Here is a 57,671-nt window from a genome sequence, read left to right as displayed (position 1 = left end):
AATGGTTCACCAAATCCTAACGCATAAAAATCATAAATGTCACTGCGCATTTCCGGATTGTCCACTTTATTTACTGCAAGTACAACTGGTTTATTTGAACGATATAATATTTTCGCAACTTCTTCATCAGCTGCTGTTACACCGTCACGACCATTTGTCATAAAAATGATAACATCTGCTTCATCTATCGCTACTTCAGCTTGTTGACGAATTTGTGTCAAAAACGGCTCGTCTCCAATATCAATTCCACCTGTATCAATAATGTTAAATTCATGATTTAACCATTCTCCAGCGCTATAAATACGATCACGCGTTACACCTGGAATATCTTCTACGATTGAAACTCTTTCTCCAACAATTCTATTGAAAATAGTAGATTTCCCTACGTTCGGGCGGCCTACTATCGCTATTACTGGTTTCGGCATATACATTCATCCTTTCAACTTGCTTCTGTTTATTATGTAAAAAACCCTTCTTTGTGCAAGAAGGGATTTGCATTCCAGAATATTTCTCAACGTATCAAAACACCTCACATTATAACACACGTTGCTAATGTTTCACAATAATATATACATTCTCTTGTAAGCGATGCGCAATTCCATCTAAAATTGCCTCTAAATTATTTGCAACAAATTCTAGTTCCTCTGTCGAGTCACAAGTAAATAAAGGCGCACCACCTGCAAACTTCTCTGGCACTGTTGTAATAACCGCAAGAATAACACTCTCTAACATCATCTCTTATCTCCCCTTCCTTTCGGGGCTTCTGATGACATATGGACAGCACTTTCTAACGTCGGTACATTCCCTATGACCCCTATCGCTTTCTCTGCATCTTGATCTTGTGGTAAGACAAAGATTCCCACCCTACCATCCTCTAAATCACGCTTTGCTAACGGTACAAGCGCAGGTGTACCTGAATCTCTATAAATCCCTAACGCCACCGAAACATCGTGTAAAATAGCTTGCCGTTGCCCTAAATTTGCGATGGTTACCATCGCATCAATTGATTTTGGTTTTAAAATAAATCCCATGCCATATTTCATAATCTCTTCTTGCCTTGCCGGCAATCCAATATTCATAATATAAATATTATCAATATAAAGTCCTGCTCCTTCAAAATGAAGCGGAACATGTTCAATATCTACAAGGTCATGAAGTCTTCTACCAGACATTAATTTTTTCGCAATAAAAAATGCGAGTATAGCCATAATTACTCCAGCAATCCACGAATGGAATCCTATATACGCAAACGTCGTTGCAAACGACGTTAACATCGCCAAATAGTTACGACTTTCAAAAACTAATGCAATCCCTTCAATATATGTATTTCCACGTGGTACGAGCTCATATCCATCTAATTGTTGAAGTGTATTTCTTTCCATATTACGTACATCACGAAATTGCGTTGCTGCTAACGTAAGAAATGTAATGGCAGAAAAATCTTTTTTCAAAATGGACGGGATAGCAATCGCCCCTAAAGCAGCTGCAATTAATCCCATTGCAATATGAATAATTTTCCCGTGAAGCCTCGTCGGATATTGCCTCGTATCCGTCCGAAGCATTAACACCCTCGTTACTGTCCCTGCTATTACGCCGCATAAAATGGCCGGTGTATATTCAGTCATGTATTACCCTCGCCTTTCTTTTACGTGCTTTTCTCTTATACTGTTCCATGTATACTGATGCTTTTGCAATCCAAAACAAAATTGCCATAAAAAATGTGGAAACGGCGACGATATCAAAAAACGCTAAACTACCGTAATCATAAGGAAAATGTAGTTTCCGAAAAATAAGCGTCACTAACAATTCTCCTTGTAGCATTCCAATATAAAGGGAACATAATCTTAATACGCGATCTCCATGTAATAAAACCGATGCATACACAAGAGCACTACTTAACAAAAATAATCTGTCCACCACAATCCAAATTGGATCATATACTTCTAACAAATGAAAACTCGTATATAACATTGCAATAATAAGTGCCGAAAGTAAGCCATATAATTTTTTCCAAACAGAATATAGCGCGATTCCTATAAAAGAAATAATACAAAGCAACAGAGCATTTACTGATACTGTGAATGAAGCAATCGTCACATGTAACGGAGAGCAAATTATAAAAATCAATATACAAGCGCTTAACTTCCACCGAATAGCGTCCTTTTTCATAAAGAAAGTTACGATAATCCACCCTATCCAAGCTACAAAATAAAAAGTATTCCCATCCATCATTTCACCTCCTATGTTTTCCATTATGGGAACTTTTTATGAAAGTTAATCCCTCTTTCTTTACGCATAGTTTTTTCATATAACAGCAACACTTTTAATAAGGAGGTGCTATTCACAATGGGTAAAGATCGCCAAGAACGAAAACTAAGAGAATCACGCCGCGTTGAATCTGATCGCGACCAATCACTTCAATATCCAGGGGCAACTGGACTTGATACACCAGAGCAAGCTCGAAAGCAGAATCAGCACTAATCATACAAAAAGACGGTTTCGATATTGTACGAAACCGTCTTTCACATAACAATTTTTATTCACAATATAATTCTTTTATTTTCGTGTTACAAATTCAATTACTTCATGTAACATCAATCGTAATTATTCCTGGTAGTTCTTTAGAATACTAATTCCATTCCCTACTTTATAGTACAAAAAAGAAAAAAACCAACCGACCGGTTGATTTTTCATCTCCTACTATAACGCGTAGTATCAATTCCACGCTGCATTAACCAATGATACGTTTCACCCTTTACAACAAGAGGTACAGATTGTAATTCTTCTATCGTATTTGCCCCAAGAGCTGTCATAATAAATTTCAAATCTGTATGTAAAAGAGTAATTTCATCCATTAACTTCTCGACACCATCTTGCATTAAAATGCGTAAAAAATATCCAGCAAACGCAGTTGTATTTGCCCCTAACGCGATCGCCTTTGCTACGTCTAGCGCTGTTTGTATGCCCCCAGATGCAATAAAAGAGAGGTTATTATTTGTAGAGGTTGCTTCAATAATCGAGGTAGCTGTTTGTATGCCCCAGTTATTAAAATAAGAGAGCATGCGCTGTCTTCTTTCATTTTCAACTGCAGCAAAATTGGTACCACCTTGTCCACCAATATCAATCGCTGTTACACCTATACTCACTAACTGTTGCATTGTTTCCTTGCTCATCCCAAATCCAACTTCTTTTACAATGACAGGAACTTCACTCTTTAAAACAATTTTCTCAATTCGCTGAAGTACACCCGTAAAATCACGGTCCCCTTCTGGCATCGTTAACTCCTGTATAACATTTAAATGAATTTGCAGTGCATTCGCTTCAATCATATCAACGGCACGATCTGCCTGTTCCGTAGTTGCCTCACTACCTAAATTGGCAAAGAAAATACCGTTTGGATTTACCTTTCTAATGATCTTATACGAAGCTACTTCGTTCTCATCCTTTAATGCTGCCATTTGCGAACCAACAGCCATAGCGAGATTATGATGTTTCGCTACATATGCTAATTGTTCATTAATATGTAACGTTTGCTCTCCGCCACCACCAGTCATCGCATTGATAAAAATCGGCGAACTTAGTGAAAGTTCGCCGATTTTTGTTTCACATGTTATCGTATCATAACTTGAATTTGGCAAGCTTTGATGCACAAAATCAATATCATGAAAGCCATGCGTACGAGACTGACCAGTAGAAAGAGCGTATTCAATATGATCTAATTTACGCTTTGCCCTTACCACTTGTACCCCTCTTTATTTCTTTAATTTTTTCAGTTGTTCACCAATAATATCACTTAATTGGAAAGTAGCAGAATCAGCATTTGGTTCATACTGACTGTAATCTTCAATTACATTATTTTCTTCAAGTGCTTCTTTTATACTTAAAGAAATTCGTTTCTCTGCTACATGGACTTCAAGTACTTTCACCTTTACTTCTTGTCCCATTTCCAATACTTCATTTGGATTTTTCACGTGGCGATTTGCAATTTGAGATACGTGCACAAGTCCTTCTACACCAGGTAAAATTTCAACGAATGCACCGAATGTAACAAGACGTTTTACTACTCCCTCACGAATATCTCCAGCTTTTATTTCACCAGCAACATTTTCCCAAGGTCCCGGCTGAGCTGCTTTAATTGATAAAGAAATACGTTGTGTATCAGCATCAACAGATAGCACCTTCACCTTTACCTTTTGACCTTGCTCTAATACTTCAGAAGGTTGTTCTACACGCTCGTGGGAAATTTGTGAAATATGAACTAAACCGTCCACACCACCAACATTAACGAATGCACCAAAATCCGTTAATCGTTGTACTGTTCCTTCAACAACGTCCCCTTCTTTTAATGAAGAAATTGCTTCTTTTTTCTTAGAATCTAGTTCTAATTCTACTACCGCTTTATGCGAAAGGATTACACGATTTTTTTCACGGTCTAATTCAACAATTTTCACCGCTAATGTTTTACCTTTATAGTCAGTAAAGTCTTCTACGTAATGTACTTCTACAAGTGAAGCTGGGATAAAACCACGAACGCCAAGGTCCACAACTAATCCACCATTCACGATATCTTTTACAGTAACATCAAATACATGGCCAGAAGTAAATTTCTCTTGCAATTCTACCCATGCTTTTTCTGCATCAACAGCACGTTTAGATAAGACAAGATCATCTTCTTCTAATTTGATAATTTTCAATTCTAGTGTTTGATCTAATTCAACAACATCGCTTGCTTTTTCAATATGAACGTTAGCTAATTCACTAATCGGAATTACGCCATCTGTTTTGTATCCAACATTTACAAGCACTTGCTTCTCTTCAACTTTCGTTACAGAACCTGTAACAACGTCACCAACTTGTAATTCTTTTGAATCCATAACTTCTTCATTCATTTTCTCTACCATGGAAATACCTCCCTACAGAATTGACAAAGCATTTTTATGTATATACGAAATGAAAACAAAAGTTTTCATTTGCATGTTTAAGAATTTATCATCACATACTCTGTTTCAATACCATTCACAAGAAAATATATTAATCCTATATAAATAGTATACAGCAAAATCATCTTGAAGAAAGTATGTTTTGAAATATAATAGCGAATATATTCTGAAAGTTTCACTCCTCTTTTACTAACTTCTTACAAATCCGATCATTTGTCAAGGAAAGAGACTCACAATTCACGTATCCTTTACATTTCTATACAAACAAAAAAAGAAAGAGGTTATCCCCTTTCTTTACTTTGCAAACACCCCTGAAACAATACTCATAATTTTTTGGACAACTTCTTCAATTGATAAAGAAGTTGTATCTAATTCCAATGCATCATCAGCTTTTTTTAGAGGAGAAACTTCTCGTTCTGAATCCAATTTATCACGCTGAGCAATTTCTTCTTTTAACTGCTCTAAATTAGAATCGAAACCTTTATTCATATTTTCTAAATGTCTTCTTTCTGCTCTTTCTTCTACAGAAGCAAGCATAAAGATCTTCACTTCAGCATCTGGTAACACATGTGTACCAATATCACGGCCATCCATGACAACGCCGCCTTTTTCCGCTAATTCTTGTTGACGACGGACCATTTCTTCACGAACAAGGCGATGTTTCGCCACAATGGATACTCGATTCGTCACCTCAGGTGTACGAATGACTTCAGAAACATCTTGTCCATTTAAAAATACAAGTTGTGTATTTTCACCTTGCTGAAATTCAATATTTACATTCTTTACAACTTCCATTAACTTCTCTTCATTTTCAATGTCCACTTTTTGTTCAAGGGCTGCATACGTAAGTGTACGGTACATTGCGCCTGTATCGATGTAAACGTAAGAAAGTTTTTTTGCAACAACTTTTGCAACTGTACTTTTCCCAGCAGCTGCTGGACCATCTATAGCAATTGAAATTCGTTTATCCATTGTAACACCTCATTTTTTCACTTATAAAACAAAACGAAAAGCAGGTATTCATCCCTGCTTCTTCTCATTTGCTTCACGTCATTAAATCCTCAATTATTGTAGCATAATCCTCTATAGAAGAAAATGAAAACTACCTATTCACCGGCAAGATTTCCACTTTATTTTTCGTAACGACACCTTCATAATAAACAATTTTAGATAAATATTTCACCGAAGACTTATGTATAAATAACAATTGTACAACACAAAGACAAATGAATTGTATTACTAAAATACGAATAAAAATTTTCTCTACTTTTTTCAAAGTACCGCTCCTTTCCACCTTCTATTCACACTTTTCATTCTTGATTTTATAAAACATGCAAAGAATCCCTATATTTATTGTCATTTTCCAAGCATACTTTTATACATTTCCATTGTCGAATTTACTCAAAACATGTTATGTTCTAAATGTATTTTTTTACTTGAAAGGGGTATAAGCATTGAAAAGAATCCTAGTTTTACACACAGGTGGAACAATTGCAATGGAGGAAGATAAAGAAACTGGGGTCGTACAACCAGGTGAAAAAAATCCTCTTTTAAAATTCATTCCTGATTTAGAAGGCGATGTTGATTTGATCGTTGAAGATGTGTTCCATCTACCATCTCCCCATATGACACCTAGCGAAATGTTACAATTACAAGTCATCATTGATGAAAGAGTAAAACATGACAACATTCATGGCGTAGTCATTACGCATGGCACAGATACATTAGAAGAAACAGCCTATTTCTTAGATTTAACAGTCCAAGCAACTATTCCGATCGTTGTGACAGGTGCAATGCGCTCTAGCAACGAATTAGGTGCTGATGGTCTATATAACTTCTTATCAGCTGTAAAAGTCGCTAGCAGTAGTGAAGCCGCAGAAAAAGGCGTTCTAGTCGTATTAAACGACGAAATTCATTGCGCTACAAATGTAACGAAAACACATACAAGTAATGTAGCAACATTCCAAAGCCCGCAATATGGACCAATTGGTATGGTAACAAAACGTGGTGTTGTATTCCACCATGCTTTAGTACATCACGAAACATATTCAGTAAATAAGGTTTCTAAAAACGTAGTCGTTCTAAAAGCATACGCTGGTATGGACGATACATTATTAGCAGCGATTGAAAATCTTCCAGTAGACGGAATTGTTATTGAAGCACTTGGACAAGGTAATTTACCGCCAAGAACACTCCCTAGTCTAGAACGATTAATAAACAAAGGAATTCCTGTCGTATTAGTTTCTCGCTGTTTCAACGGCATCGTTCAAGATGTATATTCATATGAAGGTGGCGGCAAACAATTAAAAGATATGGGGATTGTATTCACATACGGTTTAAATGCTCAAAAAGCCCGTATTAAATTATTAGTTGCATTAGAGAATACAAATTCTCATGAAACAATCCAAAATATGTTTATGCACGATTAAAAAAGAAGCTGTCGAAGTTTATTCCGACAGCTTCTTTTTACATTTCTCTTGTTGCAATGGTTTGCGCGATCGCATCTCCATGAAATCGACCGTTCTCAATAAATATTTCATTTGCATTATTTCCGGCAGCAATTACACCTGCAATGAATATATTTTCAGCGTTCGTTTCCATTGTATCCTCTGTATAAATCGGACGTCCTGTTTCTTCATCAATCCGAACACCCATCTTCGTTAAGAAGCTATGATCTGGATGGTAACCAGTCATCGCAAATACAAAATCATTTTGGATTGTATTTGCATCGCCATCAACTGTATACGTTAATGTATGTTCAGTAATTTCTTTCACATGAGCCCCGAAATGCATTTGAATTGTATCGTTTCGTACTAGCGCCTCAAACTCCGGCAAAATCCACGGCTTTATGCTTGATGAATACTCCCTTCCGCGATATAGTACCGTTACACGTGCACCCGCTTTAACAAGTTCTAACGCGGCATCTACACTCGAGTTTTTCCCACCTATAACTACTACATCTCGGTCAAAATAAGGGTGTCCTTCTTTAAAATAGTGAGCTACTTTCTTCAGTTCCTCACCTGGAACATTCATATAATTTGGATTGTCATAATATCCAGTTGCAACAACGATATATTTCGCTATATATATTTCTTTACTTCCGTCACGCTTTGTCGTCTCAACCTGAAAAACTCCTCCATCTTTTTGAACTTTCTCTACTCGTTCAAAAGCATTTACACGTACAGATTTACGTTTTACTACTTCACGATAATACGCAAGCGCTTGATTTCGAACTGGCTTACGATTTTCTGTAATAAAAGCCACTTCACCAATTTCTAATTTTTCACTAGAAGAGAAAAATGTTTGATGTGTTGGATAATTATAAATGGCATTTACAATGTTTCCTTTTTCAATTACTAACGGATTTATCCCTACCTTTTGCAATGAAATTGCCGCTGCTAAACCGCACGGACCGCCTCCAATTATGATAGCTGTTTCTTTCTGCATACTCCGCTCACTCCTAGTCTTCTACCAATACACTATTTATAAAAACAAGAAAAAACCTACTTACAGCAGTAGGCACCTATCTTTATTGTATTCATTTTTCATATATTTGTCATCTAAACGAAACATACATCCGATAGACATCTGCTAAAAACTGCTGAAATTTAATACCTTGTTTCCCTAATACATTTTCAGGATCAATCTTTCTAGCTGGGTCAAGTGTTTTATGTGATACGATATCTTTTTTCGGATTCAAGCCGAAATTTTGACATAAATACGCATGATACCACGTAAAACGGGTATACGCTTCCCAAAAGTTAACATTACCACCATAACAAAGTTCTACTCCAATGGCAGCCTTATTGGCATCATAACCGTATAAGTCATTATCTGTTGGCACACCATATCGAACATGATAGGCAACTTCATTTATAGGAATAATTTCTAATATTGTTTTATCATCTATAAATGTATGTGCCGAGGCTTTCGGTTGTATTTCATTAAAATAATCCCGATTCCCTATCGCATTGCTACCAGGATTCCCCGTATCATGACTTACAATAAACCTTACTTTAGAAAGAGGAATTCCCGGTCGTGAACTTCCATATCCAATATAGTTACGCTCTATAGGAAACATCGCCATTACTACCAACTCCCGCTTCAGAAGATTACCTTACTTCCTTATATATGTATTCGGTAGCAATGTCCTTATCGCATATTTCTTACACGAAGAGAAAATCGAAAATATTTGATGTGAACACCATAAATAATAAAATACTTACAGCAACTCCATAAAAACCGTAAAACCAAACACAATCTTCTTTCGTATCTAAGCCGAAAAATTTATTTACTGATTGTAATAATGTGCCGCGCTTACTTTGTTTGTTTCGTAATACTTCCACTCGTTCTACAACATCTGCTGGCATCATAAATCTTTGGTCTACTGTCATTTTCATCATTTATCTCTCCTTAAAATCATTTCCGTTTTGTTTATCTAAGGAAAGTATAGCACATTTGTTCGTGTAGAACAAGCGTTCTTTTTATTTTTGTTTTATTTTTCAGCAAACCAAGTAAGAATTGAGATTATAAAGGCTATAATCGGCCCTACTACAACCGCACCAAATATTAAAAACAGTAATCCTTCCCCGAACACCCGAACGATACTTGTTTTTGGGGCTCTCATCGTTCTTGCGAGTTCTCCCTCTAACCTCTTAACCTTTTCTTCTAATTGTTCTACTCGTTCCATCATTTCATTTTCCATACGCAACACCTCACTCTAATACTTCAACAAAAAAACGTGATTCCCTCGAAAGGAATCACGTTTTCTCACGTTATAATATTATACCCAACCTCTGAAGCGACTTGCTTCAGCCATTTTACGAACACCAACCATATACGCCGCTAAGCGCATGTTCACTTTACGAACTTGTGCTGTTTCATAAATGGAATCAAATGATCTTACCATTACTTTTTCTAAACGTTGCTCTACTTCTTCTTCCGTCCAGTAGTAACCTTGGTTATTTTGCACCCACTCAAAGTAAGATACCGTTACACCACCAGCACTTGCTAATACGTCTGGAACAAGTAAAATTCCGCGATCTGTTAAAATTTTAGTTGCTTCTAATGTTGTTGGACCATTTGCAGCTTCAACAACGATTTTCGCTTTAATATTATTAGCATTTTCTTCTGTAATTTGGTTCTCAATTGCAGCTGGAACTAAAATGTCGCAATCAAGTTCTAACAATTCTTTGTTTGAAATTGTATTATTAAATAGTTTTGTTACTGTACCGAAGCTATCACGACGGTCTAATAAATAATCAATATCTAATCCATTTGGATCATGTAATGCACCGTAAGCATCTGAAATTGCAATAACTTTCGCACCTGCATCATGCATAAATTTAGCTAAGAAGCTACCAGCATTACCGAATCCTTGAACAACAACGCGCGCACCTTTAATATCAATGTCGCGTTTTTTTGCAGCTTCGCGAATACAAATTGTTACACCTTTCGCCGTTGCTGTTTCACGTCCATGTGATCCACCTAATACAAGTGGTTTACCAGTAATAAATCCTGGTGAATTAAATTCATCAATACGGCTATACTCATCCATCATCCATGCCATAATTTGAGAGTTTGTGAATACATCTGGAGCTGGAATATCTTTCGTCGGACCTACGATTTGGCTAATTGCTCGTACATAACCGCGGCTTAATCTTTCTAACTCACGGAATGACATTTCACGTGGGTCACAGATAATTCCACCTTTACCTCCGCCATATGGTAAATCAACAATACCACATTTTAAACTCATCCAGATTGAAAGTGCTTTCACTTCATTTTCTGTCACATTCGGATGGAAGCGAATTCCACCTTTCGTTGGACCAACAGCATCATTATGTTGCGCACGATATCCTGTAAATATTTTAACAGTCCCGTCATCCATACGAACTGGTATTTTCACTGTCATCATACGAATTGGTTCTTTTAATAATTCATATACTTCGTTTGGATAACCCAATTTTTCTAACGCTTCACTAATAACAATTTGTGTCGAATTCAATAGTTCAAAATGTTGTTCCCTTTGTTGTTGAGTTTTTGTTTGAGTTCCCTTTTCGGCTACCATAGTAAGTAAACCCCCTGTAATTTCACTTGTTTAGTAAACCTTCATTGCCTAGTATACACCCTTAAATTTGGAATGCAATAGAAAACGCTAACAAATATATACAAACTATTTTCCGTTGCAAGCGTTTTCACTATTATTATAGTCCTTTTATTACTTTTAGAAAAGTAAAATACTCAAATATTTAAATATTTTTTATTTTTATCAAATACAGTACAAAAAAACGAATATATTTGCCAAATAAAAAGAAAACCTCAAGCTATTCGACATTAGCTGAGGTTTTCTTTCTTCACAAAATAGTTGTGTATTTGTTCAATTGCTTGAGAAGCCATTAATTCCTTACCATACTCCATTATACGATAAATAGTCGCTGTAGACGGATTACCATATTCCGCTAAAATAGCTATAAAATCCGCTTTCAGTAATTGAATTTGCTCCTCTTCTTCCATCCAAAGATAAAAACGCCCATCCCACGTATACAACTTTCCGCCAGTTACACCAAGGTTATATAAGCGATTCGACAGGTTAATTACGTCGTCTAGTGTAGCAAATTCATATAGTATATGTTCGCTTTCATCTAGAGTCACTTGCATTTCAATAAACTCGTCACGGAACTCATCATCTGTATCCATTTCTTGATTTTCTTTCGTTACAATTACAACCATCCCTTGTGCTTGTAGAGAAAATACTTCCACTGCAATCGGACCATCTGCTTCAAATCCTAATTCCTTATTCGCTTCTTGCATCATATCACGAAATAATTGCTGTACTTTCGGTGCATTTCTCCACAAATCTTCTTTCGTTAATCCTCGTTCAGATAAATCGTCAAATGTTAAGAAAATTTTTATCTTATTGTAATTTAATCGTTCCAGCCTCATCTCATACCCTCCCTACGTAACCAATGAATCTAATTTTTATTATATGAAATAGAAAATAGATGGTTCTTTTCGAACAACTATTCTGACATTTTTAACCATCCATCCCATTCTTCCTTCGTATCACCAATTAGGATCGTTTGAATGTTCAACTGATCTCGAGCACTTATTTTCCCTATAAGTCCAACAGAAAGGTTCCTACTTTTTTCTTGTAACGAATTAACAAAGTTCATCGCCTGTTTACATTCTCGTCCATCTTCAAAAGATACAAATACATACTTAGGCTGTATTTGTTCAACAACTGACAACAGACTATCTTCCTCTAAACTTGTCCTAATATATATCGCCTCATATCCTTTTAAGCGCAAATACGTTGAAAAGATAAATCCTTTCAGCATATTATTTTCTAACACAATAACTTTGTGTAAAGAAGAAAGCGATGACGCATTATGATATACCATCCCTAAACGAGTTTGCAAAAAAGATACAACATATTGAAATTGCACCATTGTAATCTCATTATTGTTTTTTAGCGTTAGCAATTTATTTGTCACTTGAAGAATAGTACTTGCAACAACTTTTTCTGTTGAATATATACTAAAAGCCTCGTTTAATAATGCAGAAGTTGTAATTTCATCAAATTTTAACAAAGCTTGTAGCAAATCGTCCACTAAAACAACTTCTTTATCCGAATGTACTTCTTTTTGAACGTTACTCTGCAAACGATTCCCTTCTAATAATTGAACCGCTTGTCCAATCATCATACCGGAAGAAACCTTTTCCATTAACCATTGTAGAGTTTGAATATGCTCCTCTGTATATAAACGATGCCCTGCATGATTTCGCTTTGGGGCAATAATATGATAACGTCTTTCCCATGCACGAAGTGTACTCGGCTGAATTCCAAGTATATTCGAAACAGCTTTTATATTATATTTTCCATTTAGAGCTGGCATCATTTCCCTCCGCATAAAGTAATAATATGAGTTTGAGCAGGTGCTCGAAAACGAAGCGGGATTAATGTTGTTCCATACCCATTACTAACAAAAAGAGTCATATTTGAATGATTATATACGCCACCCTTTAAATATTTTTCAGATGGGAATAATCGAATCTGCCCTCCATGTGTATGTCCACTTAACACAAGTGAAATTTGTTCTGTTCCAGACATTTTATTTATTATATCAGGGTTATGACTAATTAATATGCGAAAACCCTCTTCTTTACAATCAGCCAACGCTAAATCTAAACGATCACGTTTTAACCCAACATCATCTACACCGAGCAAGCAAATTTTCTCCCCTAATTCAGACTCAAATACAACTCGTGTATTATCTAAAACTTTCACATTATTTTCTAATAACAAAGCATCTAATTCATGATATTCAATCTCATAATCATTATTTCCCCATACAAAATATACAGGAGCTACCTCTCTTAATTTTTGAATATTTGCAGAGATTTTCGATAAGGGTACGCCTTTTTCTGCCAAATCGCCACCAATAATAACGAGATCTACTTTTCCTTTTACTTGTTCAATTATCGAACTTGAAATAACTCTTCTATGAATATCAGAAATAAAAAATACATTTACTTTTTGAAAACTTTTCGGAAATTCTTTAAACACTAAAGTATGTTTCAACACAGTATTACGCATCGCTTCTTTATACATCACAAGAAGAAATAGAATACCAATACATATGAGAGTACTTAATAATATAATCCATATCATATATTTTCCTCCCCTCCTCATAAAGGTAATCCTCGGTTTTTATAACAAACTATGAATCACTTATTTTATTAGCTTTCTTGCTCTGCGGACTTATCTTTTATCGGAATTTTTAATTCTTGCCCCACACTTACTTCATCTTCTTGTAAATTATTATATTTTTTAATCACTTCAATCCCACTGTCATCTGAAAAATATTGCTTCGCTATACTCTCTAAAGTTTCTCCCTCTTTCACCGTATGCGTTGCCACTTTCTCAGACTGTTTTGGTGATTCGGATTTAGCTGAATCAAAGAAAATTACTTCAAATGCACTTTTCGCAGCATTATTACTATCACTTTTCACCTGAATATACTTATCTGTATACCACAATATACTAATTGGTAGCAATATGAACAGCAATGTTAAAACCCGGACGAAAATATGATTCATTTTAAATTTTTGTTTTTTCTCTTTATTCCTATGAATTTCACTACGCGGCGGTAAACTTTCATTTTCTTCCACTCGCTCAACTTCTATTTCCTCTTCAAAATCAGGAATTCGTTTCCTCATGTTGTTCACCACCACCTTCCATTTATTTTCTTAATTGGAGCCCCATTATAAAATCAACAAGAAAGTGTGCAAAGATTGTTATAAACAAATTTCCTGTCCATTCAAATACATAACCAAAGACAAAACTAATGAAACAGACGAAACAAAACAAAAACGGTTTTTTTATATAACGAATATGTAACACTGCAAATACGAAACTCGCTATTACAATTCCAAAATGAGTCTGCACTACACCTCTAAATAAAAATTCTTCCGCGAAGCCGATCACAAACGTAATAACGAGTAATTGCATAACTGACATTCCTTGAAACATTTTATCGTTAATACCCCCATCATCAAACCATGACTCTGGAAATACTCGCATTGCAACATAATCTAATAACACAATACCAATCGCTAACAAACCACCTATTATGAGTATAGAAACCGGTTCCCATTTCCAAAGACTATACACTGCCTCTATATCTTGAAACAATATATATGCGAGTAAACAGCCAATACCAATGATAATTAACTGTGTTATATACAAATTCAGCCTTATTTCCTTTGGACTCATATCTTCAATATTATGCCTTTGAATGTTCATCATTCCCCCATCTTTTCTAGGCCGAAAAGCTTTTGTAACTCTGTTTCCCAATTATAGTCGAAATCCGATTGTTGCGCTTGTCTTTTTTTATAATCTGTTTTTGTAATACTACAGTAGTCGCAGCAATTTTTTAACTCGTTCTCTTTTCTATAACCGAACTGTTGCAACAAATATTCACGTCTACACCCTTTAACTTGTATCCATGACTTCATGTTTTCTAACTCACTATATTTATTACGTAGCCTTAATTCTACTTCAGCTATTATTCTATTCATAATTTCATCTGACAAGCTCTCCAATATTAATTTTCGCTGTTGTATGATTCCAAGCTGTTCGAGATGATAGCGGATAAAACGCCAATATTGTTCATTAAATCTTGCTGCATTATAACAAATTTCCTCTACATCTTCTATTGGTAATTCTTTCGTTTGAAACATCCTTTCTTGTAGTAACGAAAATAAAAATTGTATTTGTGACTTACTTGGCAATTCATCCTCTATTATTGAAATTGGCAAATCGTGATCTAACGGACTACATAATAAAATGGCGATACTCGGTTCACCATCTCTTCCTGCCCTTCCGATTTCTTGTAAATAAGACGCTATATTAGTCGGATAATGGAAATGAATAATATATCTCGTATTCGACTTATTTACCCCCATACCAAAAGCACTTGTACATATTACAAGTTGCAACTGATTATTCATAAACTGTTGTTGAATTAACATACGCTCTTCATGTTCCATACCACCATGATAAAAAGCTACACCAGTAACGCCTTTCCCTCTTAAATATTCCGTTAAACGTTCTGTCCACGCTCTACTTGAACAATATACAATCCCAGGACCTTGTAAATACATCACCTGATCAAAAAGCGCCTCTTTCTTCTCTTCTATCGTCTCTACAAATTGTACTTCCATTGCAATATTCGGTCGATCAATAGAGTACACATGCTGCGTGACATTCTTTAAATTTAAACTCTCTTCTATATCTCGCAGTACACCTTTTGTCGCTGTGGCCGTTAATGCTAGTACGGCAGGGGATCCAATGCTATCAATTACTTGATCTAACTTTTTATAATCCGGACGAAAATCATAGCCCCATTGTGAAATACAATGAGCCTCATCAACAACAAATAATGAAATATGAACTTTCTTCAATTCTCTTATTAACAATTCCGACTGCAACATCTCTGGTGAAACAAAAATAAATTTATAAGAAGCTAATTTTTTCATTGCTTCTCTTTTTTCATTTAATGTCCGAAAACTATTAAATGCGATTACTCTATTTTTCACAATATACTTTAATTGTGTAACCTGGTCTTCCATCAAAGATAATAACGGCGATACAACAAGGACTGTGCCTTCTTGCATTAAACCTGGAAGTTGATAGCACATAGACTTCCCCCTTCCGGTCGGAAGCATTGCTATTACATCTTTTCCTTCCAGTAGGTCTGTAATAACCCCTTTTTGTCCTGGACGAAATTCAGAATATCCAAACCACTTATATAAATATTCCTCAAGTTTCATTTATACCCTCCATACGTGCCAATACAAGGCGGACTTCAAAATAAGAGATATTTTCCCCAACCGCTTGTTTCAATTCACGCAACTTGCGTGTTTGTAATGTCTCAATTACTTTTGTTACTTTGTCTATTTTTTCTTTTTCCATAAACATCTCAATGGAAAACTCTTTTTCCCGCAAAGCAATTTCCACAAAATGATCTTCTATCGTTGCTACCTTTAAATTTCTAATTGTCGCTATCTCCTCTAAAGAACGCCCTTGTCTCCAAAAATTATATGTTTTTTTCGTTGATAAACTAAATAATTCAGCTCTTTCATTTGGATAAGATATAATTTCAGCTAATAGCGGAAATTCTTTTTCTTGATCGCGCACTGCTTGTATAAAGAAGTGAATTGTGCCCCAAAATAAAAAATACACCCTGAATATATCTTGTTTCGTAATCTCTGCTAATTGTTGCAATGTACAACCGATGCGTTCATAACCTGTTAGTCGATATGTTACAATCGTCGCTTCTACCACATTACTTCTCCCTAAAAGATTATGTATTTCTTTCCATAACCTTTTCGCCAATTCACTTCTCCTATACGGCATTCCGGTAAGAAAGCGTTTCACCCATACCATTATTTCAGCATCTTGTTGAATCGGGATGAATTTCGTATTATTCTGTTGTAAATTTGATACAGTTTGAATAATTAATGATAACCTTTTCCAAAACGTGTCACCTAATTCACCATAGTGCAAACCGTGTAAATACGTTGGAAAAGCATAATCTTCCTCCCATTTATGTAACTGCGCTTTACCTATAGGCGTTAACACATATGTATTTTCATGTATTTCCTGCATACAATCTGCTTGCAACAACTTTGCAACTTCATGATCATAGTCAGTTCTATTTAACGATTTATATATTCCGAACAAAAAAGAAATTCGGAACATGTTTCCATCTTGTAACGTTTGCGAAGAACGTTTTCCTTTTAATAAATAATAAATAGAAGAAACGGTTCTTTCACCATTCAATTGTCTCAAACAATACAATAATGTATATTGTAGTTGCATTACCGCTTCCACCTTCCAATCTAACTTTATTCTTTTTGAGTATGATTGCATCGGCTATGTTACTTATTAAACTTATCATATAGGCAATATATACTCGTATATATTCTATTGTACCAAACGAAATAACATTTACATATTTTGAAAATCTTATGACATAATTCAAAAATAAGTTGACACCCTAATTGATAAGCATTATCATTATAATTTTATGTTGAAAAGTTTTAAAAACCGTTTTACAATAAAGTTATAATTTTTATGACGAGCTTTTCACATACATATTATCAGGAGGGAAAAAAGATGGCAAAATATACAATCGTTGATAAAGATACTTGTATTGCATGTGGTGCTTGTGGCGCTGCTGCACCAGACATTTATGACTATGATGATGAAGGTATTGCATTTGTAACATTAGACGATAACCAAGGTATCGTTGAAATTCCAGATGTATTACTTGAAGATATGATGGATGCTTTCGAAGGTTGTCCAACTGACTCAATTAAAGTTGCTGACGAATCATTTGAAGGCGACGCTTTAAAATTCGAGTAGTCTTTTATTAACTTCAAAAAATGCCCCTCATATTAATGAGGGGCATTTTTTGTTTTCATGATACTTAATAAAAAACCATTAGTAGTTCCATACTACTAATGGTTTTATTTTATCTTTTATGCATTTTTCATTTTTGCAAACACCCATACTTTTAGGCGTGAAAATAACGCTACAAATACAATTGTCACAACAATTCCTTTAATCAAATTAAACGGTAAGATTGCCGTTACAACTGTTGTTCTTATCGCCTCACTAGACATAGCTGGTGAATTTAAAAACCAAGTGTAAGCTGGGAATATGATGATGTAATTTAATACACTCATAATAAGCGCCATTGTAATTGTCCCTAGCATTAATCCTGACGTTAAACTCTTTACAGTACGATACTTTCTAAATAAGAAAGCTGCTGGTCCAATAAATAAACATCCTGCAATAAAGTTTGCAATTTCTCCAACTGGCACTCCCGTTAAACTTCCTTGAATCCCGTAATGTAAAATATTCTTTATCGCCTCTACAATTACCCCCGCAATTGGTCCGAAGATAATCGCTGCAATTAAAGCTGGTACATCACTAAAATCAATTTTTAAAAATGGCGGAAGCCCTGGGAACGGGAAATCCAACATCATCAGTAAATATGCAATACTACTTAGCATCGCTACACTCACCATCTGCACTACACTGTTTTTTTGTTTCATCTTTCTCTCTCCTTTTCCATCGATCATCTCATGGAAAGTGGAAAGGTTCTGCTATGCCTATTTTTTCATAGAACGAAAAAACCCTTTGTGTTTTACACAAAGGGAGAATTTAAGGCACATCAAACAGACGTTCAAATACCTATCTTTTTTGAACGCTTGAACCTCCATCTTCTCCCATCCAGACTATACTGTCGGCTTTGGAATCACACCAAATCCTGCCTTAACGGCTCGCGGGCTTAGAACAAAATCATACATAGTTCATCACCGCCGGTCGGGATTTTCACCCTGCCCCGAAGATAGACCGATATTCTATTTTCCCCTTCATTATACAACAACCTTATAACATTGTGAACTAAAAAATTGTAACTTATTAAAAATTAGTTATTTATTTTTAATAACCACATGGAAATGACGAAATATTTTACAATACAACCCATATTTTTTATTATTCGTCATTTCTCTTATGAATTCCCTAGTCATATATAATTAAAAGTGATAAGATGTTGAATTGTTAAGATAAGAACATTTTCTGAATTATGGAGGAAATGTCATGAAGAAAGATAAGAGACACTCTATTCGAGAAGCAATGAAAAAAAGTTTAAGAAAAGAATACTTTTACTTAAAAAAAGAATTACTTTTCTGCTGTCCAATTGATTTAGGCACATTCTCAAGCGAGACATACTATGCTGCTTTCGATGAAGATGGCATCAGTATTTATCAGTATGATAAAAAATCAGAAAGTAAATTAAAATTGTGCGAGCGTCATCCATGGAAGAATTGGAATAAAGTGAAGGTTGATCACTATTTGACAACATCTCAATTTATTTTTCAAGGTGAGCGAAACTGGATTTTATCCCTTTTCCAAAAAGGAAAAGAAGCTCAAAAAATTATCGAAGAGCATACACCTTTACAAACAGAAGTTGTTTCCCGCTCTTTCTTAAAAAAACTTCCTGGTTTTCGTTCTAATACACCGTTGAATAAATACATCGGCAGCATTTGCTACACTGCACTTATTGCATTTTTATTAAAATGGATGATTCCATTTCAAGCACCACAAATCGCCCTGTACTCTATTTCAATTGGTTGTATGCTTCTTGGTCTACTCTGTCTGACAATTGGTTTAATTGAACCGACTATTGTACTGTTTCGGACAAATGAGAAAACAAGAACAAAAGTCTTTTACTTATATAGCTACTTAGCTATTTCTGGATTTATATGTGTCTTTATTTTTTGGTAAAAGAAACCGTCCCAAAATATATTTGGGACGGTTTTCTTTTAGAAATAGGTTGCTCTTTTTATAATTATATTTTCAGGACGTTTCACTTACTTAACGTATAATTGTTGATTTGGATAAATCCGCTCTTGCTGCAATCCATTTTTTTCTTTAATCTCATTAACTGTCATACTAAATTTCCGTGCAATTCCGACTAAAGTATCTCCTTTTTGCACGACATATAATGATGAGGATACGACTTCATTTTTTTGTTCATTTAAAACAAACAATGGATTCACCGCATTCTTTTTCGCCATCGTCCATCTCCCTTGATGAACTTCTAAATGTAAGTGCGCACCCCGCGATTCTCCTGTATTCCCCACTTCTCCAACTATTTCTCCTTTTGAAATATGATCCCCTTGAACTACATATCTCTTATTTAAATGTGCATACACAGCCTCATATTCTCCATGTTTAATAAATACAACATTCCCATAACTACTTGAATAATAAGACTTTGTAACCTTACCATCTTGAATAGCTGCCACAGGCGCTCCGATCGGTGCAGCTATATCAATACCATAGTGTTTTCCATTTCTTGTCCCAAAATAATCACTTATCTGACCTTCAACGGGCCATGTCCATCGATTCTCTTCTGCATAAACATGTAATTGAGATACATACAGTACAGTCAATAACATGACTCCACACTTTAACACTTTCATATACATCCTCCGTTTTCTAATCACCGCCATACCTTCTCTATTTTGGTATATTACAGAAAAAAGTATACAAAAAAGAAAGTGAATTACTCCACTTCCTTCTCTTTCTTATCACGAAAAACTAATGCGCTGCGGTTATACTCCACATCTTTCACTTGTAATCGAGCATTTATTACTCTAGCTACCGCAAACAAATAATCAGATAATCTATTTACATACTTTAGAACAACCTCATTTATATCACTTTCTTTTTGCAATGATACGATAGAGCGCTCTGCTCTTCTTACAACCGTACGCGCAATATGAATAACAGCTGCTGCCTCGCTACCACCTGGCAAAATAAAACGCTCTAACGGCGGTGCTTCTTCTATATACAAATCAATCCTTTTTTCTAAGTTTTCAACCATATCGATTGTCACTTTGTAAGGAATTTTTTGCTCTACTATCGCCAAGTCTCCTCCGCAATCAAATAGTTCATGTTGAATATTTTCAAGTTCATTGTAAATATTTTCAAAAGATTGTTTCTGGAGCTTAGTCATTGCATATCCAATATGAGAATTCGCCTCGTCTATTGTTCCATATGCTTCTACACGGATATCATCCTTATCCACTCGGCCACCTATTACGCTCGTTGTTCCTTTATCTCCTGTTTTTGTGTATAATTTCATTTCTCCTCAGCCCCTTTCAACTAATATAGAAAAAAGTCCTACTATTATTTATTTAATTGCATTTACAAAAAAATAAAAAAACAGTAGAACTTTATTCATTACCAACTTTAAAAACACATATCTAAATTATACGATTAGGTAAATATACAGAGAATGTAGTTCCTTCTCCAACAACACTTGAAACAGAGATTTTCCCATCATGACCTTGAACAATATTTTTAGCAATCGCAAGCCCAAGTCCGGTTCCACCTTTTTTCCCGCGCGTTCTCGCTTTATCAGCTTTATAAAAACGATCAAACAAGAACGGAATATCTTCTTCAGGAATACCCGCACCTGAATCTTGTACTTCGAAAGTAAGGCCATTATTTTCCGTATTCATTACAAGTGCAACACGCCCACCTGCATTCGTATGACGGATTGCATTATCAATTAAATTCGTCAACACCTGTTCCATACGGTCTGCATCAAACGGATATTGTTCAATTGGGCTTTGGAAATCAACTGTTAGTTCAACTTCTTTATCCTTTGCAATCCCTTGGAATTTACGACCAATTTTTTCAACAAATGGATGAATATCCACTTCACCTATATGTAACTCTACATGACCACTTTCCATACGCGCTAAATCTAATAACTCATTTACAAGTTTACCTAAACGAACAGATTCATCATAAATGATTTGAACAAATTCATTAATTTCTTCTTTCGTTTGCACAATATCATCTAAAATCGCTTCACTATATCCTTGAAGCATTACCATCGGTGTACGAAGTTCATGTGATACATTCGCAATAAAGTCTTGACGCATCTTCTCCAGACGACGTTCTTCTGTCATATCACGCAACACTGCTACAGCCCCACGAATTTTCGTTTGATTGTAAAGTGGTGTCATAAGAACTACATAGTTCCCTTTTTGTAAATTAATTTCAACAACTTGTTGTTGCTCGCTTTCTACAACGAGATGGAATAGTTCAACAAGTTCAGAAGGTAGTTTTTTACTTAGTTCTATCTCTTTCTCTTCTTGCCAAACTTGTAAGAAATGTTCAGCCGGTGGATTGATTACAACGACTTCACCTTCTTGATTTAACGTAATAACTCCATCTGCCATACTACTTAAAATACTAGCTAACTGCTCTTTTTCTTGTTGCAAAGCATTCATGTTAAACTTCAACTGTTTTCCCATTTGATTTAAGGCCGTTGCAAGCTCACCGATTTCATCCTGAGATACCATAGGGGCTTTCGCATCAAACTTGCCACGAGCCACTTCAAAAGCAACCTCACGCATTTTCCTTAATGGGGCTGTAATTCGAGTAGATAAGAAGAACGCGAAGAAAGTTGTTAAAATAATCGCAATCCCAGCTGATAAGAAAATGAAATCAGTCGTTCTCTCCATACCTTGTATCGGAACTTGTAACGATTCATATACGAACACAGCACTTTGATTTTTTGACTGCACTGGTTTCCCGACAATCATAATATCATTTTCAGTATTTTTATTCCTTCTACTATTAGAAGCTTTTCTAATGTTATTCTTAATTTCTTTTTTGTCTGTAAAAACAGCCGCTAATTCTTTATCTTCTTTCAAATCATCCATTGTAAGAGTAACTAATCCTTCTTGTTTCGGCGAAGAAGATATTTCCTTACCATCTTCTACAATAATAATCCTTGAAAGCGGATCAGAGAATTTGTACGCGATATTCTCAATCGTTTTTACATCAGCACCTTCTTCAATTAGCTCTGAAACACTTGTTGCGACTTTCTGAAGCCTAGCTTCACTCATATCAACATAGTACGTTCTAAAAAACTGCGAAAGTAAAATCGCAACAAATCCAAGAACAAACGAAACGAGAAGTAATATGGTCATCCATAACTTCCCTACTACACTTCTCCAAAGCATCAGTCGTTCACAACCTCAAACTTGTATCCAACGCCCCAAACCGTAACAATCATCTTCGCTGCATCTGGTGATTTTTTGCTCAACTTCTCACGTAAACGCTTTACATGTGTATCAACTGTACGTAAATCTCCAAAGAATTCATACTGCCATACTTCTTTTAACAATTGCTCACGATCGAATACTTTATCAGGCGCTTTCGCTAAAAATAATAGTAATTCGTACTCTTTCGGTGTTAAGTTCACTTCATTACCATCTGCTGTAACACGGTGTGCATCATTATCAATTGTTAAATGCGGGAATACAGTAACATCTTTTGTCGTTGTATCTTGTGTAAAGAATGTTGTCGGTACAGAGCGACGTAATACCGCTTTCACACGAAGCACTACTTCACGCGGGCTAAATGGTTTCACAATATAATCATCTGTTCCTACCTCAAACCCTTGTACTCTATTTACTTCTTCACCTTTTGCTGTCAGCATAATAATTGGTGTTGCTTTCTTCTCACGAACCCCTTTGCACACTTCGATACCGTCTTTACCAGGCATCATAAGATCTAATAAGATTAAATCATAATCATTTTGCAGTGCCATTTCTAAAGCTGTATCACCATTATCTGCTTCTTCAATTGTGTATTGTTCTCTTTCTAAATACATTTTCAATAGACGACGGATACGATCCTCATCATCTACAATTAAAATTCTTGATTCATTTTCCATTTCTACCCGCTGCGTATTTTTAACACAACGGTTCACACCTACCCTTCTACACTATTATGTTGCGCTATTCTCGTTTATTTAAGCAATCTTCTAAATGTTTCACTTCCCATATTATGCTTCACAAGAATAATAAATTTTGTTCAATTTTTTTCCAAAACTATGTATTTTTTTTGAACAGTATATAATGTCCTCGACATCATTTTACAAAATCAACCGCTACTTTGTCATGTTTTTCTCAAAAAAGAAGAAAAGTTGACAAAAATAAAATAGGAAAGTGACATACACTCTCCCATTTTATTTCTCTATGCGTATGAATGTAAACCCGCAATAATTAAGTTTACTACAATAAAATTAAACATTATGATTGCAAAACCAATTACTGCTAACCACGCTGATTTCTCTCCATGCCATCCTTTTGATAATCGTAAATGTAATACCGCAGCATAAAAGAGCCAAGTAATAAGCGCCCAAACCTCTTTTGGATCCCATCCCCAAAAACGCGTCCAAGCGATTTGAGCCCAAATCATCGCAAAGATTAAAGCTCCTAATGTAAACACCGGGAATCCAATTGCAATAGAACGATATCCGATCTCATCTAGTAAATCACTATTCGTATTCTTTACTAACGGCTGAAGTGCCGCCGATACTCGCTTTCGCAAAACAAGTCTTAATACAATATAAAGTAATGTTCCAACTAACACTGACCAAATGACAGTATTTAATTTTTTCGCATTTACAATCGCTGGGACTTCAGCTTTTGGCTCTAATTTATTTTCTGTCAGTAACTTCCCTTCGTGCGGTCCAACTAATGCCGGAAGATTATACTTCATCTCAACTTGCTGTTCATTTTTATCAATCCATTGAAACTTCGCTTCATATTTCATACCCGAAAATACCGTTGTTACTCCAATAAACCCAACTGTACAAACAAGTGTGAACACTACCGTCTCTAGCCAAAATGTACGTTTACTTCTCGTAGATTGATCTACATTTTTCAATAAATACATCACGCCCGTAATAAAACTAATCGCTAAAATCGCTTGTCCTGCAGCTGCAGTCGTCACGTGAATATGTAACCAATTACTTTTTAAAGACGGAATGAGCGGAGATATTTCTCTCGGAAACATGCTTGCATAGGCAATTAATAAAAGCGCAACTGGTAATGCAAATAGTCCGATTATACTTACGCGGTACATAAAATACATGACAATAAATGCGCCGACAAGCATCATACCGAAAAATGTACCGAATTCAAAAAAGTTACTAACTGGCGCATGCCCTGATGCAATCCACCTTGTAACAAAATATATTGTTTGTGCTATAAACCCTACAATTGTAATCGTTATTCCTACATTTGCCCATTTATGACCCTTTTCTTTAATTGCTCCCCCAAAAAATAGAGTTGCAACTAAATATAAAATAAATGCGGTAAAGAGAAAGTTACTACTTATTTGCACCATATCGTTTCCCCACCTTAACTAATTTTTTTATCCGTTACTTTATCATTCGGCTGCGGAATTGCTGTACCTTCTAGTACTCTTTCAATATCTTTCTTTAAACCGAACCAATTTTTATTCGTATGTCCTGCAATCCACCATTCATCATTAACACGTTGTATCCAAATACGGCGATGATTCCAATACATACCTTGAATCACACCAACCATAAATATAAATCCTCCAATACCGAGAATCCAAAGCGTTAAATCTTTCCTTACAGTAAGTGCTGTCGCATTTTGCATTTCAACACCTGCAAATGACATTTTATATTTGTTATTCCCATCAGGTTCTATATTTTGCTGAATACCAACAAAACTCACTTCACCATCTGGTGTTTCAGGCGTAAACATTTTAAACACAAATGCAGGGTTGTTTGGTAATTTTGTTTTCGTATTCGGTCTTCCACTCTCATCAAAATAAAAATCAGGAAAATAGCTTAATAGTTCTAGAGAATAACCATTTCCTAAATCATATTTTTCTGAAGGGTCTGCTAAATTTACTTTAATTGGTCCCCACTTTTGATTATTTTCTTTATTTTGCAAGTTAAAGGACATACTTTTAAATTCACTTTCTTTATAATCGACTTGATACACTGCAAATTGATCAAATTTCAACGACTCGTTCACTCGAATTTCCGCTTCTTTTACTTTTTTCAATTTCGGTTCTTGCCCTGCTATATTTTCGCCTACCACCTTATATAATACAGCGTTTGTTTGGAAGTTTTTCGCAATCATTTTATCGCCTACACGATCAATTGCTTCATCATAAACTTCCTTGTCCTTACTTTTATCATAAACTTCCTTTATAAACTTCTCATTTTTTAAATAGTATTGCCCCTCCGTCCCTGGTATTTCTTTCATTTCACCATCACGTAACCAGAGCGCTTCATCTACGTACATGCTTGGTAAAGAACGAAGCATTACACCAAATAGGAAGATAATAAGACCGATATGATTTACATATGGACCCCAACGCGAGAAACGTCCCTTTTCTGCTAAAACGTTTCCGTCTTCCACTTTCACATTATAGTTCGCTTTCTTTAAATTCTTTTGCACTCTTTCCAGGTCACCATCTTGCGGTGTACCAGTTCCGTATAACCTTTGTCTCTTTAAAAAGCTAGGATGTCTTTTTACACCTTGCTTTTTTAAAGCTTTATAAAGCGGAATGACACGATCTAAACTACATATCACTAGTGAAATACCGATAGAGGCAATTAACATCCTGTACCACAATGAACCATACAAATTATTAAATCCCAATTGATAGTATAATTGCCCTAAAAATCCGTATTCTTGTTCATAATATTCAGCTGGTGCAATCCCCGGAGTTATGTACATTTCTTGCGGAAAAATAGTTCCGATCGCCGATGCTGCTAAAGTAATTACGATTAGCCATACACCCACTTTTACAGAAGAGAAAAAACTCCAAATTTTATCGACTATCGTTTTTGTATGCGTGAGAGATCTCCGAGCACTCCCTTCATAGCGCATATCCAATAGTTTTACATTTTCATTGCTTTCAAATGGTTTCCCACAAGCTTCACAAAAAACGGTTCCTATCGGATTAACATGTCCACATTCACACTTAATTTCTTTCAACACTCTCACCGCCCCTGTATCTATATGTACTATTGTATATTCTAACCTCAAGTTACCGCAATACTCAGAATTTTTAAACTGGAGGTGCTATAAGTGTGCACCTCGTATGTAAAGGCTTTCTTTATTACGGCGTAATTTTCTTTAAATATCCTTCTAGCTGTTCTTTCGTTTGTTCACCTATAATTTGCTCCACTACTTTTCCATCTTTATCAATCAAGAAGCTTGTCGGCAATGGACCTACTCCATATGTTCCTATAATCTTTTGTCCTTTATCAATGGCAACCGGGAACTTCAATCCATATTGGTTCACAAAGTTCTTTACTGCAATATCCGTTTCATCTGCATCTATCGCAATAATTTCAACGCCTTTTTCTTTATACTTCGGATATAGTTCATTCATATAAGGCATTTCTTTTTCACAAGGTTTACACCAAGTACCCCAAAAATTTAAAAATACACCTTTTCCCTTTAAATCTTTTAATTCAATTTTCTTTCCTTCTAAATCTGTCACAACAAAGTTAGGTGCTTCTTTTCCGATTTGCATTTTCTCTTTATCAGCAAAGAATCCTTGATAAAGTGTAAACCCTACAGCACTGCTTAAAATGAGCAAAATAATAACGCGAAATAATAAGCGATTTTTTTTCATATTGTCTCCCCTCTCTTCGACGAGTGATGAATATATGTATTTTTTAATAAATCACCAGCGGAGCATTCCACTGGTGAAAGTTTCACAATATCGATTAGCGAGGCTTTGTAGAAGCCAATGCACGTAATTGTTTCACCTCATGTGGTGTCAATTCTCTTGCATCACCAGGTCGCAGGCTACCCACTTCTAAAAAGGCGTAGCGTTCACGCTTTAGTTTCACTACTTTACAATCTAAAGCTTCAAACATACGACGTACTTGACGGTTACGTCCTTCATGAATTGTTAATTGTACAATCGCCATTTCTTTACGCTTGTCCCAAGAAATAATCTTCACTTTTGCTGGTGCTGTTTTTCCGTCTTCTAGCGCAACACCACGTTCTAACATGCGAATTTTCTCACCTGTTAGTGGGCCTTTTATTTTTGCAACATACGTTTTTTCAACTTTATATTTAGGGTGCATTAATATATTTGCGAAGTCCCCATCGTTTGTCATTAATAATACGCCAGACGTATCATAATCTAAGCGTCCGATTGGGAATAAGCGCTGTGTAATTTCTGGGAAAAAGTCTGTTACAACATTTCTTCCTTTATCATCTGATACACTCGAAATTACGCCAGTTGGTTTATATAGTAAAAAATAAACAGGTTCTTCTTTTTCAAGAGGGATGTTATTTACTTCTACTTTATCTTGAGGAGTTACTTTCGTTCCTAGCTCCTTCACTATTTTTCCATTCACTTTTACTTTTCCTTGCTGAATTAATTCCTCAGCCTTTCGTCTCGATGCAATACCTGCTTGCGCAATCACTTTTTGTAATCGTTCCATTTCTTTTTTTCACCTCGAATTTATCTTACCTTACATTAGAAAGACTTGGCAACCGCATACGCTTGACGGTTATTTGCTTCATCTTACTTAACAACATAGCGATGATAATAAACATATAAAGGTCAAATCATGTTTTTATCCTTTATTATTGTCCATATTTTTCATATTTCTCACAATAAAAGTTCATCATTTTGTCAAAAATACCGCATAAAAAAACCACTATTAAGCTACACCTTAATAGTGGTCGTATACGTATTATACGCGAAATAGTATAAAAAATGAATAGCCTTACTGAAACAATAAAGAAACAAACACAATCGAACAAATAATTCCGATTAAATCAGCAAAAAGTCCTACTTTTAATGCATCTCCCATTTTTCTAATACCAACAGCTCCAAAGTATACTGTTAATATATAAAAAGTCGTGTCTGTGCTCCCTTGCATCGTAGAAGCCAATCGCCCAATAAACGAGTCTGGCCCATATGTGGCAATTAAATCGGTCGTAATACTTAAACCAGCAGAGCCTGAAATAGGGCGTATAAGTGCTAGTGGGACAATTTCTGCTGGGACATGAATTAAATCTAACATCGGCTTCATTACAGATATCATCGCATCTAACGCTCCAGACGCCCGAAAAATTGAAATAGACACAAGCATTCCAACCATAAACGGTAAAATGGAAACTGCGATTTGAATCCCTTCTTTTCCTCCCTCAACGAACGATTCATACGTCGGAACTTTTTTTATCGTGCCATATAAAAGGATAAAACCGATTACACAAGGAATTACCCATAATGAAATTGTATTTACAATACTCATTTTTTCCGCCCCTTTCTACTCCTTCTTCTGTAAAAATAGCGGTCAATCCAAATTGCTCCGATCATAGAAAGTACTTGCGCAATGAATGTTACCCCAACAATTTCAGTAGGGTTCGCTGATTCATAAGTCATTCGAATCGAAATAACGGTAGTAGGAATTAAAGTAATAGCTGATGTATTTAATGCTAAGAACGTCACCATAGAACGGCTCGCCGAATCTTTTCCACCATTTAGCTCTTTCAGTTGTTCCATCGCTTTAATACCAAGAGGGGTTGCTGCATTACCTAATCCAAAAAAGTTCGCCATCATATTTGATAAAATAAATCCCATTGACGGGTGATCCTTCGGTATTTCCGGAAACAACCTTTTTACTATTGGCATAAAAAGTGTAACTAACTTTTTTAACAACCCTGCTTCTTCTGCAATTTTCATTAAGCCGAGCCAAAATACTAAAACACTAATAAGCCCTATACAAATTGTTACCGCATCTTTTGACCCTTCAAATACGGCTTTAGTCACTTCTTCCATCGTTCCATTTATCATAGCGTACACTATCCCTATAACTGCCATCGCTGCCCAGACGAGATTAACCATCGTTCCCAACACCTATCATGTAAGAAAAAATTTCTTTCACATTATTCCAGTACATTCCCGTTGTAGCTACTAACTTCCGTTTACTATAAAATAAATTCCGTTCTCCAACTTTCTCATTGCCAACATAAACGTCTGTCTTTCCAACCTTTACTCCATCCGTAAGTTTTGCACTTTTATCGAGTTCAACTTTTAATACTACGCTCTTTTTTTCCTCTTCAGTTAACGGTACGGAAAAACTATTTTTCGTATAAACATGATTCGCATATTTCTTTTCATTTATTTCAGCCAACGCTCCTTGTCCTAAAACTTTCGTTTGCTTGAAACGTTTAAAACCTTTATCAAATAAATTCATATGATCATCCCAATCGCTAGAAGCGCTCAAAGTTACGACAATTAGATCTAGTCCATCTTTTGATGCTGTTGTAACAAGCGTCCGTCCTGCTTTCTTCGTAAAGCCTGTTTTTCCTCCTGTTGCAAATTCATAATAAGACGTCACAAGCTTATGTTTATTTTTCCACGGATAATCCCACGAATCTGATTTATACGTTTTTGTCCCAAAAATCTTCTTAAAGGTTTCGTTCCCCATTGCATACTTCGTTAAAAGTGCCATATCATAAGCCGACGAATAATGGGATCCATCTCCGTCTAAACCATGTGGGTTTGAAAAGTGAGTATCTTTCATTCCAATTTGTTTCGCCTTTTCATTCATTAAATATACAAACCCTTCTATACTCCCTCCTACATTTTCAGCAATTACTTGTGCTGCATCATTACCAGATCTAAGCATAAGTCCGTATACTAAATCCTCTAACTTTACTTTCTGTCCAGGCTTCAAATAAATTGCTGAGCCTTCTACTCTCACTGCTTCATTACTAACCGAGACCATTTCCTTCATTTTTCCTGATTCAGCAGCTAACAAGGCAGTCATAATTTTTGTTATACTAGCAATCTTTTGTGGCTCATGCTCAGCTTTTCCGTATAATACGCGACCTGACTGTTGCTCCATTAATACAGCATTTCGAGCACTCACATTACTGTTCATCTTTGCATATGTAGGAATTGGCATAACGCTTGCGTACATAATAAGAAGCGTAATTATTACACAAATTCGTCTCATATTTCCCCCCACGTCCTTTTGGCACTTTTTGTACAAGTGTATGCTTGGCCTTTTAAAATATGAACCAAATCTCCTTCTCCTTCCAATAAAAAAGACGCAGAGAACCTGCGTCTAATACGGTGTCCATTCTATTTGTTTCGCACTTTCAAATCTTTTTTCTACATCAGGCCAATTTACAACATTCCACCAATTTTTAATATATTCATCTTTTCGATTTTGGTATTGTAAATAATACGCATGTTCCCACACATCTAGTACGAGGAGCGGTATCGTATCCCATTGTGTAAATAATTGATGAAGTGTACTCTGCAAAATTTCTAATCTTCCAGATCGTGGTACCCAAACGAGAATCGCCCATCCTGATCCTTCCACTTTAGAAGCTGCTTCTGTGAAATGTTTTTGAAAACGTAAAAAACTCCCAAAATCTTGTTCAATCTGTTGTGAAAGAGCCCCTCTTGGACTTCCGCCACCATCTTTTTTCATGTTATTCCAAAATATCGTGTGTAAGTAATGACCTGATCCATGAAAAGCTGCTTCTCTTTCCCAATGCTTAATCAAATCAAATTGATTTGTTTTTCTCGCTTCTTCCATCATCTTTTCTGCCTTATTTAATCCTTCCACGTAACTACGATGGTGTTTATCATGGTGTAACATCATAATTTCTCTAGAAATATACGGTTCTAACGCATTATACGGATAAGGTAATGGCGGGAGTGTGTGTCCTCCAATTGGAACAGCTCGTTCACTGTCCCCTCTTTCATATACTTCATATTCCTCTTCTCCCTGCACGAATACTTCCTGCAAATGATGCTGAATATGTTCTACATCATCACTTATTTCATACATAAACTCTGCATCTGTATCATACTCATGCTCTTTCATACGGTCTAATAACGTTTGAATTTTATAAGCAAGCATATGGACATCATACACTTCCATTGCACGGCTATCTAATACGTGAAGAACACTTTCACACCAGCTTTCTACTTCATGAAAGTAATCTGTAAATACACCTTGCTGACTCATGTTACACCTCCTTAATGCTATCCCCTTAAATATATTCAACGGAAATCCCTTATATAACTGTACAAAAGGAAAAGAAGCTAAGTCCCCTTAGCTTCTTTTTCGCAATTAATATTTGTGTAACATCTTTGTTTGGTAATCCGTCTCATAATATTCTAGTTCTTCACGCATCAGTTGAAATTTACCTTCTAAATTCTCCATTACTTGCTCTATAGATACAGGTGGTGTTTGTTGAAAAACGATAGAATTTTTCCCTGTATATGCAGAACGACTATTTTCATACCAATGATCGCTCTTTGGTGAAAAGAACTCTGCAATTACTTGATGATAAATCTTATACAAAATTTTCTCAGCCGCTGTTTTTCGAAACGGCTGGCTATTCAACAAAACAAAACACGCATCATGCCCTTCTTCGCAAAAAACGAGAAGACGTCTTATTGATGCTAATAACCCTTTATAATATTGCTCATTCCCTGCCGGTGTCTCTTCTAATAAAGAAGGCAACGTATGATAATTTACATAATTGGTTATCACAGTAATAACATCTTCTAAAAACATAGAAACTTGTTCTGTTTGATTTTCAACCATCAAATTAGACATTTCTTCTCTCTCCTTTGCCATTTCACGCAATTTCTACTCTTTTATTTTTATGTAATTCAGCCAATATTTCTTGTACTTTCACCACTATTTCGTCATCAAAATATTGTTGAAATTCTTCTATATTATTGAGATACAAACGTTTTTGTGCGCGAAGCTCCTGATCTTTTACTAAACAAGATATTGCTACAATATCCCGTAAATATATGTCTTGTTCTTCTACTTTACATACTGGATTTCCTTCAAAAGGAGTAATTTCTTGTAAAACTTCTTCAAAATATCGAAGGTATAAAACTGAAAAAGTTTTCTCCTTATCATTTAATATATATGTCACTTCAGATCTATTAAAAAAATCTTCTGATGTATTAGGCTTTGCTTTCTCTAATTCATATCCTGCATAACCTGTTATAATCACCTGTTTCCCCTCTCTTCCTTCTTCCACTTTATTTTAACTTAATTTTCTTATAAACAAAATATTCTTTTAAATATACCTATATAAAAAATAGCTTCCCTATACAGGAATTTACCTTTTTATTTTTCTGGAAGTTTGTCATAATAATATTATTGTCTCAGTTTTCTTATACAAGGAGAGTTGTATTTATGTCGTTTTCATGGAAACGTTTCTTACAAATCGGGAAAATAATCTTCCCATTTGTTGTGTTAACAATTGTATTCTTTCAAGCAAAAAAAGAATTAGCAGGCATTTCTTTCTTAGAAGCGATTGATACAATTAAAAACATTCCAACTGGAGGAGTCTTTTTAGCAATTACACTTGGTGCATTTGCTGTATCCACAATGTTCTTTTATGACTATGTGATGCTTCGTTACTTAAAGGCGGATATACCTGTCCAAAAGATTTTCCGTATCTCATGGATTGCTAATACTTTAAATGGGTTTATCGGATTTGGTGGTCTCGTTGGAGCTGGTATACGCACAATGCTGTATCGCCCATACATAAAAGAAAATGGCAAACTTATTAAAAGTATCGCATGGATGACAACTGCCTTTATTAACGGGTTGGCAATTCTTTCATTCCTCGGCCTTGTCGGAATATTAGACACTCGCTTTATTTTACATGAAAAGCCGTGGCTATGGCCTGTTCTTATCTTCTTTGCCCTGTTCGTCCCTATATACATTGGCTTTTCTAAACTTAAAAATAGAAAAACAAAGCAAACCGAAGAACAAGAAGAGGCAGAGAAAAATCCAACTGTTTTATACTCATTAGTCTCATTAGTCGAGTGGGTATCTGCTGGTATTGTTATGTACGTCATTTTAATATTGTTTGGAATTGATATCGAATTTCAAAAGTTTTTAGGTGTGTATGTCATTGCTGCTTTAGCTGGTGTCGTCAGTCTTGTTCCTGGTGGTCTTGGTTCATTTGACCTTGTCTTCTTAACTGGACTAGGACAATACGGCATTGATACAGGTGTATTACTGCCTGCTATGTTATTATATCGCCTCGTCTATTACATCTTACCATTCTGCATTGGTCTCATTTTTGCAGCTTTTGAAATGACTGGAGCGGCCATTAAAAAGTTTGAAGATAAGCCTTTTATTGCGCCTGCATTAGAAACAACTGGTGTTATATGGACTTTGCAGCGTGACTTTTTAGGAAAACTAGGTTCATGGGCATCTGCTGCTTTAACAGTATTTGCTGGGTTAATGGTCATTTTATCGACCATTCTACCAACAAGTATAAATCGGGCACACGCCTTACATATTCTAGCACCAAAATATCTTATTCAATTTTCTTTTAGCTTATCGCTAACATTTGGTATTCTCCTCTTAATCCTTTCACGGGGGATATATTACGGAACAAAACGTTCTTATTATATGACGATTGTTTCGTTAATTGGAGCGGCTATCTTTAATACACTAAAAGGAATTGATATTGAGGAAACATTTATTTTATTAATCGTACTCGCTGTATTATATATGCTTCGAAAAAGGTTTGTACGCGAGAAAATGGAAGTCTCAATTTCTGATATTGTAAAAGTTTTTATATTCTTATTAGTAACATTATATTCATATAAATATTTAGGGGTCTTATTTGCAAGTGCAAAAGAAGCTTTTAAACCTGATTTTGTCGTTCGTAATATTACACAAGTGAAACGAAGTGCATTAGCCTCTGCCTTTTTCGTTCCTACGTTTTTACTAATTGGCTCACTCATTGCCAATCGTTATCGAAATGAATTTCCCGGGCAACCAGCTAATGATAAAAGATTACAAAACTTTTTAGCTGAACATGGCGGAAATGTACTTAGTCATTTAGGCTTCTTAGGAGATAAACAATGCTTCTTCAGTAGTGATGGGAAAGCACTCCTTCTCTTCTCCATAACCGGGAAACGCCTTGTTGTACTAGGTGATCCAATTGGTGATTCATCATCCTATCGTACTGTGTTGCAAGAGTTTTTAGCTGAGGCCGATCGATTTGGATACATTTGCGTATTCTATCAAATCGAAAGTAAATGGATGAGTTTATACCATGATTTTGGTTATAACTTCTTTAAGCTTGGTGAAGAAGCTGTCGTTGATTTAAATACATTTACAATAACAGGAAAGAAACGCGCTGGTATGCGAGCGACTTTCAACCGTTTTGAAAGAGAAGGCTATACATTCTCTATTCATGAACCGCCATTCTCAGACGAATTATATGAAGAGTTAAGGAAAGTTTCAGATGCATGGCTCGGCGGAAAAAAAGAAAAAGGTTTTTCACTCGGATACTTCGATCGTGAGTATATTAGCCACGCGCCTATCGCTACATTATCTGACGCGGAAGGAAAAATCATCGCATTCACAACCTTTATGCCTGTATATCAAAACGGATCATTGTCTGTTGATTTAATGCGTTATTATCCAGATGCGCCTAGCGGTATTATGGATGCAATTTTCATTCACTTATTCCACTGGGCAAAAGAAAATGACTACCACTCCTTTAATATTGGGATGGCACCACTTTCAAATGTTGGTTTATCAACACAATCTTTTTGGTCTGAACGAGTTGCTGCTGCAATCTTTAATAATGTCCGTTATACGTATAGTTTCAGCGGATTACGACACTTTAAAGAAAAATACAAACCAGCATGGAGTGGTAAATATTTAGCATTTAGGAAGAATCATTCTTTACCACTTACAATGCTCTCTGTAACAAAATTAATAGGAAAACGAAAAAACAGCTAAACATCTAGCTGTTTTTTCGTTTTTGAACTTGTACAATAAACTCCTTTTCATATTTCTTGCCATTTATATAGAAAGTTCCCCACATTTTATACGTACCTTCAGCCGGAAATGTAATGCGATATTGTAAATGCTCGTCCGTATCAACAGGCAAAGCATATAAAAAGTTTTCCCTCGTGTCATCCACAATATAGAGAGACTCCACTTCGCCTCTCTCTGCATGTAATTTCAATTTCACACCCTTTTTCGCTTGAAACTGAAATGTTAACGTCACAGGCTCATTCGGATGCAATGCACCAAATAAAAGAGAAACTTCATATTCGCCTATTTTTTTTGTAAGCACACTATCGATTGGGGTTTTCACTTTTTTCTTATTTTTCTCCTCTATTTCTTTCCCAAAATCTTTCTTAGCGAATGATTCTACGGACTTATTTTCTTCTTCATATAAAAATATTGTATACCCTTCATCTTTCGCTATTTTGGAAGATAGCTTATAGGATCCATTCCCTGCAAATGTAGGTTTCATTTGTTGTACCTGTTTTAATTGTCCATCTACAATAACTGCCCGAATTTGATCATTCACACCACGAACTTCATTATTGTTTTTATTTCGTAATTGAAACAAAATATCAACTTTCTCATTTCCCTTTCCATTTGACACATCCCATTTTACTTCCTCAACATCTCCTACTGTCCCTACGGTTTCTTGATATTTTTTTATGTAAAATCCTCCTGCTACAATTAATAGCAAAGCAACAAGTCCAATGACAAGGTTCTTCAAAATATCACCTACCATTTTTATTGTCTCTATTCATACAAAACTTCTTACATATATATTCTAGATTATGATTTATGAAATCCTTCTAGTTTGCACATATTACAAATTATAAAAAGATTTTAATTGAAAGGATTCGTAGTGTATAATGCAAATGATATTGATTTCTATCAATACATTATAAGGAGGACTTTTCATGAGTGTACATATTGAAGCAAAACAAGGTGAAATCGCTGAATCTATTCTACTACCTGGTGATCCATTACGCGCAAAATATATCGCTGAAACATTTCTAGAAGACGTTACTTGCTATAACAACGTACGTGGTATGTTAGGTTTCACTGGAACTTATAAAGGAAAACGAGTATCTGTTCAAGGTACTGGTATGGGTGTTCCTTCTATTTCTATTTATGTAAACGAATTAATCCAAAGCTACGGAGTTAAAAATTTAATTCGCGTTGGAACTTGTGGTGCGATTCAAAAAGACGTAAAAGTACGTGACGTTATTATTGCAATGACAGCTTGTACTGATTCTAATATGAACCGTTTAACATTCCCTGGTTTTGATTTTGCACCAGCTGCAAACTTTGATCTTTTAAAGAAAGCTTACGATACAGGAACTGAAAAAGGATTACACGTTCGTGTTGGTAATGTTTTAACAGCAGATGTATTTTATCGTGAAAGCATGGACATGGTTAAAAAACTTGGGGATTACGGTGTATTAGCAGTAGAAATGGAAACAACTGCTCTTTACACATTAGCAGCGAAATATGGTGTAAATGCCTTATCTGTATTAACAGTAAGTGACCACATCTTCACTGGCGAAGAAACAACATCTGAAGAGCGTCAAACTACATTTAATGAAATGATTGAAATCGCTTTAGATGCAGCAATTCAACAATAACACACTAAAGAACTTGTCATACGTCTGGCGAGTTCTTTTTATGTGACTTTTCATAAAAAACTACTTTAGGAAGAGACAGATTTCCCCTCTCTACTTTCTTGTCATGTTTGTTATAATAAAGTGAACTTTAATCAGTTTTTTTCCATCCCCACTGATTATTAGCCCACACCAATCGGGCTTTTGCGGGATAAAGGGATCATTTACAGTATTTCTCATAAGAGGTGACGCAGTGAAAAACAGAAGTATCGTCTTTAAACTATTCTTATTAACGTCAACATTATTTACAATCATATTCCTCCTTTTTTTCCTAGGACAATCTTTATTTCTAGAGAAATTTTATATTAATAAAAAAGTAAAAACCGTTCAAACTGCTTTTGAAAAATTCATAGATAATTATGAAAAAAGCGGAAAAAGTTATGAGGAAATTAGAAAACTAAAACAAGAATTTCATGATAAAACCAATGCTGACATGCAATTTTTAGATTCTAACGGCATTATTAAAAGCGAAAACAATTTCTACATTGATGTAATTAATACTGCCAATCACAAAACGTACTCCATCCCACTCAATAATCTTTTAACACCTGAAGAATATAATAAATTTGAAAATTTAGGTTTAAAAAAAGATGGAATGATCCATGTAGCCGGATTCGTACAAGGTAATATAATAACACCACTAGAATTAACAACGAATTATAATCGATGGCGAAACGAACATGTCAATTCAGATTTCCAATCAATAAATGGTAATCCTTCTAAAAATAAACTTACAAGCCGATACAAAACTACAACTCAAATTGCTTTTACTGGTGTTATATCTAAGTTACAGCTCCCCTCAAAAGCTGAGGTTCGTCTTGCAAATGATTTTGAAACGTTACAAGCCGTTCAATCTTTTGCAGGTACTATTAGGGATGGCACTTCTAACTCCCAGCAATTAAACACTTATATATTAGATGGCGGGGAGAATATAAAAAATAGTATCTTTGTAAAACCTATTATGGAAAATGGAAAGATTACAGAATACGCTTTTGCGATAGCATCTTTACAACCTGTTAATGAAGCTATGCTCGTTTTAAAAGATTATTATGTCTATGCCTTAATCATCGTGTTTCTCGTAATTATTTTGTTATCCTTCTACTACTCAAAAATCATTGTGAAACCATTACTTAAGATTAATCGCGTTACGAAAAAAATGGCTAATTTTGATTTTAGTGAGAAATTACCAGTTACAGCAGACGATGAAATTGGCGGTCTTTCTGGTAGTATTAATACATTATCAGTAAACTTAAAAGACCGAATCGATCGATTAAATGTTGCCAATACAAAATTACAACAAGACATTGAACGTGAACGCCAATTGGAAAAGACACGAAAAGAATTCATCTCTGGTGTATCACACGAATTAAAAACACCACTCAGTGTAATTAGAAGTTTCGCCGAAGGAATTAAAGATGGTGTTAGTAAAGATACGACATATTATACAGATGTTATTTTAGAAGAAACAGAAAATATGAACAGATTAATTGTTGAAATGTTAGAATTAGCAAAATTAGAATCCGGTACGTATAAACTAGAAATGACAACATTCTCAATCGGTGAATTAATTCAACAAGTCTATACAAAGTTACTATTTAGTATGGAAGAAAAGCATTTACAAGTGAACGTCGATGTAGACTCTTCTATATTTGTTACAGCGAACCGTAGTCGTATTGAGCAAGTAGTTGTGAACTTACTGAGCAACGCCATTCGTTATACGCCTGATGGAGAAAAAATACAAGTCTCTGTTGTAGAAACGGAAGATACAGTAAAAATCGAAATTGAAAATACAGGAAATCCTATCCCAGAAGAAAGTCTTGAAAAAATTTGGGATCGCTTCTATCGTTTAGATGCATCTCGTAGCCGTCATACGGGAGGTACCGGCCTGGGATTATCTATTGTTAAAAATATTTTAGACCTCCATCATGCCGAGTACGGTGTATATAATACGACTAATAGTGTTGTATTCTATTTTAATTTACAAAAAGTAAAAGAAGTCAAATAATTTGTCTTAATTTCACTAGGAGTTCACATGAAATTCACACTCTCCCTTTATAGTAAGAAACAAGTTAATCCTTTCCTTTACACATATAAAAGAGGAGAGTGCGTGAAATGAAACAAGCAGGACAACCTATTCAAAATGAAAAACAATTAGAAACTATCAAAAATATACTTTTACAATCTTCGAAACGTGATGGCTTATTATTCGTATTAGCTGTAAATTCTGGTTTAAAGGTAAGTGAAATCTTACAGCTAAAAGTTAATGATGTAATTGATGAAAATGAAAATGTTCGCCATTCCATTTTATTCTACAATGAAAAAGTAAAGAAACATAAATGGTTTGCTGTAAATGAAGACTTACAGCACGCAATCGAAGACTACATGAAAGAACGTAAAACTTGGAAACGTAATGAGCCATTATTAAAGTCTCAAAAAGGAACAAAATCTATTACGAGACAACATGCATGGTACATTTTAAACAAAGCTGCAAAAGAAGTTGGATTAGAAGGGATTAGCTCACATACACTTCGAAAAACTTGGGGCTATTGTGCATACAAATCAGGTGTTGACATTGCATTTTTACAACACTTCTTTGATCATAGTACTCCATCAAAAACTTTAAAGTATATCGGTATTGCATAATAATTTTTATACATAAAAAAGGTTACCATTTATAGTTTTGGTAACCTTTTTTATGTTTCACATCCACTTCTCTTGTCTCTCCTATACTGTAGTGGTACTCTAATAGTAAGGGGGAGAAATTATGAACACATTAACAATTGAATTACCACAAGAAACGGCTGAAAAACTTGATTTATTAAGACAAGCTTATGAAAAGAAAACAGGTGCTACCATTTCTGAGAGCACTCTTGTTCAAACACTTATCTCAAAAGAATTTATCCAAGCGATAACTCCATTTGATTTACAACAATTCATCACTGGAAAAGAACAGCATTAATCGCTGTTCTTTTTTTATTGGTATTCAAAATATATAAAGTTTTTTATTTATTTTCCGAAAAACCATTGACAATGATAATGATAACCATTATCATTTATTACGAAGCCAACAATTGATGAATCAACCAAACGCTCAGTAACATTGTTACCCCTCTTTTTCATATAGAAAGGCACTGTACATTCCCCCTGTTTGTACAGTGCCTTTCTTGTTTTATTATTCAAACAAATTTAATTGCTCAGGTTTTGGCTCACCATATGTAATGTTCATCATTTTCATAAGCTGCTTCGCATTATCTGCGGCATCCCCACCTGAATTGTTGTTAAATAATACGTATATTTCCTTTGTCTTCTCTTTTAATTGTTCTAGTCGTTCTACCCATTCTTCCAATTCTTTATTGTTGTAACGATATAAACAGCGAACCGCCCTCCAATTTTCCCCTTTATCAAGCCAGCCATGAACATTCCGACCATGAAAACGTATTAACGCCATGTCTGAATTCGTTACTTCTAACACGAGCGGTACCGAGCCTATTCCTGCCTGCGGCTCATCACAAATTGTATGAATCCATTTCTCCTGTTCTAAAAACTGTACCGTCTTATCTCTCATTTTCGGATAAAACCATGTTTGATTTCGAAATTCTATTGCGCACGGTAAACCTTCCATTTTTTCTTTCGTATATCGAAGGAAATCTACATTTTTCTTTTTGCAATCAAACCATGGTGGAAATTGAAATAAAATCGTTTTTAACTTATTCGCTTCTATTAAAGGAAGAATAGATTGTTTATATACATCAAACATCTCATCAAACGTAGAAAAAGGAATTTCCCCTTTCATGTGCCCTGTCATTCCTTGATATGCTTTTACGATAAATGAAAAATCTTTTGGTGTTTCCATCGCCCATTTCGTATAATTTCGTGCAGGCTGCATCGCATAAAATGAACTATCTACTTCCACAATGGGAAAATGCTCACTATATGTTCGTAATTTATTTCTATTTTCATAGGGATCTATATATAAAGAATCATGATCTCCCCACCCTGTGACTCCAATGAAAAGCAAACATATCCCTCCCTTTCTACCTTCATCTTACATTCATTCCACTTACTCCCTAACCCCTTCGGCTAATCGATTTCATTCAGTAGCCCTTTCTTTAAGAGTATCCGTATAAAAGTATGATATACTAAATGGAAGAATTTTTAAATTGAGGGGTTATTTATTTATGCTTCCAAACGACGCTATTGTATCTCATAAAAAACGAATAGAAGAACTAGAAAATAAAGTACGTTTTTATGAAGAACTTGTGGATCAATTACCACACCATTTCACATATAAAAATCCACATATTGGTTTACAAATAAAAAAAACACGAACAACTCATTCTATTCAAAATATACGTAAAGAGAATAAAGAAGCTGATTTTCAACTTACTTGCGATTCATTATTTTTATTTGAACAACTCGAAAAACACTTTGTTCATATTTTTGATGCTTTTTCACATCATGTAACCTTTATTGATAGTAAAGGGAATATTACTTTATGTAATCAAGCTGCTGCAGATGATTTTGGCGTAATACGAAACGAAATAATCGGCAAGCCAATTCAGCAGTTATTAAACTTACCAGAAGAAAAAATTAAAGCTATCGAAACATTAAAAACAGGAACCGAAATATATAATGAAGAAGTTTTAGACAAAAATTATGGCATTATAAATAACCGAATTATTCGTGATTATAATGGAGAGATTTTTAGAGTTATTAGCGCCTTTCACTACTTAAACACAGAACGTGATGCAGAGAAATTTTCATTAGCAGGGAGAATTGCAGCTGGGATTGCACACGAAGTACGCAACCCACTTACAACCGTACGAGGATACTTACAATTTTTACAAGAGAGCGTTTCTTCATCAAATAAAGACTTATTTGAAAATTTATTGATTCCTGAATTAGACCGTGCAAATAGTATTATTACAAAGTTTTTATCTATTTCAAAAACACGTGAATTTACAAGGGAACCGTTTTCTATTAATACATTTTTACGTGAATATATTCAGCAGTTACTCGCTAGTGAAGTCTTTTTACACAACATTTCGATTGACTATGATTTTTCTACCGAATTAGATGATGTGTTAGTCAATATGGATCGTCATGAACTTGTACAAGTTTTTTTAAACTTATTTCAAAATGCTGTCGATGCCCAAGGCGAGAAACCTCTTTCTATTCAAATCTCTAGTTATCGCCTAGATAATTTTGTTCGGATTACTTTCACAGATAACGGGACTGGTATTCCTCCAGCTATTCAAGAATATATCTTTGATCCGTTCTTCTCAACAAAAGACTCTGGAACAGGACTAGGCTTATCAGTAACGAAGAAAATCATTCAAAATCACAACGGGACATTAAAATTGGCTAGTAATCACAATGGGACAACTTTCACGATTTCTATTCCCATTTTACCTAAAACAAACCTTGAAAGAATGAATCAGTACAAATGATAAACTATTTCATAAACTACACGCCAATCGCTAAGTTATTCAAAATTAATTGCTGTGCTACCGATAAACTCGTTAAGCTCATTGCAGAAATTCAAGCTATCTTAGTTCAGTATGGATCTGGATATCTAGGTGGTGGTACTACAGGGGCTACGGGACCTCAAAGGGCTCAAGGACCGGCTGGCGCTCAAGGACCTCAAGGTATTTCAAGGACCAGCTGGTTCTCAAGGGGCTACGGGTGCCCAAGGGCCTCAAGAGGTATTCAAGGACCGGCTGGTACTCCAATTCCTGTAACTATAGCTGCAATAGGAAACTCAAACCCTCAAACTATATCACCTGGGAAGAATATTCAATTTAATCAAGTTTTCGAATTAAACAATATTAATTTTAATGATACTTCAGATACTTTAACAATTTTAGAAACAGGCGTATAAGCATATTTTTATAGTAATATACTTCGTTTGACTGTGTATTAAATCTCTCTTTATATAGAAAGGAGCACTTATTTGGGAGGATAAGTGCTCCTTCTTTACGTTTCTTTACCTCAAATTTACTCTATCTTAATCCTCATTTTGTATGATAAATAGTGAAGTCAAAGATATGAAAGAGGGATGAAAATGAGAGTTATATCACTAATACGCATTTGGATTGGTCTTATGGTATGCATTATTTTATGTGTAGGATTTTTTTTAACTCTAAAATATTCCACTGTATCAAAAGCAGATAGAAAAACAGTTCCATACGAACTTCTGTATACAAAGCAAAATAGTGTCCCTTATTCTTCTTACACTCATAACGAAAAAAAGGTTATAACAGGAATGCTTATTACAAAAGCTTCTAGTTACGAAAACCTACTTCAAATTGCTGAAACAATTAAAGATCAGTATAAAAATAAAGACATTGATGAAATCACCCTTTCCATCCATAATGAAAATAATGGTGATTATGAAGAAGAATTGCCTTATGAACCTATTAGTAAGGGAAAAATAATCGTCACATACGATTCTCAATCTTTTGGTAGTACAAATGTTACACTTAACGAGTAATATCACTTATCCCGATTGGTTTGAGCTAATAACCAGTAGGAATGAACAAAATCCAACTGATTATTACTCTACTTGATTATCCACAGAAAAAAGAGGCGAATCTTGTTATTCGCCTCTTTCTTTTACCAAAATGATGGAATCCACTCTTTTACTTTATCAAACCACTCTTGCTGCTCTTGTTTTCTTTGTTGTTCCTCTTCTTTCCTTCGCTTCTCTTCTTCTTTTCTGCGTTTTTCCTCTTGAATTGTTTGCAATTGTTTTTTGTATTCAGCCTCAGGTATGAGCGATAACTGAAATGCTTTTTGAGCTGGATTCGCATTTGCTTTTTTCATAATATCTCGGAACATCGTCGTCGTAATTTGACTCCCTCCCGGAATATAATGCTCACTATCCGTTTTATCATACCCTACCCAAATCGCACCTACTAAATCTGGCGTATATCCAACAAACCATGAATCCTTCGCACCAGCACTTGGCCCATTTACAAGTTGAGTCGTCCCAGTTTTTCCTGCTGTATCAATATTATTAACTTTCGCTTTTTCACCAGTTCCTTTTTCGACAACACCTTTCAATAAGTATGTCATCTTTTGAGCAATTTTCTCGCTCGTCACACGTGTCTCTTTCTTATACCATTTTCCAATGGTTTCACCTTCAGCATTTTGTATCTCTCTAATTGCATGAGCTTCCACTTGAACACCATCATTTGCCAACGCACTGTATGCTTGAGCCATTACAAATGGAGAAGTCCCCACATGCATCCCGCCTAAAGCAATCGGATACGTACGATCTTCTGGTTCTAACGGAATACCAAATCGCTCTAAAGAGTTCAACCCTTTGTCTAATCCTATTTGTTCTAATAGCCAAACAGCCGAAACGTTGTATGACTTTGCCACCGCTTCATACATTGTCACATCACCGTGAAAAGTATGATCACTATTTTGCGGTTTATATTCTTTAATATTAAATGGTTCGTCTTTTAATATATCGTATACTTCATACCCCTGTTCTAGAGCTGGTACATACACAGCAAGAGGCTTTAATGTTGATCCTGGTTGTCTTTTTAATTGGGTTGCATGGTTAAACTGTAAAAACTGATACGGTCCTCTGCCCCCAACTAAAGCTGGAACACCACCTGTTTTTGGATTTATAAGAACTACACCTGTTTGCATAAGCTGATCTGAGCCACTATCTTTGAAATAACTATCATTATTTACAACATCCTCTACAGCCTGTTGTTTTTTCGGATCAAGCTCTGTATAAATACGATAACCACCTGCTAAAATTTCATTTTGTGTCAATTCATACTTATCCATCGCTTCTCTAACAATATAGTCTACATATTGAGAGTATTTCCCTTTATATTTGTCATCAACACCACGTCTTAATACAAGGCCTGTCTCTTTTTCTTTCTTGTACTGTTCTTCAGAAATATATCCTTGTTCTTTCATTAAACCTAGTACGACATTACGTCGTTCAATTGATTTATTAAAGTTTTTATAAGGCGAATACGCAGACGGTGCTTTAATCAAGCCCGCAATCGTTGCAGCCTCTGAAATTGTTAAATCCTTTACATCCTTATCAAAATAAGATTTAGCTGCTTTTTTTATCCCCCAAGCACCTTCACCAAAATAAATTTGATTCATATACATTTCAATAATTTCATCTTTTGTATAAGTACGTTCTATTTTTTTTGTTAGAAAATATTCCTTTATTTTACGCGAGTATGTGCGGTCTTGTGTCAAAAACACATTTTTCGCAAGTTGTTGTGTAATTGTACTTCCGCCTGCCACAACTTCTCCTGCTGTGAGATTTTTAAAAACTGCACTGATAATTCCACTATAATAAATACCGCGATGGTTAAAAAATTCCTTATCCTCTACAGCAACAATTGCCTGAACCATAATGTCAGGAATATCTTTCCTTTTAACACCTTCTGTTTTAGAAGAAGCTAATTTGGTCGCAACTTCATTATTTGCATCGTAAATTAAAGTTGGTTGTGGAACTGCTTGTTTTAATTCAGATATGTCTTGAATGGAAATTATTATATTTATAACTACAAATATAATAGCGAGCAAACTTCCTAATACAATTAATGAATTACGAAGTTTCTTCCTCTTATTGAACCACTCAAGCATTTTTTTAAAGTGAGTGTTCTTCAATTTCATTCGTTCACTTCCTTCGTTTGTTTACACTCTTCTTTTCAAAAGGAAGAATATACCTCCTTTTAAATTTATTATAATAACGTAGTGGTTCCTATAGTGTAAAGCTTTTCTTTCACATTCATACTTTTTGCAAGAAAAGGACATTCTACAAGTAAGATATTCCTTATTGAATATTAATATTATTAATACAACAATGAGAGTTATGTTAAGTTTTTGTAAACTTTTCGATAAAATGTTTTAAAAAACGACAGTTTTTTGTTAGAATTGATTAGCCAATATATTTTACATATATTACTTTTGTGGGGGTAACAATAATGGTCTTTAAATCAAAAAAAGATAAATTTTCTGAAATGCTAATGAATGTTTCCGAAAATTTAAAAGAAGGCGCGCAGTTTTTCGTGGAGTATAAAATTAAAAATGCTAGCGATTTAAAAGAGTTTTCTATGCGCATGAAAGAGTATGAGTCAAAAGGTGACTCATTCATTCACGAAATCATTATGGAGCTAAACAAAGCGTTTATTACTCCTATTGAACGTGAGGACATCCTACAACTTGCAATGAGTATGGATGATGTATTAGATGGATTAGATCACAGTGCTGGTCTATTCGAAATGTATTCTATTACAGAAGCTGATGAATACATGATTAAATTCGTTGAAGCAATCAATCAATGTGCGATTGAGATTGCAAACTCTGTTGAATTAATGTCTAACAAAAAATTAGTCGACATTCGTACAAATGCGATTAAGATTAAGGATTACGAGTCACAATGTGATGATATTCGCCGTCATGCGATTAAGCACTTATTCTCTCGTGAACAAGATCCGATTAAGATTATTCAATATAAAGAGATTTACGAAGAGCTTGAAGAAGTAGCAGATAGCTGCCAAAGCGTTGCAAACGTATTAGAAACAATTATTATGAAGAACGCGTAAGGAGTTTGATCATGGATACACTCTTGATACTGACCGTTTTAGTAGTCATTTGCGCTTTAGCTTTTGACTTTATCAATGGATTTCACGATACAGCAAACGCTATTGCAACGGCTGTTTCAACGAAAGCTCTAAAGCCTAGACATGCAATTATTATGGCAGCTCTTATGAATTTTGTAGGTGCGATGACATTTACAGGTGTAGCAAAAACTATTACAAAAGATATCGTTGACCCATTTGCTTTACCTAATGGTTCTCTTGTAATTTTAGCTGCTTTGCTTGCGGCAATAGCATGGAATTTAATCACTTGGTACTATGGTATTCCAAGTAGTTCTTCGCATGCAATCATTGGCTCGATCGCAGGCGCAGCAATCGCTGCTGCTGGTTTTAGTTCATTAAACTTTAAAGGGTTCATAAAAATTCTTGAAGCTTTAATCATTTCACCGATTATCGCTTTTGTTATTGGTTATATCGTATACAGTATTTTTAAAGTCGTCTTTAAAAACTTTAACTTAACGAAAACGAACAAAAACTTCCGTATATTCCAAATTTTTACTGCAGCATTGCAAGCTTTTACACACGGTACGAATGATGCACAAAAAGCAATGGGAATCATTACGATGGCTCTTATGGCCAATAACTATCATACTTCTGACGAAATCCCTTTCTGGGTACAATTAGCCTGTGCAACTGCAATGGGTCTTGGTACTTCTGTCGGTGGATGGAAAATTATTAAAACTGTCGGTGGACAAATTATGAAAATTCGTCCTGTAAATGGTGTAGCTGCCGATTTATCATCATCACTTGTTATTTTTGGCGCAACATTCATTCACTTACCAGTTAGTACAACGCACGTTATCTCTTCTTCTATTTTAGGGGTTGGTGCTTCTCACCGTGTGAAAGGTGTAAAATGGGGAACTGCTAAACGTATGTTAATTACATGGGTAATTACACTTCCTATTTCAGCTTCTTTAGCTGCTTTATTTTACTCTTTATTACACTTAATCTTTTAATTAAAAGTCGTCTTCCTGATTTATCTAGGAAGACGACTTTTTTGTGAACAACCCTATTTCTTATTAAAAAGCGTGTATAATAATTGGTGGATAAGTTATTTAGAGGAGTTGGAAAGTTTGGAATACATCATGTTACTTTGCATCGGACTAATCGCCGGGACGGTCGGGAGCCTAGTTGGACTCGGAGGCGGAATTATTATTGTTCCATTATTAATTGGATTACACAGTTTATCCCCACAACTCGCAGTGGGAACTTCTATGGTAACAGTCGTTTTTACAGGACTGTCTTCCACCCTTACTTACATGAAACATAAGCGAGTAGATTACAAAAGTGGACTTATTTTATTTATCGGGAGCGGCCCTGGTGGTATTATCGGATCATGGGCGAACAAGTTTTTAAACCAAGATACATTTTCTTTATATTTTGGGTTGTTCCTTATTTTCGTCTCAATTCTTCTTATGTTACGAGACAAATTAAAACCTCTTTCCTTATCAAATATGACTGTAATTAAGCGTTCTTTTACAGATAACGAAGGAAATACTGTAAACTATCAATTCCCACCGCTCCTCGCTATCTTTATTGCCTTTATAGTTGGATTTATTTCTGGTTTATTTGGAATTGGCGGTGGCGCCTTACTTGTTCCAGCGATGATGCTCCTGTTTGCATTCCCAGCACACATTGCTGTAGCAACTTCGATGTTTATCGTATTTCTATCAGCAATTGTAAGTTCTGCAACTCATATCTCCCTGGGAAATGTTAGCTGGATTTATGCATTAATCCTTATTCCTGGTGCGTGGATTGGCGGAAAAATCGGGGCTTATATTAATACAAAACTTAGTGGTAAAGCAGTAATTAATTTATTACGTATTACATTAATGATTCTTGGAACTAGATTAATCATTACGTCCCTTTTATAACGCGTTCTTTTTAGAATGCGTTTTTTCTTATACACATGAATATAAAAACGTTCCAAGGAGAACAAGTAAAATGAGACAAACACCTAATAGCATAAAATTTGAAATATGTACGTTCCTCAAGTTGACCACTCCTATAGCTACGACTGTTACCTTAATGATAGCGAAAAAATAGTTCACTTGCAGTTACAAAGTGTTAACAATGCAAAATCATTTATTACAAATCTTATCCATATATTTCATTTCTTTGTATAATCTATCGATTCAATAAAAAAAGATGTCATATTGACATCTTTTTAGTGAAGAAGTGACCATCCCATAAAGTCCTCATGTACTTGGCACGCCCTCTTATCATTTCGATCATATAATTCAGCATAACTATCGGTTTCTTCATCATAGGCCATTGTATAAATAATTTGGCCGTCTATTTCAACGGATAGAACAACTCCACCTTTCATCTCTTCCACATGAATGATAGCATTCGCCGGAATTCTCATATCCGTCATCTTCATCGCATCTAACAATATACTAAACCCCCTACAGCGTATTCATTGCTAGTACTATTACACACTAAATAGTATACTACTGTAATAGCATACATTTCGTCAATGAAATTGCTGTTTAAATAGCATATTGTCTTTATACATATAAGCTAAAATAGAAGAAATAGAAATGTTTAAATGGGGGGCTAACATTGATTCTACACAAGGGAGACGTACTATTCCGTCAAGGCGAAGACGGTCCTTTATATTTTATTAAATCCGGTTTATTAAAAGTAGTGAGACTACAAGAAGATGGAACACCATTTTTATTTAACATTATCGTTCCAGGTGAAACAATACCTCACCATTCATTAATTTCACCGAAAGAATATCACGGTACAGCCATCGCTTTAATAAAAACCGAGGTAGAACCTATTATGAGTAGCGAATGGTACGATAAACTTCAGGCAAATCCTGAATCATATGCCAATATCGCTATGCAATTGCAATCAAAATTAAGAATGATGCAACAACGTATTGATCAATTAACAACAGTCTCTCCGAAAGAGCGCCTTCATCGTTTACAAGAGTGGTTTACCTTATATTTAGGTGATATCCCTATTTATGAAATATTAACGCAAAGTGAAATTGGTCAACTGATAGGTGTACGCCGTGAAACAGTAAATCGATTATTAAGAGAACAAGCAAAAAACGAGGTNNACCTCGTTTTTTGCTTGTTCAAGTTCCCACTATTGTAAGCTTGCTGCTGGACCGAAAAATTCATAATGAATGTGCTCTTGTTTCACACCTAAATCAGTTAATATAGCGTTTATATGCTTCATAAACGGCACCGGACCACAGAAATAAAATTCTGCTTCAGTTGTCGGAATAATAGATTGTAACCATTCGCCTTCAATGAAGCCTTCCTTATCAAAGTTCTTCATTTCTAAGTCTTTTTCAGTCGGTGCAGAATAGCAAGTGTATGCTTTAACTTGTTCGTATTCATTATCTACTGCCTCAACATGTTCCTTCATTGCATGTGTATTACTATTGAGCGCTGCATGAACAAAATATACACTACGTTTTGAGTCTTGTTCAATTAACGTATTTAGCATACTCATCATAGGTGTAATACCTACTCCACCACTAATTAGTACAACAGGTAATGTTGAATTCATATTTAATACGAAATCTCCCGCTGGTGCACTTACTGGTAACATATCGCCTTCTTTTACATGATTATGTAAGTAATTGGATACTTTACCATCTGGTGTATCTACACCTTTTTCTTTCTTTACACTAATACGATAATATTCTTTTCCAGGAGCATCAGATAAGCTATATTGACGATTATGTGTATATGTTTCACCTTCGATATTGATTTGAACCGTTACATATTGTCCTGGGATGAATGAAGAAACTTTCCCACCATCTTCAGGTTTTAAATAAAATGACGTAATAACATCGCTTTCCTTCACTTTTTTAACAACTACAAAGTTACGGAAATCTTTCCAGCCACCTTCTTTATGTGCCGCTTCTTCATACATCTCTGCTTCAATGCTAATAAATGCATCCGCAATGACACCATAAGCTTCTCCCCATGCATTTAAAACTTCATCAGGTGCACCTGCAACCTCTTTAATTGCACGTAATAAACATGTACCTACAATCGGATAATGCTCTGCTTTAATACCTAAACTTCTATGCTTATGACCAATTTGTTTTACAACTGGAATAATGGCTTCTAAATTATCAATGTACGTTGCAGCTGCGTAAACAGCATTCGCTAACGCTTGTTGTTGTCTTCCCTTTTTCTGATTTGTATGGTTGAAAATATTCAATAACTCCGGATGCTCCGAAAATAAAATTTCATAAAATCTCGTTGTAATTTCAACGCCTTTTTCTTGTAATAATGGTACTGTTGATTTTACGATTTCAATTGTTTTTTCACTTAACATTGTATCCCACTCCTCTATTTCCTTAACTGCTTTTAGTGTAACTGAATTAAATCCTACATATTGTGATTTTAATCACTATTAACACGGTGTTTTTGTGAAAAATATATGAACATTTCACTTACAAAAGAAAATAAGCTAACTAGAATGCTAGCTTATTATTTTGCTTGTATAGCTTGTTCAATTACCTTTATATCTTTCCCATCTCCAAACTCTGTATACCCCCAGATGTTCGTTTCACCTCTATATTTATTTACGATAATATCTAAGTCATGGTATACACGATGTGCATAAACTACATACTCAATATTTTGGAGTTCCACACCTTTTTTTACAATTTCATAACTTCTATTTACATCGCGTTTTATTTTTTCATTTTTTATTTCTGTATGTATATTTTTTAAAGTTGATTCTTGTTCTTGAAACCATTGTTTAAATTGGTTCCAGTCCCCATCTGTATAATTCTCTGCCTTACCATAGTTTAAGAAATTATTGTAACTCTCATGTGTCGTACGAATAAAATCAAGCACTTTCGTCTCTTCTTGCACATCTTCTATTTGAGCCGTTGTACTTACCTCAGCGGGCTTATCCGCATAATGTAATAACACCTTCATAAGACTATAACTCGCAATACCCATTACGATAATAATCCCGAACACACTTAACAATTTCTTCATATACAGAACTCCTTCTCTACTTGGAATATTACAATATAGTACTACATTTGTAACATTCTCTCGTAGAATTATAATTCCTATATAAATCCTTCTTATTATTTCGACACTATTTTTCTACAAACTTCTCTGTGGTAAATGTTCTTGTAAAACAATATACCCTTCATAAGCTGTGTAACCAAGTATAGCCATTAATCCAATATAACAAGCAAATACTGTCCATTTCGTCTTCATATCCACTTTATAATAGTTTTCTTGTTGTCTCTTTTCTGTCTCCCATTCCTGTAATTTTCTTTCTGACATTTCAAACGCTTCTCTTATATGGATCGTATGCGTCTCTTTCTCATCTTCATACGGAACGTAATCAAGTGGTTCAAACTTTGGTAAAAGATACTCTAACACTTCCATTTTTTGAAGCTCTCCTATTTTTAATTCTTTTTCACGCTCTCTTTGCCTTAATCCATTCATTTCATGATGCATCATATATATAGTTCGATGTGCCGCACCAGTTTCTTTTAATTCCTCTTCAAGCTTATCAATATATTCTTTCATTCCATCCATTCTATGGCCTAATTCCTTAATCGGCTCGTCTCTCTTTATAACTCTATATAACTCCATACAGCCGATAATAACAATAAATCCTCCTAAAATGCTTTTAAAATAAATGGAATAACCTAACAATAAAACAAGCCCTGCTCCCCAAATTTTCGTACTCACAACTGAAATAATTCGGCCACCATCTAACGGTGAAACTGGAATCAAATTAAAGAAATTAATCATACTTCCAAGTAAAATAATGAGCGCCCAAAACGGCTCTTTCGTTATTATATAAAGTGGGATTGCAGGTAAAAAGGAAAGCAATCCGAACAGAGGTCCCATATAGGCAATATAGGCTTCATCCTTTGCATTTTTTGGCATCTCTTTCATCCCAATCAAGGCCCCCATAAATGGAATAAAAATCGCCGGCGATGTTGGTATACCTTTTCTTTTCGCAGCCCACAAATGTCCCATCTCATGAACAAATAGCAAATAAATAAGTGCTACCCCAAATTTCCATCCATATATAACTGCGTATGCACCAAGCGATAGAAACATACTAAATACGGTTGAAAACTTTGCTAATTTAAAAATTGCAAATATCCACTTTAACTTAGAGAGTAAAAATAGCCCTATTGCTACAATAATTCCCCATAACCCTTTTTTATTATTTTTCATATTCCTCTCCTTTATCTCTCATTAATGAATCATATTCATTCATCAAAGCTTGTTCTTTTCTCTATTATGACATATTTTTTTCTATTGTTAGAAATAATGTTTATTTAATCCATTTTTAGCCAAAAATATAAATAAAAGGAGGTGCACACCATTGAATTTACAATCTCTCATAATAGGCGCTCTATCGTTTTTAGCTTCAACTCTTATTTTTTATACCGTTAGTTACGTATTATTATTAGATTTGTTGCCCAATCACGTATTTATTGCCCTTATCATCCTTTCCGCTCTTATGATTTCTTTTCTTATTACACGAAAATCAATGAATGAGCCATCTGCAAAAGTAAAGTAATAGAGAGGGGTGTTTTCCCCTCTCTATTATCATTTCCTAGGAAAGGCCATATGGACTTGACGTGTTTATATTCCTCTCAATCCGTAAGAACTAATTAAAATTTCACTTTATCTTTGTAAATTCATTTTTTCACCATACTCTTTAACAATTTGAATGATATTTTGAAAAACACCTATTTTTTCTTTTTTACTATTAAATATTTTCAAATCATAATTTTCATAATATGTTTCTAATGACTTTAATTGTGATTCTGAAGCATCTTGTATCGGAACAGTAGCATGCAATTCATACTGTTTATACCCTTCCTTTACCTTTTCACCTAAAATTTTTTCACTCTCTTTTGCTCCAATTAATTTTTGAACTTTTTCTGGGAAAATGACTTGCAAATAATATTCTTGTTCCTTCTCTAGCTTGTTGTATAATGATTGTGAAATCGTATACTGTACCGTATAATTCACTTTTTGATTGCCCGCTTTAATATGGAACGCGGTAATCTGCAAATCTTTTTTTGTTATTTCCGTTAACGGACCTACCTGCATCTCATCTTCTTTTTGTTCTGAAACATTTGGAAATATAGCCAAAAGCTTTTCCGTATCTTTTTTATTCAGCATATACATAGCTTTCTTATGTTGTACCCATCCTCGTCTATCTTCTCCTCTTAGCCATGCATAATATGTTTCTTTTTTCCCATCTCTACTAATTTGTATTTCATATTCAGGTTCACCGAAGCTACCTGTTATTTCTTGTTTCTCAGCTTTATCCATAATATCTATTACTATTTTAGCTTCTGATTCCTGTAACTTTTTCTCTTTATGTTTTTTTTGTATAACGGTTACCCCTATGGTTTCTTTCACTTCGTTCACCGTCTCCTCCACTTTTTTTGTTTCTTTTTTTTGCTCCATTTGACTACAAGAAGCTAGTAACATAGCAAATAACAACAATACATATTTCCTTTTCAACTTAATCCTCCTTTTACAATAAGAAATTCTTATAATCTTCATATAAAAAACAAAAACGTGAAACACTATAAAATAAGCTATACTAAGCATTGAAAGGAGGTCTTTTTCATGTCCATTAATTTTCACGATGCAAATAATAAATACACATACGCACAGCGAAACGCCCATATTTCTTGGAGAGAAATGATAAAAAATATTACAAATATACAAAACAAGCAAATAATTGATATCGGCTGTGGCGGTGGGATTTATACGAAAGAACTTGCTCATATGGGAGCCAAAAGTGTTGTTGGACTTGATTTTTCAAGAGAAATATTACAAGCCGCAAAAGAAAATTGTAGCGGCGTTCCAAATATTTCATTCATTCAAGGTGATGCACATAGTATCCCCTATCCTAATGAAACATTCGACCTTGTTATTTCGCGCGCAGTGATTCATCATTTACAAGACATTCCTACATTTCTACGTGAAGCTTCCCGTATATTAAAGAAAAACGGTGTACTTATTTTACAAGACAGAACTATTGAAGATTGTACAATTCCCGGAAGTCCCGAACACATTCGCGGATATTTTTTCTCAGCATTTCCAAAACTCATTGAAACCGAATCAAATAGAAGGCCAAAAACTAACACTATACAGCAAGAATTACAAAAATATTCTCTTCGTGTATTCCCTACTCAAACACAATGGGAAATACGAAAAATACATGATTCTGTAGAAGCATTGCTACAGGATTTATCTCCTCGAACGGGTCGATCCATTCTATACGAATTAACAGATTATGAACTTTCTCAACTTCTACACCAAATTCAAATCGCATTACAAAACGTCTCTCCTATTATCGAAAGAGATCGTTGGACAATTTGGAGCGCCATGAAATTGTAAGGAAGGAAGCCTCACAAAATAATGTGAGGCTTCCTTCTTTCATAATCTAATTTTGCAACACTCTTGATATCCTCCACTTCTGGCCTGTGCACTTCCACACTTCGGACATACTAAATATCTAGACTGATTTGTCAACAAACTACCTTTTTGAAAGAGTAAAACTTCTGCTTGTTTAAACGAACGCGAATAATATAACCACATAAAACCAATTATAGCAATAATGCCAAATAATACTCCCATCGCAAGCATTTCAGTCACCTCTTTTGGTTTGTTCTTTCCAGCAAGTGGATTGTTGTATTATTCTCTATAAATTCAACTAATCCCTTCTTCACTCCTATAAATATCAATTTTCTCCACAATTTTTACAATTACCTACAAATTTTCACTTCTCTTTTACAAGATCATTTTAGAAATCTATTCCCTTCAAGTAGTTTATGTAATCGACTACATTTCAATATCCAAATGAACACAAAAAAATATGTTGACTTTCTAAAAAAATCATGTGACAATACTGTCAGAATACTTAAATAAAAATTCATTGACGAGAACGAGTACGTTATAGAACTGTTCCCCAGAGAGTTGGCGATTTGCTGCAAGCCAACGTTCAGCGCGTAACCGAAAATCATCTCCGAGAAGTAGAACCGAATTTCACAGTAAGTTCTTACCGGCTGTCCACCGTTACAAGGAACACGTATCATGTTGTACGTTGCAAAGCCGTATACATATAGATCTATTTCTACATGTATAAATTAGGGTGGTATCGCGGGTAAATATAACTCGTCCCTTTCTTGAGGGACGAGTTTTTTGTGTTCTCACAAATGAATTTAAAAAAAGGAGGAAAAAACAATGAACACTGTATCAAAAAAACATATTTTTTCCACGGGTCTTATGCTATTTTCTTTATTTTTTGGGGCAGGTAATTTAATTTTCCCTCCCATGCTTGGACAAAATGCTGGTGAAAACTTTTGGCCGGCAATGATTGGATTTTTACTAACAGGAGTCGGCTTACCATTATTAACTGTTATTGCTATTTCTTTATCAGGAAATGGCATGCAACAACTTGCAAGTCATGTTCACCCATTATTCGGAATCTTCTTTACTGTAGTTGTATACATTGCAATCGGTCCATCTATGGGCATTCCGCGCGTCGCTAACGTCGCTTATGAAATGGGAATTAGTTCTTTCTTGCCTGAAACGATTCGTTCTAGCAGCCTAGCGCTATTTTTATACACAGTCATCTTCTTTGCTATCGTATTTTGGCTTAGTTTAAATCCTTCTAAGCTCGTCGACCGTATCGGAAATATATTAACACCTATTTTATTATTCTCTATTTTCTTATTATTTGTTAAAAGTGTATTTACACCACTCGGGCAATCAGGACCAGCAATGCAAGAGTATCAAACTTCTCCACTCTTCAAAGGTTTCATGGAAGGATACTTAACGATGGATACCATTTCAGCACTTGCATTTGGCATTATCGTTGTAAATGCCATTCGTTCTAAAGGTGTGAATGATCGCAAATCCATTGCCATCGCAACAGCAAAAGCAGGGCTAATTGCCGCTACTGGGCTCGTACTTGTATATGGTGCACTTGGCTGGCTAGGTGCGACTAGCGTCTCTCTCGGATACGCAAAAAATGGTGGACAGCTGCTTACTGTTATCGTGCAGCAACTACTTGGTCCATCTGGTCTGCTTCTACTATCACTTATCGTTACACTCGCTTGCCTAACGACATGCGTTGGACTTGTATCTGCATGCAGTCAATATTTCTCAACATTATTGACAAAATTTTCATACAAAATGTTTGCAAGTATCATTTGCTTTTTAGGACTACTAGTTGCCAACTTAGGTTTAACAAAACTTATTACAATCTCTCTTCCTATTTTACTTGTTGTATATCCAATTGCGATTGTACTCGTTCTACTATCGCTACTTCATAAATATTTCGGTGGATATCGCTCTGTATATGTATGTGCATTAATTGGAGCAGCAGTTGTGAGCGTATTTGATGGATTAAAACAAGGTGGGATTCCTGTTTCATTTATCACGTCCTATTTTGAACTTATTCCTTTATATAATGAAGGAATCGGCTGGCTCGTACCAGCATTAGCTGGAGCTCTTATCGGATTTACTATCGCTAAACTAAGCGGTGCAAAAAAAGTCCCACTAATAGCCGACTCTCATGAAGCAAAAGCATCGTAAAAAAAACTCCCTTATGGGAGTTTTTTTACAGAGTGTTTGGAAA

General features: G+C 35.1%; 63 protein-coding genes, 1 pseudogene, 1 riboswitch and 1 other annotated feature (1 of these 66 running past the window's edge). Of the genes and pseudogenes, 19 read left to right on the top strand and 45 right to left on the bottom strand.

All coding sequences use genetic code 11. From position 1 onward, the window contains the following. The 4 genes from der to COE49_RS16410 all read right to left on the bottom strand — a co-directional run. Positions 1 to 425, bottom strand: the 5' portion of a protein-coding gene (der, locus tag COE49_RS16425) for a ribosome biogenesis GTPase Der (protein WP_001125893.1). 886 nt of this gene lie to the left of the window's left edge; the window shows 425 of its 1,311 coding nt (coding positions 1–425); the start codon lies at positions 423 to 425; the stop codon falls past the left edge of the window. Between the two features lie 124 nt (positions 426 to 549). Next, positions 550 to 735 (bottom strand): capping complex subunit for YIEGIA, encoded by a 186-nt coding sequence (locus COE49_RS16420; protein ID WP_088231588.1) that lies wholly within the window; start codon positions 733 to 735, stop codon positions 550 to 552. Next, positions 732 to 1,625 carry a YIEGIA family protein gene (locus COE49_RS16415; RefSeq protein ID WP_088231589.1) on the bottom strand — a complete coding sequence of 298 codons (894 nt, stop codon included), beginning with the start codon at positions 1,623 to 1,625 and terminating at the stop codon, positions 732 to 734. Before COE49_RS16415 ends, COE49_RS16420 begins: the two co-directional genes overlap by 4 nt. Beyond that, positions 1,618 to 2,229: a YphA family membrane protein gene (locus tag COE49_RS16410; protein WP_088231590.1), complete on the bottom strand. Its 612-nt coding sequence runs from the start codon at positions 2,227 to 2,229 to the stop codon at positions 1,618 to 1,620. Before COE49_RS16410 ends, COE49_RS16415 begins: the two co-directional genes overlap by 8 nt. A gap of 117 nt (positions 2,230 to 2,346) precedes the next feature. On the opposite strand from COE49_RS16410, the gene COE49_RS16405 reads away from it, so the two are divergent. Further along, positions 2,347 to 2,481 carry a YpzI family protein gene (locus COE49_RS16405; RefSeq protein WP_000513900.1) on the top strand — a complete coding sequence of 45 codons (135 nt, stop codon included), beginning with the start codon at positions 2,347 to 2,349 and terminating at the stop codon, positions 2,479 to 2,481. A gap of 209 nt (positions 2,482 to 2,690) precedes the next feature. Here COE49_RS16405 and fni read toward each other — a convergent pair whose 3' ends face one another. The 4 genes from fni to COE49_RS27680 form a co-directional block, all read right to left on the bottom strand. Then, entirely contained in the window at positions 2,691 to 3,740 is a 1,050-nt protein-coding gene (gene fni / locus COE49_RS16400; protein WP_088231591.1) for a type 2 isopentenyl-diphosphate Delta-isomerase, read from the bottom strand. Between the two features lie 12 nt (positions 3,741 to 3,752). After that, on the bottom strand, positions 3,753 to 4,901 hold the full coding sequence (gene rpsA, locus COE49_RS16395; protein ID WP_000229558.1) for a 30S ribosomal protein S1: 1,149 nt from the start codon (positions 4,899 to 4,901) through the stop codon (positions 3,753 to 3,755). A 333-nt stretch (positions 4,902 to 5,234) separates the two neighbouring features. Then, on the bottom strand, positions 5,235 to 5,912 hold the full coding sequence (gene cmk / locus COE49_RS16390; RefSeq protein ID WP_088231592.1) for a (d)CMP kinase: 678 nt from the start codon (positions 5,910 to 5,912) through the stop codon (positions 5,235 to 5,237). Positions 5,913 to 6,042: 130 nt separating this feature from the next. Continuing rightward, positions 6,043 to 6,216 carry a YpfB family protein gene (locus tag COE49_RS27680; RefSeq protein WP_088231593.1) on the bottom strand — a complete coding sequence of 58 codons (174 nt, stop codon included), beginning with the start codon at positions 6,214 to 6,216 and terminating at the stop codon, positions 6,043 to 6,045. Positions 6,217 to 6,394: 178 nt separating this feature from the next. On the opposite strand from COE49_RS27680, the gene ansA reads away from it, so the two are divergent. Continuing rightward, positions 6,395 to 7,369, top strand: coding sequence for an asparaginase (ansA, locus tag COE49_RS16380; protein ID WP_088231594.1), 975 nt, complete (start codon positions 6,395 to 6,397; stop codon positions 7,367 to 7,369). A 37-nt stretch (positions 7,370 to 7,406) separates the two neighbouring features. Here ansA and COE49_RS16375 read toward each other — a convergent pair whose 3' ends face one another. The 12 genes from COE49_RS16375 to COE49_RS16320 form a co-directional block, all read right to left on the bottom strand. Beyond that, positions 7,407 to 8,387 carry a YpdA family putative bacillithiol disulfide reductase gene (locus COE49_RS16375; RefSeq protein ID WP_088231595.1) on the bottom strand — a complete coding sequence of 327 codons (981 nt, stop codon included), beginning with the start codon at positions 8,385 to 8,387 and terminating at the stop codon, positions 7,407 to 7,409. A gap of 109 nt (positions 8,388 to 8,496) precedes the next feature. Next, positions 8,497 to 9,027 (bottom strand): peptidoglycan recognition protein family protein, encoded by a 531-nt coding sequence (locus COE49_RS16370; protein ID WP_001240644.1) that lies wholly within the window; start codon positions 9,025 to 9,027, stop codon positions 8,497 to 8,499. A gap of 79 nt (positions 9,028 to 9,106) precedes the next feature. Then, entirely contained in the window at positions 9,107 to 9,343 is a 237-nt protein-coding gene (locus COE49_RS16365) for a DUF3961 domain-containing protein (RefSeq protein ID WP_002083150.1), read from the bottom strand. A 92-nt stretch (positions 9,344 to 9,435) separates the two neighbouring features. Continuing rightward, a complete protein-coding gene (locus COE49_RS16360) occupies positions 9,436 to 9,645 on the bottom strand; it encodes a hypothetical protein (protein WP_088231596.1) in 210 nt (69 codons plus the stop codon). Positions 9,646 to 9,723: 78 nt separating this feature from the next. Next, positions 9,724 to 11,010 carry an NAD-specific glutamate dehydrogenase gene (gene gudB, locus COE49_RS16355; RefSeq protein WP_000225171.1) on the bottom strand — a complete coding sequence of 429 codons (1,287 nt, stop codon included), beginning with the start codon at positions 11,008 to 11,010 and terminating at the stop codon, positions 9,724 to 9,726. 266 nt (positions 11,011 to 11,276) lie between these two features. Then, a complete protein-coding gene (locus COE49_RS16350; protein WP_088231597.1) occupies positions 11,277 to 11,885 on the bottom strand; it encodes a genetic competence negative regulator in 609 nt (202 codons plus the stop codon). Between the two features lie 77 nt (positions 11,886 to 11,962). After that, positions 11,963 to 12,838 (bottom strand): MerR family transcriptional regulator, encoded by an 876-nt coding sequence (locus tag COE49_RS16345; protein WP_140417414.1) that lies wholly within the window; start codon positions 12,836 to 12,838, stop codon positions 11,963 to 11,965. Next, positions 12,838 to 13,614 (bottom strand): metallophosphoesterase, encoded by a 777-nt coding sequence (locus tag COE49_RS16340; protein WP_088231599.1) that lies wholly within the window; start codon positions 13,612 to 13,614, stop codon positions 12,838 to 12,840. Before COE49_RS16340 ends, COE49_RS16345 begins: the two co-directional genes overlap by 1 nt. A 68-nt stretch (positions 13,615 to 13,682) precedes the next feature. Next, on the bottom strand, positions 13,683 to 14,162 hold the full coding sequence (locus COE49_RS16335; RefSeq protein ID WP_088231600.1) for a LysM peptidoglycan-binding domain-containing protein: 480 nt from the start codon (positions 14,160 to 14,162) through the stop codon (positions 13,683 to 13,685). Between the two features lie 22 nt (positions 14,163 to 14,184). Then, positions 14,185 to 14,748, bottom strand: a complete 564-nt coding sequence (locus tag COE49_RS16330) for a CPBP family intramembrane glutamic endopeptidase (RefSeq protein WP_088231601.1) — start codon at positions 14,746 to 14,748, stop codon at positions 14,185 to 14,187. Continuing rightward, a complete protein-coding gene (locus COE49_RS16325) occupies positions 14,748 to 16,277 on the bottom strand; it encodes a RecQ family ATP-dependent DNA helicase (protein ID WP_088231602.1) in 1,530 nt (509 codons plus the stop codon). The genes COE49_RS16330 and COE49_RS16325 overlap by 1 nt, the downstream gene beginning before the upstream one ends. Further along, positions 16,267 to 17,328 carry a YpbB family protein gene (locus COE49_RS16320; RefSeq protein ID WP_088231603.1) on the bottom strand — a complete coding sequence of 354 codons (1,062 nt, stop codon included), beginning with the start codon at positions 17,326 to 17,328 and terminating at the stop codon, positions 16,267 to 16,269. Before COE49_RS16320 ends, COE49_RS16325 begins: the two co-directional genes overlap by 11 nt. Positions 17,329 to 17,625: 297 nt before the next feature. Here COE49_RS16320 and COE49_RS16315 point away from each other — a divergent pair, with 297 nt between their 5' ends. After that, a complete protein-coding gene (locus COE49_RS16315; RefSeq protein WP_088231604.1) occupies positions 17,626 to 17,874 on the top strand; it encodes a ferredoxin in 249 nt (82 codons plus the stop codon). Positions 17,875 to 17,990: 116 nt separating this feature from the next. On the opposite strand, the gene COE49_RS16310 is transcribed toward COE49_RS16315, so the two are convergent. Further along, a complete protein-coding gene (locus COE49_RS16310) occupies positions 17,991 to 18,569 on the bottom strand; it encodes an ECF transporter S component (RefSeq protein ID WP_000810847.1) in 579 nt (192 codons plus the stop codon). A 162-nt stretch (positions 18,570 to 18,731) separates the two neighbouring features. Next, a riboswitch (FMN riboswitch) is annotated at positions 18,732 to 18,871 on the bottom strand. Between the two features lie 248 nt (positions 18,872 to 19,119). Here COE49_RS16310 and COE49_RS16305 point away from each other — a divergent pair. Further along, positions 19,120 to 19,806 (top strand): hypothetical protein, encoded by a 687-nt coding sequence (locus COE49_RS16305; protein ID WP_088231605.1) that lies wholly within the window; start codon positions 19,120 to 19,122, stop codon positions 19,804 to 19,806. An 86-nt stretch (positions 19,807 to 19,892) separates the two neighbouring features. On the opposite strand, the gene COE49_RS16300 is transcribed toward COE49_RS16305, so the two are convergent. The 14 genes from COE49_RS16300 to COE49_RS16235 all read right to left on the bottom strand — a co-directional run bounded on the left by COE49_RS16300 (position 19,893) and on the right by COE49_RS16235 (position 32,915). Further along, entirely contained in the window at positions 19,893 to 20,507 is a 615-nt protein-coding gene (locus COE49_RS16300) for a peptidoglycan DD-metalloendopeptidase family protein (protein ID WP_088231606.1), read from the bottom strand. Between the two features lie 83 nt (positions 20,508 to 20,590). Next, on the bottom strand, positions 20,591 to 21,172 hold the full coding sequence (locus COE49_RS16295) for a cob(I)yrinic acid a,c-diamide adenosyltransferase (RefSeq protein ID WP_088231607.1): 582 nt from the start codon (positions 21,170 to 21,172) through the stop codon (positions 20,591 to 20,593). 121 nt (positions 21,173 to 21,293) lie between these two features. Further along, complete coding sequence (gene resE / locus COE49_RS16290; RefSeq protein ID WP_088231608.1) at positions 21,294 to 23,069, bottom strand: sensor histidine kinase ResE; 1,776 nt, start codon at positions 23,067 to 23,069, stop codon at positions 21,294 to 21,296. Further along, a complete protein-coding gene (resD, locus tag COE49_RS16285) occupies positions 23,069 to 23,785 on the bottom strand; it encodes a DNA-binding response regulator ResD (protein ID WP_000426862.1) in 717 nt (238 codons plus the stop codon). Before resD ends, resE begins: the two co-directional genes overlap by 1 nt. A gap of 302 nt (positions 23,786 to 24,087) precedes the next feature. Further along, positions 24,088 to 25,245, bottom strand: a complete 1,158-nt coding sequence (gene resC, locus COE49_RS16280) for a cytochrome c biogenesis protein ResC (RefSeq protein WP_088231609.1) — start codon at positions 25,243 to 25,245, stop codon at positions 24,088 to 24,090. A gap of 14 nt (positions 25,246 to 25,259) precedes the next feature. Beyond that, positions 25,260 to 26,885, bottom strand: a complete 1,626-nt coding sequence (resB, locus tag COE49_RS16275; RefSeq protein ID WP_098945963.1) for a cytochrome c biogenesis protein ResB — start codon at positions 26,883 to 26,885, stop codon at positions 25,260 to 25,262. A gap of 121 nt (positions 26,886 to 27,006) precedes the next feature. Further along, positions 27,007 to 27,528: a thiol-disulfide oxidoreductase ResA gene (gene resA, locus COE49_RS16270; protein ID WP_088231611.1), complete on the bottom strand. Its 522-nt coding sequence runs from the start codon at positions 27,526 to 27,528 to the stop codon at positions 27,007 to 27,009. Between the two features lie 94 nt (positions 27,529 to 27,622). Further along, the gene (gene rluB / locus COE49_RS16265; protein WP_088231612.1) at positions 27,623 to 28,351 is read right to left on the bottom strand and encodes a 23S rRNA pseudouridine(2605) synthase RluB; all 729 of its coding nucleotides are present in this window, start codon (positions 28,349 to 28,351) and stop codon (positions 27,623 to 27,625) included. A 288-nt stretch (positions 28,352 to 28,639) separates the two neighbouring features. After that, the gene (gene spmB, locus COE49_RS16260) at positions 28,640 to 29,170 is read right to left on the bottom strand and encodes a spore maturation protein SpmB (protein WP_000029515.1); all 531 of its coding nucleotides are present in this window, start codon (positions 29,168 to 29,170) and stop codon (positions 28,640 to 28,642) included. Continuing rightward, a complete protein-coding gene (spmA, locus tag COE49_RS16255) occupies positions 29,167 to 29,763 on the bottom strand; it encodes a spore maturation protein SpmA (RefSeq protein WP_000247803.1) in 597 nt (198 codons plus the stop codon). The genes spmB and spmA overlap by 4 nt, the downstream gene beginning before the upstream one ends. Next, positions 29,756 to 30,880: a D-alanyl-D-alanine carboxypeptidase DacB gene (dacB, locus tag COE49_RS16250; protein WP_088231613.1), complete on the bottom strand. Its 1,125-nt coding sequence runs from the start codon at positions 30,878 to 30,880 to the stop codon at positions 29,756 to 29,758. Before dacB ends, spmA begins: the two co-directional genes overlap by 8 nt. A gap of 111 nt (positions 30,881 to 30,991) precedes the next feature. Next, positions 30,992 to 31,906 carry a superoxide dismutase gene (locus COE49_RS16245; protein WP_088231614.1) on the bottom strand — a complete coding sequence of 305 codons (915 nt, stop codon included), beginning with the start codon at positions 31,904 to 31,906 and terminating at the stop codon, positions 30,992 to 30,994. A gap of 105 nt (positions 31,907 to 32,011) precedes the next feature. Continuing rightward, complete coding sequence (locus COE49_RS16240; RefSeq protein ID WP_088231615.1) at positions 32,012 to 32,503, bottom strand: YpuI family protein; 492 nt, start codon at positions 32,501 to 32,503, stop codon at positions 32,012 to 32,014. A 22-nt stretch (positions 32,504 to 32,525) separates the two neighbouring features. Next, positions 32,526 to 32,915, bottom strand: coding sequence for a hypothetical protein (locus tag COE49_RS16235; RefSeq protein ID WP_088231616.1), 390 nt, complete (start codon positions 32,913 to 32,915; stop codon positions 32,526 to 32,528). Between the two features lie 185 nt (positions 32,916 to 33,100). Between COE49_RS16235 and mprF the strand changes: the two genes are divergently transcribed. Beyond that, positions 33,101 to 35,680 (top strand): bifunctional lysylphosphatidylglycerol flippase/synthetase MprF, encoded by a 2,580-nt coding sequence (mprF, locus tag COE49_RS16230; protein ID WP_088231617.1) that lies wholly within the window; start codon positions 33,101 to 33,103, stop codon positions 35,678 to 35,680. 4 nt (positions 35,681 to 35,684) lie between these two features. Here mprF and COE49_RS16225 read toward each other — a convergent pair whose 3' ends face one another. Next, positions 35,685 to 36,473: a hypothetical protein gene (locus COE49_RS16225; protein ID WP_140417415.1), complete on the bottom strand. Its 789-nt coding sequence runs from the start codon at positions 36,471 to 36,473 to the stop codon at positions 35,685 to 35,687. 175 nt (positions 36,474 to 36,648) lie between these two features. On the opposite strand from COE49_RS16225, the gene deoD reads away from it, so the two are divergent. The 4 genes from deoD to COE49_RS16200 all read left to right on the top strand — a co-directional run bounded on the left by deoD (position 36,649) and on the right by COE49_RS16200 (position 40,351). After that, on the top strand, positions 36,649 to 37,356 hold the full coding sequence (gene deoD, locus COE49_RS16220) for a purine-nucleoside phosphorylase (protein ID WP_098945962.1): 708 nt from the start codon (positions 36,649 to 36,651) through the stop codon (positions 37,354 to 37,356). A gap of 229 nt (positions 37,357 to 37,585) precedes the next feature. Further along, a complete protein-coding gene (locus COE49_RS16210; RefSeq protein WP_088231619.1) occupies positions 37,586 to 39,397 on the top strand; it encodes a sensor histidine kinase in 1,812 nt (603 codons plus the stop codon). A gap of 107 nt (positions 39,398 to 39,504) precedes the next feature. Then, positions 39,505 to 40,035, top strand: coding sequence for a tyrosine-type recombinase/integrase (locus tag COE49_RS16205; protein ID WP_088231620.1), 531 nt, complete (start codon positions 39,505 to 39,507; stop codon positions 40,033 to 40,035). A gap of 121 nt (positions 40,036 to 40,156) precedes the next feature. Next, positions 40,157 to 40,351: a DUF3924 family protein gene (locus tag COE49_RS16200; RefSeq protein WP_088231621.1), complete on the top strand. Its 195-nt coding sequence runs from the start codon at positions 40,157 to 40,159 to the stop codon at positions 40,349 to 40,351. A gap of 47 nt (positions 40,352 to 40,398) precedes the next feature. Here the strand turns inward: COE49_RS16200 and COE49_RS28060 are convergent, their stop codons facing one another. Further along, on the bottom strand, positions 40,399 to 40,524 hold the full coding sequence (locus COE49_RS28060) for a hypothetical protein (protein WP_001117482.1): 126 nt from the start codon (positions 40,522 to 40,524) through the stop codon (positions 40,399 to 40,401). Positions 40,525 to 40,564: 40 nt separating this feature from the next. Continuing rightward, a complete protein-coding gene (locus COE49_RS16195) occupies positions 40,565 to 41,410 on the bottom strand; it encodes a DUF72 domain-containing protein (protein ID WP_088231622.1) in 846 nt (281 codons plus the stop codon). A gap of 160 nt (positions 41,411 to 41,570) precedes the next feature. On the opposite strand from COE49_RS16195, the gene COE49_RS16190 reads away from it, so the two are divergent. The 3 genes and pseudogenes from COE49_RS16190 to COE49_RS16180 all read left to right on the top strand — a co-directional run bounded on the left by COE49_RS16190 (position 41,571) and on the right by COE49_RS16180 (position 43,885). Further along, positions 41,571 to 42,842 (top strand): ATP-binding protein, encoded by a 1,272-nt coding sequence (locus COE49_RS16190; RefSeq protein ID WP_088231623.1) that lies wholly within the window; start codon positions 41,571 to 41,573, stop codon positions 42,840 to 42,842. A 26-nt stretch (positions 42,843 to 42,868) separates the two neighbouring features. Further along, positions 42,869 to 43,270 (top strand): annotated as a pseudogene (locus COE49_RS28255) (Gly-Xaa-Xaa repeat protein); the annotation flags it as partial. A 186-nt stretch (positions 43,271 to 43,456) separates the two neighbouring features. Next, positions 43,457 to 43,885, top strand: coding sequence for a hypothetical protein (locus COE49_RS16180; protein ID WP_088231624.1), 429 nt, complete (start codon positions 43,457 to 43,459; stop codon positions 43,883 to 43,885). Positions 43,886 to 44,007: 122 nt separating this feature from the next. Here COE49_RS16180 and COE49_RS16175 read toward each other — a convergent pair whose 3' ends face one another. Beyond that, a complete protein-coding gene (locus tag COE49_RS16175) occupies positions 44,008 to 46,050 on the bottom strand; it encodes a transglycosylase domain-containing protein (protein ID WP_088231625.1) in 2,043 nt (680 codons plus the stop codon). Between the two features lie 311 nt (positions 46,051 to 46,361). Between COE49_RS16175 and COE49_RS16170 the strand changes: the two genes are divergently transcribed. From COE49_RS16170 to COE49_RS16160, 3 genes are all read left to right on the top strand, one after another. Then, positions 46,362 to 46,982, top strand: a complete 621-nt coding sequence (locus COE49_RS16170) for a DUF47 domain-containing protein (protein ID WP_088231626.1) — start codon at positions 46,362 to 46,364, stop codon at positions 46,980 to 46,982. A gap of 11 nt (positions 46,983 to 46,993) precedes the next feature. Further along, positions 46,994 to 47,992 (top strand): inorganic phosphate transporter, encoded by a 999-nt coding sequence (locus tag COE49_RS16165; RefSeq protein ID WP_088231627.1) that lies wholly within the window; start codon positions 46,994 to 46,996, stop codon positions 47,990 to 47,992. Between the two features lie 117 nt (positions 47,993 to 48,109). Then, positions 48,110 to 48,910: a sulfite exporter TauE/SafE family protein gene (locus COE49_RS16160; protein ID WP_088231628.1), complete on the top strand. Its 801-nt coding sequence runs from the start codon at positions 48,110 to 48,112 to the stop codon at positions 48,908 to 48,910. A 293-nt stretch (positions 48,911 to 49,203) separates the two neighbouring features. Here the strand turns inward: COE49_RS16160 and COE49_RS16155 are convergent, their stop codons facing one another. Further along, a complete protein-coding gene (locus COE49_RS16155; protein WP_000883004.1) occupies positions 49,204 to 49,431 on the bottom strand; it encodes a hypothetical protein in 228 nt (75 codons plus the stop codon). 170 nt (positions 49,432 to 49,601) lie between these two features. Here COE49_RS16155 and COE49_RS16150 point away from each other — a divergent pair, with 170 nt between their 5' ends. Next, positions 49,602 to 50,147 carry a Crp/Fnr family transcriptional regulator gene (locus COE49_RS16150; protein WP_098252628.1) on the top strand — a complete coding sequence of 182 codons (546 nt, stop codon included), beginning with the start codon at positions 49,602 to 49,604 and terminating at the stop codon, positions 50,145 to 50,147. Here COE49_RS16150 and hmpA read toward each other — a convergent pair. From hmpA to COE49_RS16135, 3 genes are all read right to left on the bottom strand, one after another. Next, positions 50,139 to 51,347: an NO-inducible flavohemoprotein gene (gene hmpA / locus COE49_RS16145; protein WP_088231630.1), complete on the bottom strand. Its 1,209-nt coding sequence runs from the start codon at positions 51,345 to 51,347 to the stop codon at positions 50,139 to 50,141. The two genes, COE49_RS16150 and hmpA, sit on opposite strands and share 9 nt — an antisense overlap. 155 nt (positions 51,348 to 51,502) lie before the next feature. After that, positions 51,503 to 52,021, bottom strand: coding sequence for a hypothetical protein (locus tag COE49_RS16140; RefSeq protein WP_088231631.1), 519 nt, complete (start codon positions 52,019 to 52,021; stop codon positions 51,503 to 51,505). A 114-nt stretch (positions 52,022 to 52,135) separates the two neighbouring features. Continuing rightward, positions 52,136 to 53,233, bottom strand: a complete 1,098-nt coding sequence (locus COE49_RS16135) for a site-2 protease family protein (RefSeq protein ID WP_088231632.1) — start codon at positions 53,231 to 53,233, stop codon at positions 52,136 to 52,138. Positions 53,234 to 53,384: 151 nt separating this feature from the next. Here COE49_RS16135 and COE49_RS16130 point away from each other — a divergent pair, with 151 nt between their 5' ends. Further along, positions 53,385 to 53,582 (top strand): hypothetical protein, encoded by a 198-nt coding sequence (locus tag COE49_RS16130; protein ID WP_001053354.1) that lies wholly within the window; start codon positions 53,385 to 53,387, stop codon positions 53,580 to 53,582. Between the two features lie 107 nt (positions 53,583 to 53,689). On the opposite strand, the gene COE49_RS16125 is transcribed toward COE49_RS16130, so the two are convergent. Continuing rightward, positions 53,690 to 54,541 (bottom strand): YhfM domain-containing protein, encoded by an 852-nt coding sequence (locus tag COE49_RS16125; RefSeq protein WP_098252627.1) that lies wholly within the window; start codon positions 54,539 to 54,541, stop codon positions 53,690 to 53,692. Positions 54,542 to 54,649: 108 nt separating this feature from the next. Between COE49_RS16125 and COE49_RS16120 the strand changes: the two genes are divergently transcribed. Beyond that, positions 54,650 to 55,426 (top strand): class I SAM-dependent methyltransferase, encoded by a 777-nt coding sequence (locus COE49_RS16120; RefSeq protein ID WP_088231633.1) that lies wholly within the window; start codon positions 54,650 to 54,652, stop codon positions 55,424 to 55,426. A 39-nt stretch (positions 55,427 to 55,465) separates the two neighbouring features. On the opposite strand, the gene COE49_RS16115 is transcribed toward COE49_RS16120, so the two are convergent. After that, positions 55,466 to 55,675: a hypothetical protein gene (locus tag COE49_RS16115; protein WP_000880630.1), complete on the bottom strand. Its 210-nt coding sequence runs from the start codon at positions 55,673 to 55,675 to the stop codon at positions 55,466 to 55,468. Positions 55,676 to 55,955: 280 nt separating this feature from the next. Beyond that, positions 55,956 to 56,214, top strand: a binding site (T-box leader). A 58-nt stretch (positions 56,215 to 56,272) separates the two neighbouring features. Here COE49_RS16115 and brnQ3 point away from each other — a divergent pair. Continuing rightward, positions 56,273 to 57,628 carry a branched-chain amino acid transport system II carrier protein BrnQ3 gene (gene brnQ3 / locus COE49_RS16110; RefSeq protein ID WP_088231634.1) on the top strand — a complete coding sequence of 452 codons (1,356 nt, stop codon included), beginning with the start codon at positions 56,273 to 56,275 and terminating at the stop codon, positions 57,626 to 57,628. Positions 57,629 to 57,671: the final 43 nt, after the last annotated feature.

The organism is Bacillus sp. AFS029637, from assembly GCF_002584985.1.
Lineage (GTDB): Bacteria > Bacillota > Bacilli > Bacillales > Bacillaceae_G > Bacillus_A.
The sequence above is the reverse complement of the archived record's forward strand: the minus strand, read 5'-3'. Positions and strand labels throughout refer to the sequence as shown.

What these genes read in the sequence shown, in the direction of transcription:
- COE49_RS16350 (WP_088231597.1), bottom strand. Translation starts at nt 11,885, where the DNA reads ATGAGGCTGGAACGATTAAATTACAATAAGATAAAAATTTTCTTAACA.
- COE49_RS16120 (WP_088231633.1), top strand. Translation starts at nt 54,650, where the DNA reads ATGTCCATTAATTTTCACGATGCAAATAATAAATACACATACGCACAG.
- spmA (WP_000247803.1), bottom strand. Translation starts at nt 29,763, where the DNA reads ATGGTTAATCTCGTCTGGGCAGCGATGGCAGTTATAGGGATAGTGTAC.
- COE49_RS16170 (WP_088231626.1), top strand. Translation starts at nt 46,362, where the DNA reads ATGGTCTTTAAATCAAAAAAAGATAAATTTTCTGAAATGCTAATGAAT.
- COE49_RS16415 (WP_088231589.1), bottom strand. Translation starts at nt 1,625, where the DNA reads ATGACTGAATATACACCGGCCATTTTATGCGGCGTAATAGCAGGGACA.
- COE49_RS16205 (WP_088231620.1), top strand. Translation starts at nt 39,505, where the DNA reads ATGAAACAAGCAGGACAACCTATTCAAAATGAAAAACAATTAGAAACT.
- COE49_RS16365 (WP_002083150.1), bottom strand. Translation starts at nt 9,343, where the DNA reads ATGATGAAAATGACAGTAGACCAAAGATTTATGATGCCAGCAGATGTT.
- COE49_RS16180 (WP_088231624.1), top strand. Translation starts at nt 43,457, where the DNA reads ATGAGAGTTATATCACTAATACGCATTTGGATTGGTCTTATGGTATGC.
- COE49_RS16140 (WP_088231631.1), bottom strand. Translation starts at nt 52,021, where the DNA reads ATGAAGAAATTGTTAAGTGTGTTCGGGATTATTATCGTAATGGGTATT.
- COE49_RS16300 (WP_088231606.1), bottom strand. Translation starts at nt 20,507, where the DNA reads ATGAAAGTGTTAAAGTGTGGAGTCATGTTATTGACTGTACTGTATGTA.
- hmpA (WP_088231630.1), bottom strand. Translation starts at nt 51,347, where the DNA reads ATGTTAAGTGAAAAAACAATTGAAATCGTAAAATCAACAGTACCATTA.
- COE49_RS16320 (WP_088231603.1), bottom strand. Translation starts at nt 17,328, where the DNA reads ATGCAACTACAATATACATTATTGTATTGTTTGAGACAATTGAATGGT.
- COE49_RS16115 (WP_000880630.1), bottom strand. Translation starts at nt 55,675, where the DNA reads ATGCTTGCGATGGGAGTATTATTTGGCATTATTGCTATAATTGGTTTT.
- resD (WP_000426862.1), bottom strand. Translation starts at nt 23,785, where the DNA reads ATGGAAAATGAATCAAGAATTTTAATTGTAGATGATGAGGATCGTATC.
- rluB (WP_088231612.1), bottom strand. Translation starts at nt 28,351, where the DNA reads ATGGAACGATTACAAAAAGTGATTGCGCAAGCAGGTATTGCATCGAGA.
- COE49_RS16295 (WP_088231607.1), bottom strand. Translation starts at nt 21,172, where the DNA reads ATGAAATTATACACAAAAACAGGAGATAAAGGAACAACGAGCGTAATA.
- COE49_RS16405 (WP_000513900.1), top strand. Translation starts at nt 2,347, where the DNA reads ATGGGTAAAGATCGCCAAGAACGAAAACTAAGAGAATCACGCCGCGTT.
- COE49_RS16190 (WP_088231623.1), top strand. Translation starts at nt 41,571, where the DNA reads ATGCTTCCAAACGACGCTATTGTATCTCATAAAAAACGAATAGAAGAA.
- COE49_RS16315 (WP_088231604.1), top strand. Translation starts at nt 17,626, where the DNA reads ATGGCAAAATATACAATCGTTGATAAAGATACTTGTATTGCATGTGGT.
- resA (WP_088231611.1), bottom strand. Translation starts at nt 27,528, where the DNA reads ATGAAAAAAAATCGCTTATTATTTCGCGTTATTATTTTGCTCATTTTA.
- COE49_RS16325 (WP_088231602.1), bottom strand. Translation starts at nt 16,277, where the DNA reads ATGAAACTTGAGGAATATTTATATAAGTGGTTTGGATATTCTGAATTT.
- COE49_RS16330 (WP_088231601.1), bottom strand. Translation starts at nt 14,748, where the DNA reads ATGAACATTCAAAGGCATAATATTGAAGATATGAGTCCAAAGGAAATA.
- COE49_RS16310 (WP_000810847.1), bottom strand. Translation starts at nt 18,569, where the DNA reads ATGAAACAAAAAAACAGTGTAGTGCAGATGGTGAGTGTAGCGATGCTA.
- COE49_RS16345 (WP_140417414.1), bottom strand. Translation starts at nt 12,838, where the DNA reads ATGCCAGCTCTAAATGGAAAATATAATATAAAAGCTGTTTCGAATATA.
- COE49_RS16135 (WP_088231632.1), bottom strand. Translation starts at nt 53,233, where the DNA reads ATGAAAAATAATAAAAAAGGGTTATGGGGAATTATTGTAGCAATAGGG.
- COE49_RS16240 (WP_088231615.1), bottom strand. Translation starts at nt 32,503, where the DNA reads ATGTCTAATTTGATGGTTGAAAATCAAACAGAACAAGTTTCTATGTTT.
- COE49_RS16305 (WP_088231605.1), top strand. Translation starts at nt 19,120, where the DNA reads ATGAAGAAAGATAAGAGACACTCTATTCGAGAAGCAATGAAAAAAAGT.
- COE49_RS16245 (WP_088231614.1), bottom strand. Translation starts at nt 31,906, where the DNA reads ATGAGTCAGCAAGGTGTATTTACAGATTACTTTCATGAAGTAGAAAGC.
- COE49_RS16340 (WP_088231599.1), bottom strand. Translation starts at nt 13,614, where the DNA reads ATGATATGGATTATATTATTAAGTACTCTCATATGTATTGGTATTCTA.
- COE49_RS16165 (WP_088231627.1), top strand. Translation starts at nt 46,994, where the DNA reads ATGGATACACTCTTGATACTGACCGTTTTAGTAGTCATTTGCGCTTTA.
- resC (WP_088231609.1), bottom strand. Translation starts at nt 25,245, where the DNA reads ATGGTGCAAATAAGTAGTAACTTTCTCTTTACCGCATTTATTTTATAT.
- deoD (WP_098945962.1), top strand. Translation starts at nt 36,649, where the DNA reads ATGAGTGTACATATTGAAGCAAAACAAGGTGAAATCGCTGAATCTATT.
- gudB (WP_000225171.1), bottom strand. Translation starts at nt 11,010, where the DNA reads ATGGTAGCCGAAAAGGGAACTCAAACAAAAACTCAACAACAAAGGGAA.
- COE49_RS16375 (WP_088231595.1), bottom strand. Translation starts at nt 8,387, where the DNA reads ATGCAGAAAGAAACAGCTATCATAATTGGAGGCGGTCCGTGCGGTTTA.
- COE49_RS16370 (WP_001240644.1), bottom strand. Translation starts at nt 9,027, where the DNA reads ATGGCGATGTTTCCTATAGAGCGTAACTATATTGGATATGGAAGTTCA.
- COE49_RS16175 (WP_088231625.1), bottom strand. Translation starts at nt 46,050, where the DNA reads ATGAAATTGAAGAACACTCACTTTAAAAAAATGCTTGAGTGGTTCAAT.
- spmB (WP_000029515.1), bottom strand. Translation starts at nt 29,170, where the DNA reads ATGAGTATTGTAAATACAATTTCATTATGGGTAATTCCTTGTGTAATC.
- brnQ3 (WP_088231634.1), top strand. Translation starts at nt 56,273, where the DNA reads ATGAACACTGTATCAAAAAAACATATTTTTTCCACGGGTCTTATGCTA.
- cmk (WP_088231592.1), bottom strand. Translation starts at nt 5,912, where the DNA reads ATGGATAAACGAATTTCAATTGCTATAGATGGTCCAGCAGCTGCTGGG.
- rpsA (WP_000229558.1), bottom strand. Translation starts at nt 4,901, where the DNA reads ATGGTAGAGAAAATGAATGAAGAAGTTATGGATTCAAAAGAATTACAA.
- dacB (WP_088231613.1), bottom strand. Translation starts at nt 30,880, where the DNA reads ATGAGACGAATTTGTGTAATAATTACGCTTCTTATTATGTACGCAAGC.
- COE49_RS16420 (WP_088231588.1), bottom strand. Translation starts at nt 735, where the DNA reads ATGATGTTAGAGAGTGTTATTCTTGCGGTTATTACAACAGTGCCAGAG.
- COE49_RS16335 (WP_088231600.1), bottom strand. Translation starts at nt 14,162, where the DNA reads ATGAGGAAACGAATTCCTGATTTTGAAGAGGAAATAGAAGTTGAGCGA.
- COE49_RS16360 (WP_088231596.1), bottom strand. Translation starts at nt 9,645, where the DNA reads ATGGAAAATGAAATGATGGAACGAGTAGAACAATTAGAAGAAAAGGTT.
- mprF (WP_088231617.1), top strand. Translation starts at nt 33,101, where the DNA reads ATGTCGTTTTCATGGAAACGTTTCTTACAAATCGGGAAAATAATCTTC.
- resE (WP_088231608.1), bottom strand. Translation starts at nt 23,069, where the DNA reads ATGCTTTGGAGAAGTGTAGTAGGGAAGTTATGGATGACCATATTACTT.
- COE49_RS16410 (WP_088231590.1), bottom strand. Translation starts at nt 2,229, where the DNA reads ATGGATGGGAATACTTTTTATTTTGTAGCTTGGATAGGGTGGATTATC.
- COE49_RS16225 (WP_140417415.1), bottom strand. Translation starts at nt 36,473, where the DNA reads ATGGTAGGTGATATTTTGAAGAACCTTGTCATTGGACTTGTTGCTTTG.
- COE49_RS16200 (WP_088231621.1), top strand. Translation starts at nt 40,157, where the DNA reads ATGAACACATTAACAATTGAATTACCACAAGAAACGGCTGAAAAACTT.